General features: G+C 62.9%; 39 protein-coding genes. 16 read left to right on the top strand and 23 right to left on the bottom strand.

The genetic code is table 11. From position 1 onward, the window contains the following. The first annotated feature begins 217 nt into the window (after positions 1 to 217). Complete coding sequence (locus ACIP1G_RS27255) at positions 218 to 964, top strand: SDR family oxidoreductase (protein ID WP_400742639.1); 747 nt, start codon at positions 218 to 220, stop codon at positions 962 to 964. A gap of 9 nt (positions 965 to 973) precedes the next feature. Here the strand turns inward: ACIP1G_RS27255 and ACIP1G_RS27260 are convergent, their stop codons facing one another. From ACIP1G_RS27260 to ACIP1G_RS27280, 5 genes are all read right to left on the bottom strand, one after another. Beyond that, entirely contained in the window at positions 974 to 3,040 is a 2,067-nt protein-coding gene (locus ACIP1G_RS27260) for a PAS domain-containing protein (RefSeq protein WP_400742642.1), read from the bottom strand. A 63-nt stretch (positions 3,041 to 3,103) separates the two neighbouring features. After that, entirely contained in the window at positions 3,104 to 4,753 is a 1,650-nt protein-coding gene (locus ACIP1G_RS27265) for an ATP-binding protein (RefSeq protein ID WP_400742645.1), read from the bottom strand. 57 nt (positions 4,754 to 4,810) lie between these two features. Then, positions 4,811 to 6,220, bottom strand: coding sequence for a GntR family transcriptional regulator MpaR (gene mapR, locus ACIP1G_RS27270; protein WP_400742647.1), 1,410 nt, complete (start codon positions 6,218 to 6,220; stop codon positions 4,811 to 4,813). A gap of 50 nt (positions 6,221 to 6,270) precedes the next feature. Continuing rightward, complete coding sequence (ccoG, locus tag ACIP1G_RS27275) at positions 6,271 to 7,674, bottom strand: cytochrome c oxidase accessory protein CcoG (RefSeq protein WP_400742650.1); 1,404 nt, start codon at positions 7,672 to 7,674, stop codon at positions 6,271 to 6,273. A 121-nt stretch (positions 7,675 to 7,795) separates the two neighbouring features. After that, positions 7,796 to 8,035: a DUF3203 family protein gene (locus ACIP1G_RS27280; protein ID WP_400742652.1), complete on the bottom strand. Its 240-nt coding sequence runs from the start codon at positions 8,033 to 8,035 to the stop codon at positions 7,796 to 7,798. Positions 8,036 to 8,287: 252 nt separating this feature from the next. On the opposite strand from ACIP1G_RS27280, the gene ACIP1G_RS27285 reads away from it, so the two are divergent. Beyond that, on the top strand, positions 8,288 to 8,806 hold the full coding sequence (locus ACIP1G_RS27285; protein ID WP_400742655.1) for an MgtC/SapB family protein: 519 nt from the start codon (positions 8,288 to 8,290) through the stop codon (positions 8,804 to 8,806). A gap of 532 nt (positions 8,807 to 9,338) precedes the next feature. On the opposite strand, the gene ACIP1G_RS27290 is transcribed toward ACIP1G_RS27285, so the two are convergent. From ACIP1G_RS27290 to ACIP1G_RS27300, 3 genes are all read right to left on the bottom strand, one after another. Continuing rightward, positions 9,339 to 10,238 carry a hydroxymethylglutaryl-CoA lyase gene (locus ACIP1G_RS27290; RefSeq protein WP_400742657.1) on the bottom strand — a complete coding sequence of 300 codons (900 nt, stop codon included), beginning with the start codon at positions 10,236 to 10,238 and terminating at the stop codon, positions 9,339 to 9,341. A 19-nt stretch (positions 10,239 to 10,257) separates the two neighbouring features. Then, on the bottom strand, positions 10,258 to 10,656 hold the full coding sequence (locus tag ACIP1G_RS27295; protein ID WP_400742659.1) for a MerR family DNA-binding transcriptional regulator: 399 nt from the start codon (positions 10,654 to 10,656) through the stop codon (positions 10,258 to 10,260). A 202-nt stretch (positions 10,657 to 10,858) separates the two neighbouring features. Beyond that, complete coding sequence (locus ACIP1G_RS27300) at positions 10,859 to 11,737, bottom strand: helix-turn-helix domain-containing protein (protein WP_400742662.1); 879 nt, start codon at positions 11,735 to 11,737, stop codon at positions 10,859 to 10,861. Positions 11,738 to 11,909: 172 nt separating this feature from the next. On the opposite strand from ACIP1G_RS27300, the gene pobA reads away from it, so the two are divergent. Further along, positions 11,910 to 13,097, top strand: a complete 1,188-nt coding sequence (pobA, locus tag ACIP1G_RS27305) for a 4-hydroxybenzoate 3-monooxygenase (protein ID WP_400742664.1) — start codon at positions 11,910 to 11,912, stop codon at positions 13,095 to 13,097. 156 nt (positions 13,098 to 13,253) lie between these two features. On the opposite strand, the gene ACIP1G_RS27310 is transcribed toward pobA, so the two are convergent. After that, on the bottom strand, positions 13,254 to 13,904 hold the full coding sequence (locus ACIP1G_RS27310) for an ankyrin repeat domain-containing protein (protein WP_400742666.1): 651 nt from the start codon (positions 13,902 to 13,904) through the stop codon (positions 13,254 to 13,256). A 118-nt stretch (positions 13,905 to 14,022) separates the two neighbouring features. Here ACIP1G_RS27310 and ggt point away from each other — a divergent pair, with 118 nt between their 5' ends. Both ggt and ACIP1G_RS27320 read left to right on the top strand, forming a co-directional pair. After that, the gene (gene ggt / locus ACIP1G_RS27315) at positions 14,023 to 15,813 is read left to right on the top strand and encodes a gamma-glutamyltransferase (RefSeq protein ID WP_400742669.1); all 1,791 of its coding nucleotides are present in this window, start codon (positions 14,023 to 14,025) and stop codon (positions 15,811 to 15,813) included. 70 nt (positions 15,814 to 15,883) lie between these two features. Beyond that, on the top strand, positions 15,884 to 16,765 hold the full coding sequence (locus tag ACIP1G_RS27320; RefSeq protein WP_400742672.1) for a LysR substrate-binding domain-containing protein: 882 nt from the start codon (positions 15,884 to 15,886) through the stop codon (positions 16,763 to 16,765). Between the two features lie 166 nt (positions 16,766 to 16,931). Here ACIP1G_RS27320 and ctlX read toward each other — a convergent pair whose 3' ends face one another. Beyond that, entirely contained in the window at positions 16,932 to 17,885 is a 954-nt protein-coding gene (gene ctlX, locus ACIP1G_RS27325) for a citrulline utilization hydrolase CtlX (RefSeq protein WP_400742675.1), read from the bottom strand. A gap of 27 nt (positions 17,886 to 17,912) precedes the next feature. Beyond that, positions 17,913 to 18,965 (bottom strand): ornithine cyclodeaminase, encoded by a 1,053-nt coding sequence (locus tag ACIP1G_RS27330; RefSeq protein ID WP_400742678.1) that lies wholly within the window; start codon positions 18,963 to 18,965, stop codon positions 17,913 to 17,915. A 196-nt stretch (positions 18,966 to 19,161) separates the two neighbouring features. On the opposite strand from ACIP1G_RS27330, the gene ACIP1G_RS27335 reads away from it, so the two are divergent. Both ACIP1G_RS27335 and ACIP1G_RS27340 read left to right on the top strand, forming a co-directional pair. Further along, complete coding sequence (locus ACIP1G_RS27335) at positions 19,162 to 19,584, top strand: Lrp/AsnC family transcriptional regulator (RefSeq protein ID WP_016499380.1); 423 nt, start codon at positions 19,162 to 19,164, stop codon at positions 19,582 to 19,584. A 342-nt stretch (positions 19,585 to 19,926) separates the two neighbouring features. Continuing rightward, complete coding sequence (locus tag ACIP1G_RS27340; RefSeq protein WP_400742682.1) at positions 19,927 to 21,345, top strand: amino acid permease; 1,419 nt, start codon at positions 19,927 to 19,929, stop codon at positions 21,343 to 21,345. Positions 21,346 to 21,491: 146 nt separating this feature from the next. Here the strand turns inward: ACIP1G_RS27340 and ACIP1G_RS27345 are convergent, their stop codons facing one another. After that, a complete protein-coding gene (locus ACIP1G_RS27345; RefSeq protein ID WP_400742685.1) occupies positions 21,492 to 22,424 on the bottom strand; it encodes a LysR substrate-binding domain-containing protein in 933 nt (310 codons plus the stop codon). Between the two features lie 281 nt (positions 22,425 to 22,705). On the opposite strand from ACIP1G_RS27345, the gene ACIP1G_RS27350 reads away from it, so the two are divergent. Continuing rightward, the gene (locus tag ACIP1G_RS27350) at positions 22,706 to 22,906 is read left to right on the top strand and encodes a hypothetical protein (protein ID WP_400742688.1); all 201 of its coding nucleotides are present in this window, start codon (positions 22,706 to 22,708) and stop codon (positions 22,904 to 22,906) included. Between the two features lie 26 nt (positions 22,907 to 22,932). Here the strand turns inward: ACIP1G_RS27350 and ACIP1G_RS27355 are convergent, their stop codons facing one another. Together ACIP1G_RS27355 and ACIP1G_RS27360 are read right to left on the bottom strand one after the other, a co-directional pair. Beyond that, positions 22,933 to 23,532 carry an START domain-containing protein gene (locus ACIP1G_RS27355; protein WP_400742691.1) on the bottom strand — a complete coding sequence of 200 codons (600 nt, stop codon included), beginning with the start codon at positions 23,530 to 23,532 and terminating at the stop codon, positions 22,933 to 22,935. Positions 23,533 to 23,621: 89 nt separating this feature from the next. After that, positions 23,622 to 24,458 carry a bifunctional allantoicase/(S)-ureidoglycine aminohydrolase gene (locus ACIP1G_RS27360; protein WP_016499386.1) on the bottom strand — a complete coding sequence of 279 codons (837 nt, stop codon included), beginning with the start codon at positions 24,456 to 24,458 and terminating at the stop codon, positions 23,622 to 23,624. 320 nt (positions 24,459 to 24,778) lie between these two features. Here ACIP1G_RS27360 and ACIP1G_RS27365 point away from each other — a divergent pair, with 320 nt between their 5' ends. Continuing rightward, positions 24,779 to 25,663: a hypothetical protein gene (locus tag ACIP1G_RS27365; RefSeq protein ID WP_400742694.1), complete on the top strand. Its 885-nt coding sequence runs from the start codon at positions 24,779 to 24,781 to the stop codon at positions 25,661 to 25,663. A 127-nt stretch (positions 25,664 to 25,790) separates the two neighbouring features. Next, positions 25,791 to 26,462, top strand: a complete 672-nt coding sequence (locus tag ACIP1G_RS27370; RefSeq protein ID WP_400742697.1) for a TetR/AcrR family transcriptional regulator — start codon at positions 25,791 to 25,793, stop codon at positions 26,460 to 26,462. 715 nt (positions 26,463 to 27,177) lie between these two features. Here the strand turns inward: ACIP1G_RS27370 and ACIP1G_RS27375 are convergent. Continuing rightward, the gene (locus tag ACIP1G_RS27375; protein WP_051100482.1) at positions 27,178 to 28,185 is read right to left on the bottom strand and encodes a GlxA family transcriptional regulator; all 1,008 of its coding nucleotides are present in this window, start codon (positions 28,183 to 28,185) and stop codon (positions 27,178 to 27,180) included. Positions 28,186 to 28,699: 514 nt separating this feature from the next. Between ACIP1G_RS27375 and ACIP1G_RS27380 the strand changes: the two genes are divergently transcribed. Then, positions 28,700 to 28,912 (top strand): PLDc N-terminal domain-containing protein, encoded by a 213-nt coding sequence (locus ACIP1G_RS27380; RefSeq protein WP_400742700.1) that lies wholly within the window; start codon positions 28,700 to 28,702, stop codon positions 28,910 to 28,912. Between the two features lie 45 nt (positions 28,913 to 28,957). Here the strand turns inward: ACIP1G_RS27380 and ACIP1G_RS27385 are convergent, their stop codons facing one another. Continuing rightward, positions 28,958 to 29,269: a hypothetical protein gene (locus tag ACIP1G_RS27385; protein ID WP_400742703.1), complete on the bottom strand. Its 312-nt coding sequence runs from the start codon at positions 29,267 to 29,269 to the stop codon at positions 28,958 to 28,960. 181 nt (positions 29,270 to 29,450) lie between these two features. Between ACIP1G_RS27385 and ACIP1G_RS27390 the strand changes: the two genes are divergently transcribed. Both ACIP1G_RS27390 and ACIP1G_RS27395 read left to right on the top strand, forming a co-directional pair. Beyond that, positions 29,451 to 29,861 carry a RidA family protein gene (locus ACIP1G_RS27390; RefSeq protein WP_400742705.1) on the top strand — a complete coding sequence of 137 codons (411 nt, stop codon included), beginning with the start codon at positions 29,451 to 29,453 and terminating at the stop codon, positions 29,859 to 29,861. Positions 29,862 to 29,971: 110 nt separating this feature from the next. Next, a complete protein-coding gene (locus ACIP1G_RS27395; protein WP_400742708.1) occupies positions 29,972 to 30,844 on the top strand; it encodes a DMT family transporter in 873 nt (290 codons plus the stop codon). On the opposite strand, the gene ACIP1G_RS27400 is transcribed toward ACIP1G_RS27395, so the two are convergent. After that, entirely contained in the window at positions 30,841 to 31,560 is a 720-nt protein-coding gene (locus ACIP1G_RS27400; RefSeq protein WP_400742710.1) for a TorF family putative porin, read from the bottom strand. The two genes, ACIP1G_RS27395 and ACIP1G_RS27400, sit on opposite strands and share 4 nt — an antisense overlap. 81 nt (positions 31,561 to 31,641) lie before the next feature. Further along, positions 31,642 to 31,893 (bottom strand): hypothetical protein, encoded by a 252-nt coding sequence (locus tag ACIP1G_RS27405; RefSeq protein ID WP_400742712.1) that lies wholly within the window; start codon positions 31,891 to 31,893, stop codon positions 31,642 to 31,644. 687 nt (positions 31,894 to 32,580) lie between these two features. Between ACIP1G_RS27405 and ACIP1G_RS27410 the strand changes: the two genes are divergently transcribed. Next, positions 32,581 to 34,059 (top strand): DUF3300 domain-containing protein, encoded by a 1,479-nt coding sequence (locus tag ACIP1G_RS27410; protein WP_400742715.1) that lies wholly within the window; start codon positions 32,581 to 32,583, stop codon positions 34,057 to 34,059. Beyond that, positions 34,056 to 34,949, top strand: a complete 894-nt coding sequence (locus ACIP1G_RS27415; protein WP_400742717.1) for a DUF2950 domain-containing protein — start codon at positions 34,056 to 34,058, stop codon at positions 34,947 to 34,949. Before ACIP1G_RS27410 ends, ACIP1G_RS27415 begins: the two co-directional genes overlap by 4 nt. 86 nt (positions 34,950 to 35,035) lie before the next feature. On the opposite strand, the gene ACIP1G_RS27420 is transcribed toward ACIP1G_RS27415, so the two are convergent. From ACIP1G_RS27420 to ACIP1G_RS27435, 4 genes are all read right to left on the bottom strand, one after another. Continuing rightward, a complete protein-coding gene (locus ACIP1G_RS27420) occupies positions 35,036 to 35,992 on the bottom strand; it encodes a helix-turn-helix domain-containing protein (protein WP_400742720.1) in 957 nt (318 codons plus the stop codon). A 147-nt stretch (positions 35,993 to 36,139) separates the two neighbouring features. Further along, positions 36,140 to 38,224 carry a hydantoinase/oxoprolinase family protein gene (locus ACIP1G_RS27425; protein WP_400742723.1) on the bottom strand — a complete coding sequence of 695 codons (2,085 nt, stop codon included), beginning with the start codon at positions 38,222 to 38,224 and terminating at the stop codon, positions 36,140 to 36,142. A 13-nt stretch (positions 38,225 to 38,237) separates the two neighbouring features. Then, positions 38,238 to 39,983, bottom strand: a complete 1,746-nt coding sequence (locus tag ACIP1G_RS27430; RefSeq protein ID WP_400742726.1) for a hydantoinase B/oxoprolinase family protein — start codon at positions 39,981 to 39,983, stop codon at positions 38,238 to 38,240. Between the two features lie 662 nt (positions 39,984 to 40,645). Beyond that, entirely contained in the window at positions 40,646 to 41,500 is an 855-nt protein-coding gene (locus ACIP1G_RS27435) for a LysR family transcriptional regulator (protein WP_400742728.1), read from the bottom strand. A gap of 92 nt (positions 41,501 to 41,592) precedes the next feature. On the opposite strand from ACIP1G_RS27435, the gene ACIP1G_RS27440 reads away from it, so the two are divergent. Further along, the gene (locus ACIP1G_RS27440) at positions 41,593 to 42,021 is read left to right on the top strand and encodes a multidrug/biocide efflux PACE transporter (RefSeq protein ID WP_400742731.1); all 429 of its coding nucleotides are present in this window, start codon (positions 41,593 to 41,595) and stop codon (positions 42,019 to 42,021) included. 204 nt (positions 42,022 to 42,225) lie between these two features. On the opposite strand, the gene ACIP1G_RS27445 is transcribed toward ACIP1G_RS27440, so the two are convergent. After that, positions 42,226 to 43,245 (bottom strand): branched-chain amino acid aminotransferase, encoded by a 1,020-nt coding sequence (locus tag ACIP1G_RS27445; protein ID WP_060494052.1) that lies wholly within the window; start codon positions 43,243 to 43,245, stop codon positions 42,226 to 42,228. Between the last annotated feature and the right edge of the window lie 287 nt (positions 43,246 to 43,532).

Genomic DNA, 43,532 nt, shown 5'->3' on the forward strand with positions numbered 1-43,532 from the left:
CGCTTGACGGGCATCCATGCCCGTCACCTCCCTCCGCAAGGCCTGCGTTCGGCCTCCTGAAGTCGCGAAGATCAAGATCAAGATCAAGATCAAGAGCAAGGGCAAGAGCAAGAGCAAGATCAAGAGCAGTTAGGGGGACTGCGCTGACCTTGGTCATTCCCATGCACAACCTTTTCACCTATTGTCGATCATCCCTTCCTCAACGATTGGCAAATCCATGCAGAAAGTCATCGTCATCACCGGCGGCAGCCGCGGCATCGGCGCCGCCACGGCGCTGCTGGCCGCCCGCCAGGGCTACCGCATCTGCATCAACTACCACGCCGACGACCAGGCCGCCGAAAGCATCCTCAGCCAGGTCCGCGCCCTGGGCGCCGTAGCCATCGCCGTGCGCGCCGACGCCAGCGTCGAAGATGAAATCATCCAGCTGTTCCAGCACGTCGACGAAGAACTCGGCCCGGTCACCGCACTGGTCAACAACGCCGGCACCATCGGCCAGCAGAGCCGCGTCGAAGACATGTCCGAGTTCCGCCTGCTCAAGGTCATGAAAACCAACGTCGTGGGCCCCATGCTCTGCGCCAAGCACGCCCTGCTGCGCATGGCACGCCGGCATGGCGGGCAGGGCGGGGCCATCGTCAACGTATCGTCGGTGGCCGCGCGCCTGGGCTCGCCCAACGAATATGTCGACTATGCCGCCTCCAAAGGCGCGCTCGATACCTTCACCATCGGCCTGGCCAAGGAGGTAGCCGGCGAGGGCGTGCGGGTGAATGCCGTGCGTCCGGGCTACATACACACCGGTTTCCATGCGCTGTCCGGTGACCCCGACCGGGTCAGCAAGCTCGAGCCCGGTTTGCCCATGGGCCGTGGTGGGCGCCCCGAGGAAGTGGCCGAGGCCATTCTCTGGTTGCTCTCGGACAAAGCGTCCTATTCCACCGGGAGCTTCGTCGACCTGGGTGGCGGGCGCTGAACGCGCCCGTCAATCTTCCAGCAATGCGCGTACCCGCTCGGCCAGTACGCCAAGCTCGAATGGCTTGGTCAGCACCAGCGTGCCTTGCAGCAACTGGCCGCCACCGAGCGCGGCGCTTTCGTCATAGCCGGTGATGAACAGCACCTTGAGCTCCGGGTAGCGCTCGCGGCAACGTTCGGCCACCTGGCGGCCATTCAGGCCGCCGGGCAGGCCGATATCACTCAGCAACAAGTCTGGCCGTTCGCCGTTTTGCAGGTGGGCGAGGGCGGCTGGGCCGTTCTCGAAGGCATCGACCAGGTAGCCCAGCTCTTCCAGCACTTCGCAGACCACCAGGCGCAGGGCTGTCTGGTCCTCGATCAGCAGGATGCGCTGCGCAGCTGTGCTGCTATTTTCCAGCAAGGTGCGCCGGGGCTTGGCGGCAGAGGCTGCAGGTTGCTCATGGTGGCGGGGAAGCAGCAGTTCAATGCGTGTACCCTCGCCAAGCACCGACAGCACACGCAGTTGCCCACCCGACTGGCGCACGAAACCATAGGTCATCGACAAACCCAGGCCAGTGCCCTGGCCCATGGGTTTGGTGGTGAAGAACGGGTCAACCGCGCGCTCCGCTACCTCCGCCGACATGCCACGGCCGTTGTCTACGATGCTTAGCCGTAGGTACTCGCCGGCAGGCAGTTCCAGCGCCAGGGCCTGTTCATCGTCAAGCTGCAAGTTGTCGCCGATGATGTCGATCACACCGCCTTCAGGCATGGCATCGCGGGCGTTGATGCACACGTTGAGCAGGGCGCTTTCCAGTTGTGGCGGGTCGATAAACGTCGGCCAAAGCGGGTTGGCGAACTGGCTGGTCAGGGTGATGGCCGGGCCGATGGTGCGACGCAACAGCTCTTCCATACCGGTCACCAGCGTGGCCACTTGGGTAGAGCAAGGTTGCAGGGTCTGCTGGCGGGAGAAGGCCAACAGCCGGTGCACCAGCGAAGAGGCCCGCTGTGCCGAGCCGCTGGACAGTTCCAGCAACGGCTCCAATGCGTCGAAACGCGATTGGTCGAGGCGCTGGCGCATCAGCTCTTGGGCGCCCAGGATGCCGCCCAGCAGGTTGTTGAAGTCATGGGCGATACCACCACTGAGCTGGCCCACGGCTTCCATTTTCTGGGCTTGGCGCAGGGCTTCCTCGGTCTTGGCCAGGCGCTCCTGCTCTAGCACCCGTTCGCTGATGTCGTAGGCAAACAGGAAGGCACCCTGTATTTCGCCTTCATGGTCGCGCAAGGCATTGAAGCGCAGCTCGTAGTGGCGGCGCGTGGGCGCCTGGCCAAAAGCGCCGATCTCAGTGAACTGCTCGCCCGCCAGGGCGCGCTGCCACATGGGCAGGATTGGCGTCTGGTCAGCGCTGCCATCGTCGAATAGCCCTGGCAGGTAATCGCCGACTTCCGGTGTTATCCCATACAGCAGCTGGAAGTCGTGCCTGGCCTGGCGATTGACGGCCAGCCAGCGCATGTCCTTGCCGACCACGTGTACGTTGACCACGCTGTGATCGACCAGCTCGGCAAACAGCCTGCGCTCTGCCAGTGCGGCACTCACCCGTTGTTCGAGTTCTGCATTCAGGCGCTGCAGGGCCAACTCTGCCCGCCGGCGTTCGGTGACGTCCTTGAACAACACGGCTACCTGGCGTTTCTCGGCAGGCTCTACGCGGAAGGTCGTCACCGACAGCACGTGGCCGGTGGCGACCAGTTCCTGCTCGAAATGCAGGGGCTCGCCCGTGCGCAGTACCGCACCATAGCGGGCCACCCAACCGTCAGCCTCGTCGGGCACCATTTCCCGCAGTTTCTGCCCGACCACGTTGGGGATACCGGCGTGCTTGGCATAGGCCGCGTTCGCCAGTACGTGCACATAGTCACTGAGCGGGCCGTGCGGGCCATCGAAGAACTCGATGATGCAGAAACCTTCGTCCATGGTGTCGAACAACGAACGGTAGAAGTTCTGATCGTGGTCTTTCAGGCTGGCGAGCTGTGCCTCCAATAGCGCGTTTTGCCGCTGCAAGGCTTCGACTTGTTGACGCAGTGAGAGCTGGTCGCGGGATGGCATGCCGACGTCCGACAGTAAAGGAAGCCCAGACTTTAACGTGTTCACCTACAGGCGGATAGCCGGTTAGCCTGGGGGTGGGGAAATGCCCAGCAAGTGCTCTACCCGTTGGCCCAGGCTCTGCAGGTCGAACGGTTTTGGCAGCACCTCGGTGCGCCTGTCGGGCCGGCTATTGGGTGGGATGTCGGCAGTGTCATAGCCGGTAATCAGCAACACCGGGGCATTCGCCACAAGGCCCTGAAACGCCTCTGCCAGTTGATAGCCGTCGATGCCCCCGGGCAGGCCGACATCGCTGATCAGCAAGTCGGGTGCAGGGCCTTGGTGCAGTGCTTCAAGTGCCGGGCGGCCTCGTTCGAACGCCTGTACCTGGTAGCCCAGTTCCGTCAGCACTTCGACCATCACCAGGCGCAGGGCGGGTTGGTCCTCCACCAGCATGATCCGTTGCATAGGTGGCGCAGCAACGGTTGCTGTGGCTGGCTCCGGCTGGCTGCTGGCGCTGACGTTTTCGTCCTGGGGAAAGTACAGGTGGATGCACGTGCCTTGCCCGGCCACGCTGTCGATATTCAGCTGCCCGCCAGACTGCCGTACAAAGCCATACACCATCGACAACCCCAGGCCGGTACCTTGGCCCAGTGGTTTGGTGGTGAAGAATGGTCCAAGGGCACGCTGGCGCACTGCGCTGGACATGCCCATGCCGGTATCGGCGACACGAATGTGCAAATACCGCCCCCTGGGCAGATCCAGATGTGTGGCCTCGGCCTCGGTCAGGTCGGTGTTTTCACTCGCGATGCTGAGGGTGCCGCCCAAGGGCATGGCGTCACGGGCATTGATGCACAGGTTGAGCAGGGCACTTTCCAGCTGCTGGGGGTCGATGCGGATCGGCCATTGCCCAGCCTGCGTCTGGTCGTGGAAGTTGATATGCGGGCCGGTTGAACTGCCGATCAGGTCGTGCATGCCTGCCACCAGGCACTGCACATCGACGGGTTGCGGCAACAGTGTCTGCTGGCGGGAGAAGGCCAGTAGGCGCTGTACCAGCGCGGAGGCGCGCAGTGCATTGTTGCGGCTCAGCTCAAGTAGCCGAGCGGTGTCGGCAAGGCGCTGCTGGCCCAGGCGTTGCTCGGCCAATTCCAGCGCGCCAAGCAGGCTGCCCAGCAGATTGTTGAAGTCGTGGGCGATACCACCGGTCAACTGGCCGACCGCTTCCATTTTCTGCGACTGGCGCAGGGCCTCTTCGGCTTGCTGCAGGCGCTGCTGCTCGGCCATGCGTTCGGTAATGTCATAAGCAAACATGTACCCGCCCTGTATCCGCTGCTGCGCATCGCGCAGCGGGTGGTAGCGGATCTCGTAATGGCGTGGTGCGTCAGCTGGCCCGAGGGTGATGGTATCGATGAAGGCTTCGCCGGCCAGTACTCGCGGCCACACCGGGGCCAGGCGGCTCATGATATCGGGCTGGTTGACCAGGAACTGTGGCACGTAATCGCCGATCTGCGGCACGAAACCACGGTAGCGCTCGAAGGTTTCGCGGGCCATGCGGTTGATGGCCACCAGGCGCATCTTGCGGTCGGCGGCGAACACGTTGGCCAGGCTGTTGTCGAGTAGCTCGCCCAGCAGTTTGATGTGCGCCTGCGCGGTGCCTTCACGCTCGGCCAGGCGTGCTTCCAGCTCAGCGACACGTGCCTGCAGCAGTGCAACGGAGGGAAGTGAATCTGGCTGCATGGCGAGGGCCCGGTGAGCGGATCGAGCAACTATAGTCGCCTCCCGGGCCATCAGCCATCAGAACGAGCGGATGATACGCCCGAGGGTTTCCATGGCCCGTTCGGCGCCGTCATGCCAGGGGCTGCCGTAGTTCAGGCGAATGCAGTTGCCGAAGCGCCGGGTGGGCGAGAAGATCGGCCCGGGTGCGATGCTGATGCCTTGGGCCAGGGCCATGTGGAACAGCTTGAGGGCGTCCATTTGTTCGGGCAGCTCCAGCCACAGGAAGTAACCGCCGGAGGGCTGGCTGACCCGCGTTTGCGCCGGGAAGTGGCGGGCGATGGCCGCCAGCATGTTGGCTTGCTGACCTTCCAGCGCGTAGCGCAGCTTGCGCAGGTGGCGGTCATAGCCGCCGTGCTGCAGGTAGTCGGCGATAGCCGCCTGGGCCGGCATCGAGGCACACAGCGAGGTCATCAGCTTGAGCCGTTCGATCTTCTGCGCGAAGCGCCCGGCCGCCACCCAGCCAATGCGGTAACCCGGTGCCAGGCTTTTGGCGAACGAGCCGCAATGCATCACCAGGCCTTGGGTGTCGAAGGCCTTGGCTGGCTTGGGCGCTTGCTGCGCGTAGTACAGCTCGGCGTACACGTCGTCTTCAATCAACGGCACTTGATGCCGCGCCAGCAGTTCCACCAGGGCCTGCTTTTTCGCCTCTGGCATGCTTGCGCCTACCGGGTTCTGGAAGTTGGTCATGCACCACACGGCTTTTACCGGGTGCTTTTCCAGGGTTTGCGCCAGTACCCCAAGGTCCATGCCTTCGCGCGGGTGCACGGGAATTTCCACGGCCTTGAGCTTGAGCCGCTCCAGTACTTGCAGGCAGGCATAGAACGCAGGCGCCTCGATGGCCACCAGGTCGCCGGGCTGGGTGACCGCCTGCAGGCACAGGTTCAGGGCCTCCAGCGCGCCGTTGGTGATCAGCAACTCTTCCATCGGCAGCATCAGCCCGCCGACCATGTAGCGCAGGGCAATCTGCCGGCGCAGCTGTGGGTTGCCGGGCGACAGGTCGGTCACCACCATGCGCGGGTCCATGCTGCGGCTGGCGCTGGCCAGCGAGCGCGACAGGCGTTGCAGCGGGAACAGCTCGGGGCTGGGGAAGGCCGAGCCGAACGGTATGGTGTTGGGGTCCTTGATTGAATCGAGGATCGAAAACACCAGCGCGCTGACGTCGACATCCGTGGACTCGCTGACCGGCTGCAACGCCTGCGGCTCGCTGAACTGGCGTGGGGCGTGGGCGTTGACGAAGTAACCCGAACGCGGCCGGGCGCGGATCAGCCCGCGCCGCTCCAGCAGGTAATAGGCCTGGAACACGGTGGACGGGCTCACCCCGTGGGTCTGGCTGGCGTAGCGCACCGAAGGCACGCGCTGGCCGGGGCCAAGCACCCCGGAGCGGATCAGTTCGGCAATGTCGTCGGCGAAGCGTTCGTAGCGTTTCATTCTGGCCTTCTGTCGAAGCCTGGCAGGCAAGGTGGAGTCAGTGTAAGGGATCAGCGATTCATCGGCGCGACGAAGCGGCTGTGGGCCACGCTGCGGATGGTGGGGTCGTCGCGCTCGCTGATCTCGAAGCTCAGCGTCTGCGAGCTGCTGGCTGGGCGCTCGGCCAGCATTGCCACCGAAACTGGCAGTTCGCTCATTTCGCCTGCGGGGATGACCAGTGCAGTGTTGCCCTGCAGCGTGAAACCTTCGGCGTCCAGCAGGCGCAGCTCATAGTGCCGGGTACGTTCTGTCTTGTTGATGACCTTGAGCAGGTAGATGTTCTCGATCTGGCCCTGGGCATTTTCGCGGAACAGGCCGCGGTCCTTGATCACGTCCAGCGACACCATTGGGCGCAACTGCAGGGCCACCACCAGCGCTGCGATCATCACCACCAGCGCAACGGCGTAACCCAGCAGGCGCGGGCGCAGCCAGTGGGTAGTACCGCCCTGCAGGCTGTGTTCGGACTTGTAGCCGATCAGCCCACGGGCGTAGCCCATCTTGTCCATTACCCCGTCGCAGGCGTCGATGCAGGCCGCGCAGCCGATGCAGGCCATTTGCAAGCCTTCGCGAATATCGATACCGGTAGGGCATACCTGCACGCACAGCGTACAGTCGATGCAGTCGCCCAGGCCCTGCGCGCGGGCATCGCTGCCTTTTTTGCGCGGGCCACGGGCTTCACCGCGGCGCGAGTCATAGGCGACCGCCAGGGTGTCCTTGTCGAACATCACGCTCTGGAAGCGCGCATAGGGGCACATGTGCAGGCACACCGCCTCGCGCAGCAGGCCGGCATTGATGTAGGTGGCGGCGGTGAAGAACAGTACCCAGAACAACGCCACGCCGCCCAGTTGCAAGGAGAACAGCTCTGCCGCCAGCGGGCGGATGGGGGTGAAGTAACCGACAAAGGTCAGCCCGGTGACCACGCCGATGACCAGCCACAGGCTGTGCTTGAGCGTGCGGCGGGCCAGTTTGTTCAGGCTCCAGGGCGCGGCGGCCAGCTTGATGCGCTGGTTGCGGTCACCCTCGGTAACCTTTTCGCACCACATGTACAGCCAGGTCCAGGTACTCTGCGGACAGCTGTAGCCACACCACACGCGGCCGGCATACACGGTAATGGCGAACAGGCCAAAGGCGCAGATGATCAGCAATGCCGACAGCAGGATGAAATCCTGTGGCCAGAAGGTGGCGCCAAAGATGTGGAATTTGCTATTGCCCAGGTCCCACAGCACGGCCTGACGGCCGTTCCAGTTCAGCCAGGCGGTGCCGAAGAACAGCACAAACAATGCGCCAGCGAAGCCGATGCGCAGGTTGCGGTACAGCCCGGTGAAGCTGCGGGTATGGATGCCGCTGTCGGTGCGTCGCGGTTGAGTGCTGGCTGGGGCGGCGGTGATCTCTGTGAAAGGGATTCTATCGTTCATGGTTCGGTGCTCATCAGGCCTCGATCAGGCATGAGCACTATGGCCCTGAGGCTGTTATCAGCACAGGCTCAGATTTTGCGATAAAAACCATATCAGATTTTCAGCCTGGCCCCGCCAGGCCTCAGATTACCGAGCCTGGCACGCTGGCCTTCAGATGCCTGCGGCTATCCACCGCACCCGCCACGGTCAGCGCATCGGCCTCGGCTTCGGTGATGGGCACGCGTTGGCCGGCGAGCAGGGCCACCGACATGCGCAGTTGCTCGTCGGTGATGATTTCGATGTCCGGGCCTTCGCCCTCGATGCGCAGGTCCTCGCCGATCAAGGTGCAGCGGCGGGTGGCTTCGTCGATTTCAACTGGCATGGGGTGGTCCTCCTGGGGCGGTTACAGGGTGGACCGCAGTGAAGGGCAGGTTGCTGCATCGGCAGGCTGAGCGGCACTTTCCGCTGTGTATGGTGGTCAGTTTTTGTAGATGGCAGGCCCGGCCTCTTCGCGGGTAAACCCGCTCCCACAGGTACGGCACAACATTCGAAACCTGTGGTAATCCTGTGGGAGCGGGTTTACCCGCGAAGAGGCCAGGCCTGGCAACACAATACCCAGCATGGGAACAAGGCAATGGACCTCATCTGGCAAACGATCCAGGCCGAATTCGCCGACATCGCCGACCAGCGCGAAGTGGTACAAGTGCTTGTGCGATTGCTGATGGCCGCCATCCTGGGTGCGGTACTGGGCTTCGAGCGCGAACACAAAGGCAAATCCGCCGGGGTGCGCACCCACATGCTGGTTTCGCTGGGTGCCGCGCTGTTCGTACTGGCACCCAGCATGGCTGGCGCTGATGAACAGGCGCTAAGCCGGGTGATCCAGGGTATTGTCGCCGGTATCGGCTTTCTCGGTGCAGGCACCATTCTCAAGGGTAACGGCCAGGACACCAGCCATGTGAAAGGCTTGACCACCGCCGCCGGGTTATGGATGACCGCCGCCATCGGCACGGCAGCTGGCATGGGCCGCGAAGCCACGGCGTTGATCAGCACGGTGCTGGCCCTGCTGGTGCTGGGCACGATGCCATTGCTGGTGGATAAGGTCGAAGGGCAGGATGAGGGGAAGCAGGAGGAGGAAGAGGGCAGGAAGCACTGAGGGGAGCCTAAGCTCCCCTCAAAGCGTTGTTGCCTGCTCTTTTTTTATTATTGAAGACTGGCCTTTTGTTGTTTTTGTAGGCCTGCCTTGGTGTTGCGGGCGACCCCCATGCGGGGTCAAGAGCAAACGTATTTTTTTGAGCGCTGACCTGCCTTCATCATTGCTGATCCGAACCTGGCTGCTGCTACCTTGAGGTAGTTTTATTGTTCTGTGCCAGACCGCGGGGCGTACCCCTGAAAAGCGTGTCGACTCCAAAAAAATCTGCTTGCTACGCCTCTGCCGTGTTGTTCTTGTTATGTCAGAGCCGCTACCTGTTGTTTTTATTAGGTGTCACATTCTTTTGTTGTTGTACCAGAGATATAGCAGGGTGCGTGCCAACTTTTGCAAACACTTTAAAATCAGGCGCTTAGCGAATTTTGTCGAAACCGCATGGCCTGAAATTCTGCCGATTTGTTTCCCTGTTACCCGATTTTTTGCTGCGAAACGTGGGGGCGGTAACACTTCGCCCACACGTATGTGACACCCGTATGACTTATTGCGCGCTGCGTGCGCGTGCAACCCGCGACCCGTTGTCGCGGCCCAGCACGCTACTGATACGCTGGCCGGCGGCAATCAGCCGGCCCAGGTCGATGCCGGTTTCAATGCCCAGCCCCTGCAGCAGGTACACCACGTCTTCCGTGGCGATATTGCCGGTAGCCCCCTTGGCGTAAGGGCAGCCGCCCAGCCCGGCCACTGAGCTGTCGAACACGCTGATGCCTTCGAGCAGGCTGGCATAGACGTTGGCCAGTGCCTGGCCATAGGTGTCGTGGAAGTGTCCGGCCAGCTGCTCGCGCGGTACCTGTGCCGAGACCACCTCGAACAGGCGCCGGGTATCGCCGGCGGTGCCGGTGCCGATGGTGTCGCCCAGCGAAACCTCGTAGCAGCCCATGTCGTGCAGGGCGCGGGCCACGGGGGCTACTTGCTCGGCGCTGACCTTGCCTTCATAGGGGCAGCCGAGCACGCATGACACATAGCCACGCACGCGCACACCTTGGTTGCGGGCGGCTTCCATGATCGGTTCGAAGCGCTTGAGGCTGTCGCTGATCGAGCAGTTGATGTTGCGCTGCGAGAACGCTTCGGAGGCGGCCGCGAACACGGCGACTTCCTTCACCCCCGCAGCCAGGGCGTCTTCAAAGCCGCGCAGGTTCGGCGCCAGCGCTGCATAGGTAACACCGGGGCGCTGCTGGATGCCGGCGAACACCTCGGCGGAACCGGCCATCTGCGGTACCCACTTGGGCGAGACGAAGCTGCCCACTTCTATGTAGGCCAGGCCCGCTTCGGTAAGGTCGTCAACCAGGCGCACCTTGTCGGCGACGCTGATGGGCTGGGCTTCGTTCTGCAGGCCGTCGCGGGGGCCTACTTCGACCAGGCGGACGTGTTTGGGCAAGGACATGGCGGGTTTCCTGTGGCGTTCAGCGGTTGTCATTGTTGTTCAGGGTGGCGGCCAGGGCCTGTTCGCAGCGTTCCTGGGCGGTGTCCAGTTCCAGTTGCATCTGGTGAATGTCGAGCATCTGCTGCTCCAGCTGCGCGCGCCGTTCGGCGATTTTCGCCAGCATGCTGTGGAGCTGCTTGAGGTTGCCGCTGGTGGGATCGTACAGCTCGATCAGCTCGCGGCATTCGGCCAGGGAAAAGCCGATGCGTTTGCCACGCAGGATGAGCTTGAGGCTGACCTTGTCGCGCGCCGAGTAGATACGTTCCAGGCCGCGGCGCTCAGGGCTCAGCAGGCCCTGTTCCTCGTAGAAGCGGATGGCGCGGGTGGTGATGTCCAGCTCGCGGGACAGGTCGGAGATGCTGTAGGTCTGGGTGCTCATGCTGGGGCTCGGCGTGGGGTATGCGGGTATCCTGAGGGTAGGTTGACGTTTACGTCAAGCAGGGGGCTGAAGATGTGTGTTGCCGGTGCTGGCCTCTTCGCGGGTGAACCCGCTCCTACAAGGGTGGCGCCGGCCTGGGGCTTGCGCAGCCCCTTGTAGGAGCGGGTTTACCCGCGAAGAGGCCCGCACAGGCAACCGCAAATCAGTCAGGCTGCACCGCCCGCCGATAGCCATTGGGCGTCTGCCCACTCAACCGCTTGAACCACCGCGCAAAATACGTCGGGTCGGTAAACCCCAGGCTATCCGACAACTGCCCAATGCTCATCCGCGTGTAAACCAGACTCCGCCGCGCCTCCAGCAACAGCCGCTGGTGCACCACCTGCAGCGCCGTCTGCCCACTCAACGCCCGGCACAGCTGGTTCAGTTGCAGGCTCGGAACATTCAACCGCGCGGCAAAATCCTCTACCGACAGGTGCTCACGGTAATGCGCCTCGACCAGGCGCAAATACTGCCCCAGCAACTGGCGGTCACGTTCATCGCGGTTGCGCGGCGCCTGTCCCAATTGCTGGCGGCGGCTGATCCACACCATCAGCGCCGTTACCAGCGCCTCCAGCAGCGCCGCCCGTGCCGGGGCGTTGCCCTGGTACTCCTGCTGCAAGGTGTCGATCAGGCTACGCAGGTGCACACGGTCCTTGCCCAGTGGGTAACACGCCGGTTTCGCCAGCACACTCAGCGGCGCGCCCAGGCGCTGCTCCAGGTTCGCCACCAGTGCAGGACCAAAGGTCAGCACATGCCCCTGGATGTCAGCGCTGAAGCGAAAGCCATGCACTGTCATTGGCGGCACCACCTGGATCGCCGCTTCGCCGATGGCACTGCGCACCCCCTCGATTTCCACCTGGGCCTGGCCGCGCTGCACGTACAGCAGCTGGAACAGCTCGGCATGCTGGTGCGGCTTGATCTCCCAGTGGTGCAAGCGGCTACGGGCCGGGATCGACTCGCAGTGCAGCAGGTCGGTGCCGGGCCAGGCCTGGTTTTCGCCATACAGCTTGAACAATGGCACGCCGGGGAGGGTGGATTTCATGTGGGTTGGCCTGTCCGTTAATCGAACGATATTTGTAAAAGTGCAGTTTTTGCATGGGATAGCACACTTCAGCGGCGGTTTTTGCCAGTAAAAATGCAAGGGCAAACCCTAACAGCAGATGCCGCCCCACTGCCAGTCCAGGGCCGGTATCGTCCGAACAGAGACAACAACAATGAAAACTCAGGTTGCAATTATTGGTGCAGGTCCGTCTGGCCTTCTGCTGGGCCAACTGCTGTACAAAGCCGGTATCGACACGGTCATCGTCGAGCGGCAAACGGCCGAGTACGTGCTGGGCCGCATCCGTGCCGGGGTGCTGGAACAAGGTACGGTCGACCTGCTGCGCGAAGCCGGCGTGGCCGAGCGCATGGACCGTGAAGGCCTGGTGCACGAAGGGGTCGAGTTGCTGGTCGGCGGGCGTCGCCAGCGCCTGGACCTCAAGGCCCTGACCGGCGGCAAGACGGTCATGGTGTACGGCCAGACCGAAGTCACCCGTGACCTGATGCAGGCACGTGAAGCCAGTGGCGCGCCGATCATCTATTCGGCCAGCAACGTGCAGCCGCATGAACTGAAAGGCGAGAAGCCCTACCTGACTTTCGAGAAAGATGGCCAGGTGCATCGGCTGGACTGCGACTACATCGCCGGTTGCGACGGTTTCCATGGTGTCTCGCGGCAGAGCATCCCCGAAGGTGTGCTGAAGCAGTACGAGCGGGTCTATCCGTTCGGTTGGTTGGGCCTGTTGTCAGATACGCCGCCGGTCAACCACGAACTGATCTATGCCCACCACGAGCGTGGTTTCGCGCTGTGCAGCCAACGCTCGCAAACGCGCAGCCGCTACTACCTGCAGGTACCTTTGCAGGACCGCGTCGAGGAATGGTCAGACGAGCGTTTCTGGGATGAACTTAAAGCCCGTTTGCCCGCCGACGTGGCGGCCGACCTGGTGACGGGCCCAGCCCTGGAAAAAAGCATCGCGCCGCTGCGCAGCCTGGTGGTCGAGCCGATGCAGTATGGCCACTTGTTCCTGGTTGGCGACGCCGCGCACATCGTCCCGCCTACCGGCGCCAAGGGGTTGAACCTGGCAGCATCGGACGTCAACTATCTGTACCGAATCCTGGTCAAGGTTTACCGCGAAGGGCGGACCGACCTGCTGCCGCAGTACTCGCCGCTGGCCCTGCGTCGGGTATGGAAAGGCGAGCGTTTCAGCTGGTTCATGACCCAGCTGCTGCATGATTTCGGCAGCCACAAGGATGCCTGGGACCAGAAGATGCAGGAGGCCGACCGCGAGTACTTCCTCACCTCGCCAGCGGGGCTGGTAAACATTGCCGAAAACTATGTAGGCCTGCCGTTCGAAGAAGTGGCCTGACGGGCAATCACGCAATCCCTGTGGAGCGGCCTTGTGTCGCGATCGGGCCGCATGGCGGCCCCGGCTATTTATGCTGCGAAGCTGAAAACCTGGGGCCGCTATGCGGCCCGATCGCGACACAAGGCCGCTCCTACATGGACTGCGTCTGGCTCCGAATCAGCGAGCCAGCAGCGCTTCCATCTCCCGATACCCCCGCTGCCGCGCATGCTCCAGCGCGGTCACCCCATCCTTGTCGGCAATCTGCCGATCCGCCCCGGCCGCCAGCAGCCGGCGCACAATCTCCACATGCCGCGGCCCGCCATCGCCCAGAATCACCGCCTCCAGCAGCGCGGTCCAGTGCAGGCGGTTGAGGTGGTTCACGTCCACCCCGGCATCGATCAGCATTTGCACGGTCTGTACATGCCCACGCTCGGCTGCAGGAATCAGTGCCGTCCCGCCGTAACGGTTGGTGCTCTTGAGGTCGGCACCATGGCTCAGGGTCAGCCGCAAGATGTCGTTCAGGCCCCGGGCGCCGGCATACAGATAGGGGCTGTCATCCATGTTGTCCTTGGCGTTCACATCGGCACCGGCCTCGATCAGTGCCTGCGCCGCCGCAACCTGGTTGCCGTGGGTGGCCACCAGCAGGGCCGTACGCCCTTGGTCATCACGGCTTTCCAGTTGGGCACCTTGTGCCAGCAACTGTTGCAGGGTGTGCACATCATCCTGGCGGGCGGCATTGTGCAGGCGGTTGTCCATGGTGCTGGTCTCGGCGTGGGTGGCAAGGCTGGTGCACAGGGCAAACACCATCGCAGCAAGTGATAAACGCATGGGGCGGGCTCCTCAATGACTTGCCTGCATCCTAGAAAAATCGCGGCAAGGCTTGAAGTTAAGTTTGCGCATGACCCACAGTGCCCCGCTGAATAGATAAAAGGCAGGAAGCAAGTCGATGAAATTCTCCACGCCGCTGATAAGTGCCCTGTGCCTGCTGGCTGCCAGCGGCTCGGCCTGTGCCGACCAGGTGCTGCCGGCGCCACCAGAGCTGGCTTCTGGGTACCGCAGCGGCCTGCAGCCGGTGCATGCCAGGCGGCATATGGCCGCCGCTGCCAACCCGCTGGCCAGCGAAGCGGGGCGGGCGATGTTGCGCGCCGGTGGCAGTGCCATTGACGCGGCCATCGCCATGCAGATGGTGCTGACCCTGGTCGAGCCGCAATCCAGCGGCATTGGTGGCGGGGCGTTCATCCTCTACTGGGACGGCAAGCGCGTGCAGGCGTTTGATGGCCGCGAAGCTGCACCCGCGGCAGTGACGGAAAAGCTGTTCCTGCAAGTCGATGGCTCACCGATGCCATTCCGGGCGGCACAGATCGGCGGGCGTTCAGTTGGCGTACCGGGCGTATTGCGTGCCTTGAAGCTGGCCCATGAACAGCACGGCAAGCTGCCCTGGCGCGACCTGTTCGCACCGGCCATCGCCCTGGCGCGCAACGGCTTCCCGGTTTCCGCGAGGCTGCACACCTTGATAGAAGGCGATCCCTTTATTGCCCGGTCACCGGCCATGGCTCGCTATTTTCTCGATGAACAGGGCAGGCCATTGGCGGTGGGGACGATTTTGCGCAACCCGGAACTTGCGCAAACCTTCGAACAGATCGCTGCGCAGGGCCCCGAAGTGTTCTACAGCGGCGAGATTGCCGAAGCCATTGTGGCCAAGGTGCGCAGCCATGCCAATGCCGGTTACCTGTCGTTGCAGGACTTGCAGCAGTACCAGGCCAAGCAGCGCGAGCCGGTGTGCGGCCCTTACAAGGCCTGGCGCATCTGCGGCATGCCGCCGCCGTCGTCAGGCGGGGTAGCGGTGCTGCAGACCCTGGGCATGCTTGAAGCCGCGCCGCGCGCCGCGCCGCAACGCGACCTGGCGGCGCTGCGGCCGGTTGCCACCACATCTGCGGCTGGCCTGGAGGCGCCGCCGCTGGCCGTGCACCTGATCGCCGAGGCCGAGCGGCTGGCCTTTGCCGACCGTGCCCAGTACCTGGCTGACAGCGATTATGTGCCGGTCCCGGTCAAGGCCCTGACCGACGCCACGTACCTGGCAAGTCGTGCCGTGCAGATAAGCGACCACAGCATGAAGCGCGCCCGCCCGGGCCAGCCGCAGGGCGCCGACCTGGCACTGGCGCCTGACCGTTCGCCACTGCGCATTTCCACCTCGCACCTCAGCGCAGTGGATGACAGCGGCCAGGCCCTGGCCATGACCACATCGGTGGAGGCCGCGTTCGGTTCGCACTTGATGGTCAAGGGCTTTCTGCTCAACAACACCCTGACCGACTTCTCGTTTATCCCCCAGGAGCAGGGCAAGCCCGTGGCCAACCGGGTGCAGCCGGGCAAGCGGCCGTTGTCGGCCATGGCGCCGACCTTGGTGTTCTCGCGATCCTCAGGTGAGCTGGTGGCCAGCCTTGGCTCGCCGGGTGGTTCGCAGATTATCGGTTACGTGAACAAGGCACTGGTCGGCCTGCTGGATTGGCAACTCAACCCGCAACAGGCCGCTGGCCTGCCCAACTTCGGTAGCCGCAATGCCAGCACCGAAGTGGAAGCAGGGCTGACCAGCCCGGCGCTGATCCGGCAGTTGGCTGCCTGGGGGCATGAGGTGACGCCCATGACCATGACCAGCGGCATGCAGATCATCCAGCGTGCTGGCGAAGGCTGGTCGGGCGGTGCCGACCCTCGGCGCGAAGGCGTGGTTCTCGGCGACTAGCCCTGTGCGTTGCGGTGCAAGAGGTGGCGTGTTAGAAGTCAGTCTTGTCATTCAGTAGTTGAATACCACGATGTCTATCAGCGTGAAATCGAATAGGGCTCTGTTCGACCTCGACCTGCTACGCGCCATTGTTGTGGTGGCCGATTGCGGCAGCTTCACCACGGCGGCCGCGCGCCTGCACTCGACCCAGTCGACCATCAGCCAGAAGGTACGCCGCCTGGAGGACATGGTTGGCCACCGCCTGCTGGTGCGTGGCAACCGCGACGTGTTGCCGACTGACGCCGGGCAGACCTTGCTTGGCTATGCCCGCCACATGCTGGCGCTGAACGACCAGATGCTCGAAGCTCTGGCCGGGGCGATGGTCGGCACCACCGTGCGCCTTGGCGTGCCCGAAGACTTCGTTGGCGGGCGTACCACCAACGCGCTGTCGGCGTTCAGCCGGCTGCACCCACAGGTGAAACTGGAAGTGACCAGTGGCCTGTGCCGCGACCTCAGCCAGGCCTACGACAACGGTGAACTTGACCTGGTGCTGCTCAAGCAGCGGCGCAACACCCGCGAAGGCGTGGCCTGCTGGCCCGAGCGGCTGCAGTGGATCGACAGTGCGCAAACGCCAGCCTTCGAGCTGGACCCGATCCCGCTGGTCACCTTCCCGCCACGCGGCCTGTACCGCGAAGACATGATCAACGCCATCGAAGGCATGGGCCGGCGCTGGCGCATCAGTTTTACCAGTTCCAGCCTCAGCGGTATTCAGGCGGCTGTCGCCGATGGCATGGGTATCAGCCTGCTACCGCCCAGGGCGGCCACTGGTGAGCACCGGGTGCTGGGGGCAGGGCAAGGGCTGCCGGAGGTCGACAGTTATGAAATCGTCATTGTCCATCGGCCGACGGCGGATGTGATGGTCAAGGCGTTGGCAGAGGTGATGACGCAGTTGCTGGCAGGTGGCGGGATCTGACAGGGCCTGACGATTTGACGCGGTCTTTGTAGGAGCGGCCTTGTGTCGCGATCGGGCCGCAAAGCGGCCCCAGGTTTTCAGCTTCGCCGCAAAAAGTGCTGGGGCCGCTTTGCGGCCCGATCGCGACACAAGGCCGCTCCTACAGGGGGCGCGTCAACCGGTTGAATCAGGCACAAGCCGCAGCCATCCGCGGCGACAGATGAATCCCGGCAATCATGCAGCGCACCGAGCCACCGGCCATTTCGATGGTCGGCACATCCAGCGGCACCAGCCGCGCCGAGCGTTCGATGCGCTGGCGCTGCTGTGTGTTCAGGCTGTCGAAGGCCTTGCGCGACAGCGCCAGAATGCGCCCGTCACGCCCCGACAGCTCGATTGCATTGCCGGCAAACTGGCTGATCTGCTGGTTGCTCAGGTCGATCACATCCCGGCCCGATTCAAGCAGGCGCATGCGCACCTCCTCGGCCCGCGCCTTGTTGGTGAAGGTATCAAAGCCCACCAGGGCAAACTCGGTCGCCACACACATCAGCACGTTGGTGTGGTAGATCGGCGTGCCTTGCTCGTCAGCGGTGTCGAACACCATCGGCTCGAAGTTGAAGTGTGTGCTGAAGCGCTCCAGGGCAATCGGGTCGGCGCGGTTGGAACGTGCGGTGTAGGCCACCCGCGACAGGTGGTCGAACACCATGGCGCCGGTGCCTTCGAGAAACAGCTCGTCCTGTTCCAATCCCGAATAATCGATCACATCCTGAACGCGGTATTCATGCTTGAGCATCTCGATCACATCCGCGCGGCGTTCGCGGCGGCGGTTGCGCGAGTACATCGAATAGATCGCGATGTGCCCGCCGGGGTGGGTGGAGAACCAGTTGTTGGGGAACACCGAGTCGGGGGTGTTGTGCTCGCCGAAGTCGTCGAACAGGTGCACACGCACGCCTTCGGCCTCAAGCCTGCCGGCCGCCTGGGTGACTTCATCGCGTGCCACCTCGGCCAGGGCCTGCGCGGCGATGTCGGGGCTGCTGCGCTGGAACGAGTTGTCGGCTGCGGTTTCCGGGTTGGGGGTGAAGGCATGTGGCCGGACCATGACCACTGCTGCAGGTGCTTGAATCGAACGCGTAGGGAATGCCATGTGGAAATACTCGGGTGGGCAGCAGGGTTAGGCAACGCGTCGGATGCGGCGTTTGGCAGCGCGGCCACGTGTATGGCTGAACAGGTCTTTCGGGTCGTCTTCCACCCATGGCACCAGATCGATCTTACTACCCATACCGCGTTTCTCTGCTTGCTGTAGTACATACCGTAGTACGGTGTAGTCTTCCAGGGCGAAGCCCACCGAGTCGAATACAGTGACCTGGCTATCGCTCTGGCGGCCCTCGCTTTCGCCACGCAGCACGCGCCACAGGTCGACCACCGGGAAGTCCGCCGGCAACTGCTGGATGTCGCCTTCAATACGGGTTTGCGGTTCGTACTCGACGAACACCCGGGCGTTGCGCAGCACGTCGGCATGCAGCTCGGTCTTGCCCGGGCAGTCGCCGCCCACGGCATTCAGGTGCATGCCGGGCTCAAGCATGTCGGGGGTGATGATGGTGGCGTAGGCCTTGTCGGCGGTCACCGTGGTAATGATGTCCACGCCTTTTACCGCCTCAGCCACCGAACTGGCGCGGCGGATGGTCAGGCCGCTGTATTCCTTGAGGTTGGCGATCAGCTTGGCAGTGGCCAGCGGGTCGGTGTCGTAGGCGACGATTTCTTCGATACCCAGGTGCTTGTGGAAGGCCAGCGCCTGGAATTCGCTTTGCGCACCGTTACCGATCAGCGCCATCTTGCGCGAGTTCGGCCGGGCCAGTGCCTGGGCCGCCATCAGCGAAGTGGCGGCGGTGCGCAGGGCGGTGGCGATGGTCAGTTCGGACAGCAGCACCGGGTAGCCGGTGTCGACATCGGCCAGCACGCCGAAGGCCATTACCGTGTGCAGGTCGCGGGCAGTGTTGGCCGGGTGGCCGTTGACGTATTTGAAGGCATAGCGGCTGTTGTCGGCGACCGGCATGAGTTCGATCACACCCACTTCGGAGTGGCTGGCAACACGCGCGGACTTATCAAACTCCTGCCAGCGTTTGAAGTCTTCGCGAATGGCCGCAGCCAGTTCGCCAATGAACGGCGCTACGCCAATGTCATGCACCAAGTCCGACATGGTTGGAACATCAATGAAATACGTCATGGCTCTTTGCACCCTGATGAGTGCGTTCTCACCTTGAACACTGCAAGGGTGAACGCTTGAGATTGTTGGAATTTCGTCAGCAGGCAAATTTTGATGAAAGGTTGAGTCAAATTGAAGAGAGCAGGTTGCCAGTTTCATCAACTTTCTAGACAATCTGCCACCCCAAAATAGCAATCTGATTATTTGGCAGGCATCCATGGATACTATCGATCGGGAACTGATTGCGCTGTTGCGGGACAATGCGCGCACCCCCGTGCTGACCCTGGCGAAGAAGCTCAAGGTTGCCAGGGCAACCGTGCAAAACCGCATTACCCGGCTTGAAGAGCAAGGCGTGATCATAGGCTACACGGTACGCTTGCGCTCCGATGCACTGGACCAGGGCGTGCGCGCCATCACCAGCATCGGCATCAGCGGCCACCACGCCGCCGAGGTCAAGCACGCACTACGCGGGCATCCCAATGTGGTGGCCATCCATACCACCAATGGCCGCTGGGACCTCATGGCCGAGCTGCGCGCCGACACCCTCGAGGCTTTCGACCGGGCGCTGAACACCATCCGCTCGATCCCGCACATCGAAAACACCGAGACCAGCATCCTGCTCTCGACCTACAAGATGTGACCGCCGGGTCAGGCCTTCTGGCAGGTGCATTGCGCAAACTGCCACCCGGGCTTTTCACACTGCAAAAAATACGTTTGGCGCTGTGCATTCTGTAGCGTTCCGCTTGAACCGGGCCGCTGGCAGAATGAAACGGCTTTCGCGGGACTGTACCGGGCGCGCCATATGGGTGCGTATTAAAAGAATAAGTAAGCCCGCTGCGAAGTTGCACCGGGCACTGTTTTTTCATCTGTGTTAATACCCACGCTTCGACTGTCTTGTATGGCTGCAACCTGCACTTCAGTACCAATTAAATGGTGCGGCGCGGGGCGCCGGGGTTTTACCAAAAAGAATAAGAGGTCAACGATGCAGCAAACGTGCAACGCGCAAAGCGCAGTTCCGGAAGAGGGCCGCGTGCTCAAGCGACGGCTGGAAAACCGGCATATCCAGCTTATTTCGATCAGTGGCGCGATTGGTACCGGCCTGTTCATGGGCTCGGGCAAGATCATTGCGCTGTCCGGCACTTCGATCATCCTGGTGTACGCCATCATCGGCTTTTTCGTGTTCTGCATCATGCGCGCCATGGGCGAGATGCTGCTGGCCAACCTGCAGATGGAGTCGTTCGCCGAGCTGGTGCACAACTACCTGGGGCCACGGGCCGGCTACATCCTCAGCTGGTCGTACTGGCTCAGCTGGGTGGTGGCGGCGGTGGGTGACGTAGTGGTAGTGGCCGGGTTCGTGCAGTACTGGTACCCCGATGTGCCCACCTGGTTACCGGCATTCGCCACCATGTTCCTGTTGCTGGGGCTGAACATGCTGGCGGTGAAGGCCTTTGGTGAAGTGGAGTTCTGGTTCGGCCTGATCAAGATTGTCGCCATCGTGTTGCTGGTGGTCACCGGCCTGGTGATGGTCGCCACGTCCTACACGACACCGGGCGGGGTGACGGCCTCGTTCAGCCACCTGGTGGCACCGGGCGTGGTCATGCCGCATGGCATCCTCGGCTTCCTGGCCGGGTTCCAGATTGCCATTTTCTCCTTCGTCGGCACCGAGCTGATCGGTACAGCAGCGGCAGAGGCCAAGGACCCGGAAAAGACCTTGCCCAAGGCCATCAACACCATCCCCGTGCGCATCCTGCTGTTCTATATCTGTTCGCTGGTGTGCATCATCAGTGTCGTTTCCTGGGCCAATGTGCCGGCCAACCGCAGCCCCTTCGTCGAGCTGTTCCTGCTCGGCGGGCTACCGGCAGCAGCGGGCATCATCAACTTCGTGGTCCTGACCTCTGCCGCCTCGTCGGCCAACAGCGGCGTGTACTCGGGCTCGCGGATGCTCTATGGCCTGTCGCACCAGCAGCAGGCGCCGGTAGCGTTCGGGCGGCTGTCCGGCTCGGGTACGCCGGTACGTGCGTTGGTGTTCTCGGGGGTGTGCATGGCAATTGCGCTGACGCTGCTGTTCGTGATCCCCGAGGTGATGACCGTGTTCACCCTGGTGTCGACCATTTCTGCAGTGATGATCATTGTCACCTGGTCGCTGATCCTGCTGTCCTACTTTGCTTATCGCCGGCAAAACCCGCAGGCGCATGCGCAGTCGAAATTCAAGCTGCCTGGCGGCAAGGTTACTGCGGCGCTGGCGCAGCTGTTCCTGGTCTTCGTGTTGTGCCTGCTGGCGCTGGAGCCGGACACCCGTACCGCGTTGTATGTGATGCCGTTGTGGTATGCGGGCCTGCTGCTGGCTTATCGGCGCCGGGCCAAGGCCTTTGCGCAGCCACAGGCAGTTAGCGCTGTCTGACTCCAGCACTGGCCCTGGTTGTAGGAGCGGCCTTGTGTCGCGATCGGGCTGCAAAGCAGCCCCAGGATTTCAGCGCAGACGCACAAATTGCTGGGGCTGCTGCGCAGCCCGATCGCGACGCAAGGCCGCTCCTACAAAGGACCGCGTCAACCGGGCTGGTTATCGCGCAACCAGTCCACCAACCCAAGGATGGTCGGGGTGGTAGTCCGCCCATGGGGCACCACCAGGTAATACGCCTCACGCGGCCGCACCACCAGGTCGGTCAGGCGCACCAGTTCACCAGAGGCCAGCAGGTGGTCGAGCATCCTCCCCCAGCCCAAGGCAACGCCATGCCCGTGCAGCGCACCCTGGATGGTGTCGGTATACAACTGGCAACGCAGGTTGTAGTGCAGCTTTGGCGGGTTGCCGCCCAATGCGCGGAACCAGGTGGGCCAGGTCATCCAGCCTTCGGCGGTGGCATCGGCATCCAGCAGGTCGGCGCGGTACAGCGCCTCCAGTGACTCCGGCAGCGGGTTGCGGGCCAGCCAGGCCGGCGAGCACACCGGGAAAATCTCTTCATCGAACAGGTGCAAGGCGATGCCGTCTTCCCAGCGGCCATTGCCATAGCGCACCAGCAAGTCGACGTCGTGGTTGCGCAAGTCGCCGGTGAACATCTGCGTGGCCAGGCGCAGGCGTACCTGAGGCAGGGCGCTGCGTAAGCTGCCCAGGCGCGGCATGACACGTAACTGGGAGAAGGTGGCGGTGCTGCTGAGCACCAGTTCCTGCTCGCTGTCGCCTTCGCTGAGGCGGTCGAACACCGAGGCGATCTTCTGCATGGAGTCGGAAAGCACTGCGTACAGCGCCTGGCCTTCGCTGGTCAGGCGGATACCGCGATGCAGGCGCTGGAACAGCTGGCGGCCGAGGTTTTCTTCAAGCAGCCGGATTTGCTTGCTGACGGCGGCCTGTGTCACGCCCAGTTCCTGGGCGGCCAAAGTGAAACTGTTGTGACGGGCTACCGCTTCGAATTCGAGGAGCGCGGTCATCGACGGGATAATGCGCCGGTAGCCTTTGTGCGTGTTGCCGTTTTCTGTTGTTTTCATGCGACGTCCTGGCAAGGCGCGGCGCGCTGGTCCGCGCCGCGCGGGCACAGTGGCAGAAAAAGCGCGATGGCGGTAGCTCGAAGTGAGAGTGACTGACTTACTCGATTACTCAGGCTACCTCATTACCCTGTAGTAGCAGCCTTGTGCTGCGAAGAGGCCGCTTCCCACAACCCGGGCGTGGGTTTCTGAACGTTCTGGAAGCTATCGGCTAAAGCCCTCTGGTCTGGGCGGAGCATAGGATCTGTCGTGCAAGTCCCTTAACTTTGTTTCAGGAAACCGATATGAAAAAGATTGCATTCATTACACTGCTGGCCACCGCAGGCCTGGTTCAGGTCGCCCATGGCAACGATGCCGTCTCCAGCGAGCAGCCTCAAGCGGTTCGTGCGGCTATCCAGGGCATAGGCGTGCCACAGCCGGAATGCCCTGAAGGTAGCTACATGACGCCAATCGGCGAGTGCCAACCGGACTTTGAGTTCGAGTGATACCGAGGCGTTCTGGCGCAGGGCTCTCAGGGCTGACGTTCGGCTACGGCCCTTAAGGTTCTGAGGGTCACCACCGGAGCATCAACCACAAAACGATTGGCAAGCCAGCCCGGCACATCCCCGGCCGGGTCGGCTTGCAACTGATACGTCACCTCGGTTTCGCGTTCACCCAGCGGTTTCATTCGCCACTCACCACTCAGATGCTGCACGCGGATCAGCCCGTCCACCTTGGCAATCCTGTCGGGCTCGGCGCTCAAGTGCCGCAGCAGGGTGCCGTCATCCAGCCGTTCACTGGTCACCTTCAGCACAATGTCCCGCGGCATCGTCGGCCACGGCAGGTTGGTGGTCAGGTACACCCAGGTGTCGTCGCCATCCACGTCCAGCAAACGCATCTGGTCGCAGGCATACAGCCACTTGCAGGCCACCCGCAGGTTCTCCTGCAGGTCGGTGAGCGTGCGCATGCTGGCTTTTATGGTGCTTACACCACGGAATTGCTGGTAGGGCGAGTCGGCCACACCACTCAGGTACACGCGAATGCCTTCGCGGTCGTAGGCCAGGTTCCAGGAATCGGCCGCCAGGGCAGGGGTGCACAACAGCAAAGCGGCGAGCAGCAGGCAGCGGTTCATGGCTGGTACCGCGCGGGGATGGGTGTTTCAGTATGCGCGGCAAACAGAAAGCCCGCCAGGTTGGCGGGCTTGCGGGCACTAGCCTGAGCTTAGCGCTTAGGGTTCAGCGTCAGGTGCACGTGACGGTTCACGTCCTTGTACAGCAGGTAGCTGAAGTTGCCTGGGCCGCCGGCGTAGCAGGCTTGCGGGCAGAAGGCACGCAGCCACATGAAGTCGCCGGCTTCCACTTCGACCCAGTCCTGGTTCAGGCGGTATACCGCTTTGCCTTCCAGTACGTACAGGCCGTGTTCCATCACGTGGGTTTCCGCGAACGGGATAACGCCGCCCGGCTGGAAGGTGACGATGTTCACGTGCATGTCGTGGCGCATGTCGGCCATGTCGACGAAGCGGGTGGTTTTCCAGCGGCCTTCGGTACCCGGCATTTCGATGACGGTGGCGTTGTCACGGTGGGTGACGAACGACTCAGGAACGTCCAGGCCCTCGACCTTCTGGTAGTGCTTGCGCAGCCAGTGGAAGGTGACGTTGGACTTGCTGTTGTTGCGCAGGCTCCACTCGGCGCCCGGGGCCAGGAAGGCGTAGCCACCCGGTACCAGGGTGTGGTGCTTGCCTTCGACGGTGATGTCCAGTTCGCCTTCGACGATGAACACCACGGCTTCGGCGTTAGGGTCCAGCTCTGGGCGCTCGCTGCCGCCTTCCGGGGCCAGCTCGACGATGTACTGGGAGAAGGTTTCGGCAAAGCCGGTCAGCGGGCGGGCGATAACCCACATGCGCATCTTGTCCCAGAACGGCAGGTGGCTGGTGACGATGTCACGCATCACGCCTTTAGGGATGACGGCATAGGCTTCGGTGAACATGGCACGGTCAGTCAGCAGCTCGGTTTGAGCCGGGTGCCCACCGTGGGGGGCGAAGTACGAATGGTTCGACATGGACGATCTCGACTTTGTTGTTCTCTCCCCATGCCGTGAACCGCACCGGCCGGTGCGGCGCAGGGGATGTGGCGACAGAATAGGGTCGAGCGCGCGCCATCCACAAATTAAATGTTGGAATACCCGGTATTTGATCGCTGAATGCGATCGCAGGCGGCCGGAATATTCAGCCAGCAGGCGGTCGCCTTGGCTGGAGTGGCGTTTAGCAGTTGCTTTTCATATTCCTGGTTATTGCTTGTCTCTATTGTAATGAATGGTTCATTTCGACATTTTTTTCACATTCGCTTGCTAGCATCCCCGGCAATCCCGAGGAGCCCCACATGCCGCAAATCCTGCGCAAGCGCAGTACCCGCATCGCCCTGATCGTCACCTCTGGCCTGCTCGCGACCACCCTGGGTTTTTTTGCCTGGCAAAGTTTCTACCCGGTCCAGGCCGCTTCCGGCTGGGACGTTGAAGTGCTGCACCGCGACGTGACCAAGGCCGCTTCACTGCTGCCGCAAGCCGATGGCAGCCTGCTGGTCAGCCGCGAGCTGGACGACGGCCGTGGCAGCATCCTCAAAATCACCGCCAGCGGCGACCGTGTCGTGCTGATCGACAACTTGTCCAAGCCCGATGGCATGGTGGCGGCACAGGGCGGCTGGGTGTTCAGCCAGGAAGGTGGCCAGGCGCCGGTAAGCCTGGCCCGCGATGGCCAGGTTACCCACCTGTTCGACGGCGAAAGCGTGCAAGGCCTGTGGAATGATGGCGACCACCTGTATGCCATCGAAGACCGCAAGGGCAACGGCCGCTTGATGCGTTATGACTGGAACAGTGGCCAGCTCGATGTGCTGCGTTCCGGCCTGACCGAAACTGAAGGCCTCACCCGTTGCAACGACGGCCGCCTGCTGTACACCGAAAAGGCCAATGGCAAGGTCCGCGCCTTGTCCGATGATGGCAGCGACCCGGTGGTGGTCGATGGCCTGCGCAACCCGACGTTCCTGTTCTGCGACCAGCGTGGCCTGTGGATCAGTGAAGACAACACCCACCGTGCGCGCCTGCTGCGCATCGACGCCGATGGCAGCCGGCACACCGTGCTGACCTTCCTCAAGGCACCCCAGGCGATCGTCGCCGATGGCAAGGGCGGTTACCTGGTGGCCGAAGGTGGCCGCAACCGCGTACTGCACCTGACCCCGCCAGCGGAGCCCGCCACTGCCCAGCGCGACTGACCCTGCGCCTGGCTGGGCAGCCAGCCCGCAGGGCAGCTTTCTGACTACCCGACCAACAGCGTGCTTCCCTGCATGGCCGTGCTCACGGATAATCCCTCTCATTCCAATAAACAGCCTGTGAGTAGGTATGAGTGATTCCGTAGTCGGCCTTGGCCAGCCTGAAACCGTAGGGGGGCGCAAAACGCGCAAGAACAACCCCGAGAAAACGCGCGAGGATATCCTCCAGGCCGCCATCAACGAGTTCGTCCAGCAAGGGCTGGCCGGCGCCCGTGTCGATGCCATCGCCGAGCGCACCGCCACTTCCAAGCGCATGATCTACTACTACTTCGGCAGCAAGGAGCAGCTGTACTGCGAGTGCCTGATCAAGCTGTACGGCGACATCCGCAAGACCGAGCAAAGCCTGGACCTGGAGTCGCTGCCGGCCGAGCAGGCGATCCGCCGGCTAGTGGAGTTCACCTTCGATCACCACGACCGCAATGTCGATTTCGTGCGGATCATCTGTACCGAAAACATCCATTATGGCGAGTACGTGAAGCAGTCGCCGGCAATTCGTGAGATGAGCAGCCTGGTGCTCGAAGCGCTGGGCAATACCTTGCGCCGTGGTGTGGAGGAAGGCGTGTTCCGTGCCGGTATCGAGGTTATCGACCTGCACATGCTGATGAGTTCGTTCTGTTTCTACCGGGTGTCGAACCGGCATACCTTTGGCGAGATTTTCCAGATTGACCTGTCTGATGACGAGGTCAAGCTGCGGCACAAGGCGATGATTTGTGATGCAGTGCTGCGGTATATCCGCGCGTAAGAACGGCGATAGAGATTCAGCGCCTGTGAGATCGAGCGCCGCAGGTGTTCACCGAAACATTTTCAGCGCCTGTGAGATCGAGCGCCGCAGGTGTTCACCGAAAGATTTTCAGCGCCTATGAGATCGAGCGCCGCCCGCGCGGCGCTTCGCGGGTAAACCCGCTCCTACGTTTGTTTCGGGCCAATTATTCCTGTGGGATTTACGCGCGAACGCCTTGGCGCACGCCTCGATATCGCGTCGTACAAACAAGGCGGTCGCGCGCGTCTGGCACAGGCAATACTGGCCCGAAACAAACGTAGGAGCGGGTTTACCCGCGAAGCGCCGCGCGGGCGGCGCTCGGTCTCACAGGCGCTGAAATTGTTGTGTCGAACACATGGCGGCCTTCATGCAACCTGAAGTCAAGCCCTCACTGCTTCATGCCCAACTCGGCATCATCCATCAGCGCCTTGGCCTCTTCGCGGGTAAACCCGCTCCTACAAAGACCACTGCAGGCCCTGGCATGCGATGACCGTTGTAGGAGCGGGTTCACCCGCGAAGAGGCCAGCCCAGACAACACATCACTCAAGCTTCAGTGCAAAGTGCCAGGCTCGGCGGGCATCTGCACCTGGATCAATGCCGACTCAAGCAAAGCCCGCAGCGCCTCCAGCTCATGAATGGCAGAGAGTATGTTTAGGAAACGGCCTACAAGAAGGGGCTTAAATCTGATGTTCCCCGCTCACTCCCCCAACCGCTGTTCACGCGAAGGCGGGTAGCCAAAGTACGCCGCATAGCACTTGCTGAAGTGCGACACCGAGACAAACCCACAGGCCACCGCCACTTCCATCACTGACAGGTCGGAATACTGCAGCAGGCGGCGGCTCTTGGTGATGCGCAGCTCCATGTAGTACCGCCGCGGCGAAGTACCCAGCTGGGCCTGGAACAGCCGGTCGATCTGCCGGCGCGAGCGCCCGCTGTAGGCGGCCAGCTGGTCAAGGCTGAGAGTTTCCTCAAGGTTGTTCTCCATCAGCTCGACGATGGTACGCAGGTGCAGGCTCATGGACTTCTTCGCCCCTGGGCCGACCTGGCGGTAGCGGGCACCGGAGAACGACAGGATTTCCTCTACGCCCTCGGCCAGGCCATCGCCATACAGCCGACGCACCAGCCCAAGCATCAGCTCCATGGCGCCGTTGGGGCTGGCGGCGCTGAGGCGGTCGCGGTCGAGGGTGAAGCTGGCCGGGGTGATACGGGTTTGCGGGCTGCGCTCGGACAGGCTGGCGCGCTGTTCGGGGTGGATGCTGCAACCGTAGTCGTCCAGCACCCCGGCGCGGCCAAGGAACCAGGCGCCGTTCCACAGGCCGCCCAGGGCCATGCCGTGGGCAGCACAATCGCCCAGCAGGCGGTCGAGCTCCGGGTACTTCAGCGGTGTGCGCAAGCCACCGCAGATCACCAGCAAATCCAGCTCCTTCAGCGCCTCGGCAGACAGCTCGGTAGCCACCAGCTCCAGCCCCAGGTCGCTGAGTACCCGGTCGCCATCCAGCGACAGCGGGGTGAACTGGAAGCTGTCGGCACGCAGCAGGTTGGCCGTGACTAGCACGTCCATGGCGACGGTGAAGCTGGCCATCGAGAAGTGTTCGAGCAGCACGAAATCGACCCGATAGGGGGCCTGGGCATTGGCGCTGCTGGTTTTTAGCCGCAGCATGTTGCTGGTGCTGGTCTTCTTGCTGAACTGGCGTGGCGTGGGCACTCGGGACTCCGCTTCCTGGCTGGCCTGGAGAGTGTGGCCGGTGGCAGTGGGAAAGACAATCTCCCGGGTGGCCGTGTCGTATTGCAGGTCGTGTTCAGGCAACACTGTTTGGGATTTTGGTTGCCTACTCGATCGAGCGCCGCCCGCGCGGCGCTTCGCGGCACAAGGCCGCTCCCACTGTTTGTTTCGGGCCAGTCCATCCTGTTAAGTCACCTCTGTCCGCCTTGTTTGTTCCCTTCGATATTGAAGGGGGCGCCGCTGCTCTTCATCAATCTCCAGCCATGCACCCAGGGTGCGAGTGCGCAGGTGGCAGGAGTAACTGGCCCGAAACAGATGTGGGAGCGGCCTTGTGCCGCGAAGCGCCGCGCGGGCGGCGCTCGATCTCACAGGCGCTGCAAAAGGCCCGGAGAACACCTTGCCTTTTCTTGACTGTTCGGCATCACCAGGCAAATCATTCTGAACCCTCAGCGCCCGCTGCAAACCAACCCATTACATGCCAAATGGGAGAGCGCTCATGGAAATCGGTACGATCTGGATCATCATCGCAGCCTTGGTAATCCTGCTGGAACTCTGGGCCATCTGGCACATCATCGGCAGCGAGCGGCGTGCCGAGCGCAAGATGCTGTGGGTCGTCTTCGTGGTATACGCGCCATTCCCCGGTTTGCTGTTCTGGGCCTGGCGTGGGCCGCGGGCGGTGAAGGGCAGGGCGGTACTGCAAGAGAAATGACAGTGCCCTGGTATCAGGCGCGTCAGCGTCTGATACCGTCGAAGATCATTTAGGCAGGATATTGAAGCGAATGGCGGGCCCGAGCCCGTTCACCATCAGGCACCCGTAGAACTCCACGGCCGACAGCACTCGCAACTCCTTGAGTGCGTCGTGGATGAAGTTGTGAAGCAACCGTTCGGCTTCCTTCTTGCGATCAGCGAGCGTGGTGCTGTTCAGCGTGACCATGCCAAGCAAGGTGGTCTCGATGTGCTCGACGGTCTCCAGGCCAGTTTTCTCGCGTAGATACGAACGTGCCTTTGCAGCGTCGTTTTCATTGCCCTCGAGGGTATAGGCCAGTTGAAATTCATATTTGCTCATGCTTTCTCCTTGTTACCAACAGGCCTCCATGCCGGGCCTTGCACTCTAGCGGCGGGCAGGCCTTGAGCATACAAACGCGTGGTTCAACAAGCAGGGTGAATTGTATGAAACGTCTTACTTGACCTCCAGTTAACTTGAGGTCCGATACTGCGCCACTCTTGCAACCGATCGAGGGCATATCGTGACCCGTCCAACCCCGCTCCAGCTCAGCAACCCAGAAGGCCTGTACGACCCCAGTGACAATGCCTATTCCCATGTCGCCGAGGTGTCTGCCGGCAGCCACCTGCTGTTTATCGCCGGCCAGGGCGGCGAGGACAGCAACGGGCAGTTGTCGCCGTTGTTCGCCGAGCAGGCCCGCCAGGCCCTGGCCAATCTGCAGCTTGCCCTGGCATCGAAAGGCGCCAGCCTGGCCCAAGTGTTCAAGCTGACCCTGCTGATTGTCGAGCATTCCGAAGCGCGCTTGCGCCAATGGGTGGCCGAGGCCGACAAAGCCTGGGGCCCGCACATGAAGCCGACCTGCACACTGATACCGGTACCGCGGCTGGCGCTGGACGGCATGCTGGTGGAGATCGAGGCGGTGGCGGCGCTGTAGGTAGCGCAGATTCGGTGGTGGCGTAAGGGAAACACTATGTTGTATATCGGTGCTGGTCCTATCAGCATTGCCGCTATAACAACAATTTCCCTCTCAGAGGTGACCACAGCATGAGCACCGGCACCACCACGCTTACCGACCGCAAGGCCCGCGCCTGGCTCTGGCCCGCACTGTTCAGCCTGGTGTCCTTCGCTGCCAACTCGGTGTTCTGCCGGCTGGCGCTGAAGGACGGGGCCATCGACCCGGCATCGTTCACCGTGGTACGCCTGGCCAGTGGTGCGTTGTTCCTGCTGCTGTTGGTTCGCCTGCGCAGGCCGGCGCAGGTCTTGGGCGGCAGCTGGCGTGGCGGTCTGGCCCTGTTCCTGTATGCGTTCCTGTTCTCTGCGGCGTACCTGCAACTGGGCGCGGGGGCAGGTGCGCTGCTGCTGTTCGGCGCGGTGCAGATCACCATGTTCGGCTTTGCCTGGTACAAGGGCGAACACATCACCGTGCGCATGCTGCTGGGGATGCTGATCGCCTTTGCCGGCCTGATGGTGCTGTTGTTACCCGGCTCAGCGGCGCCGCCCTTGGCCAGTGCCTTGCTGATGGCCCTGTCTGGTGTTGCCTGGGGCGTATACACGCTGCTGGGCAAAGGCTCGCCCAGGCCTCTGGCCGATACCGCCGGCAATTTTGCCCGAAGCCTGCCTTGCCTACTGTTGCTGGCGCCGATTTTGTTGCTGGGCGCCGGCCTCCATCTCACAACGCTCGGCTTGTTGTATGCCCTGGGCTCCGGCGTACTGGCATCTGGCGCGGGCTATGCCGTGTGGTATGGCGTGGTCAGGCAGGTGAGTGCGCAACAGGCGGCTACCATGCAACTCAGCGTACCGGTGATTGCTGCGCTGGGCGGGGTTGCGTTGATTGGCGAGCCGCTGTCGTTGCGCTTGCTGGTGGCGTGCGTGGTGGTGCTGGGCGGTATTGCCCTGGCATTGATGCCACGGCGCTAGAAGAAGCTACGCTGCGCCTTGAGTGTGACCATGCTGTCGCAATAGGTGTTGATGCCCGAATACGCATCACATCCGCCGCCACTGAGGTTGGAGTTGCTGTAGACCAGGTTCAGGTCGATGCCAAGCCAGGGTCGCGACAGCTCCAGCGACCAATCGGAAAAGCCATTGACCTGGCTGCCATCGCCAATGGTGAATGGCGTGCCCAGGCGGTGATGAGCGAGCTTGACGGTCAGGTCGACGTCGAACAGCGGTAGTTGGCCGAAGTCGGCAAACAGGGTGCCGGTGCGGTTGCTGGGGTTGTCGCGCCATGCCCCGCCGAAGCGGCTGCCCAGCACCGAAACACCACCGTACAAGGCATAACTGTCGGGGCCTGCAATATTTGGCTGACTGTAGTGGATCAACCCCAGCTCGTAACCTAGGCTGCTGTCGAAGTGGTGCTTGTAGCCCAGGTAGCTGTCCAGCCGCAGGGTCGAGTTGGCGGAAACGCCCATGCTTGGGGCGTACTGGCCCAGGTACCAGCCGCTGGCGTGGCTGAAGTCGAGGCCGCCGTGGAATGCACCGATGGCACTGGGTGAAATCAGCCCTTGGGCCATGCTGCGAGAAGGGTTGGTGCCGAGTGTGAAGTCGAAGTCGCCCAGTTCGCGTTTGATCTGCTGGGCCAGCAGCACGGGGCTGAACAGCAGTGCAGCGCTCAGCAACAGAAGGGGCCTGGTCATGGTCTCCGTCCTGGAAAGCTTGCGGTTGAGCGGTAAAGGATACCTGCGCAGGTGTCGGGATGGAACCGCTGGCTAGCCCATTCAGCCTTTGCTCGAACGGTCCGCGTCGGCGACTTCGGTCACCACGGGCAGGTTACCGGCACGCTGGATCACTCGCCGTTGTTGCTCGTAGTCGTCCAGCGACAGGCCACGGCGCTGCAACGCTTCCAGTTGCAGTTGGCGGGTTTCCTGGGCGCTGTACGGGCGTAGTTCGGGGTGACTGGCACAGCCGCTCAAGACGGCGATGGCAAACATGGCAAAGGTGGCGGACAGCAGGCGGGCCAGGGTGTTCATCAGGTAGCTCCAGAGGCCCGGGTTGTGGGCGGCGAGTCGATGGAGCTAGGTTATGCGGCCACGGCGTGCGGCAGAAATTGCCATTCTCGATAGTGACTATCGACGGTTGCTTTATCGATGGCTTCTGAGACGGCGATGAAGCGGGGCTTGATCATCGGGATGGGCTCCTGTTTGAACCAGATTCGTTCGCCTGTACCGGCGTCTTCGCGGGCTTGCCCGCTCCCACAGGATCACCACAGGCTCAGGGGTTAGGGCTTCGAGGTGCATGTCTTGGGATTTAGGTTGATGCACAGATCGAGCGCCGCCCGCGCGGCGCTTCGCGGGGCAAGCCCGCTCCCACTGTCTGTTTCGGGCCAGTTATTCCTGTAACAGGTGGGTGGCAGCCTTGGTGCATGACTGAAGATCGATGAAGAGCAACGGCGTCCCCTTCGATATTGAATGGGACACACAAGGCGGACAGCGGTGACCTCACAGGCGTGACTGGCCCGAAACAAACGTAGGAGCGGCTTTAGCCGCGAAGCGCCGCGCGGGCGGCGCTCGATCTCAAAGGCGCTGAAAATGTTGTGACAAGCCCCCCAGCCGAGATGCTCTATTGGAGCAGGCATAAAGTTTGCGCCCCCAAATCTGGCCAAAAAACCCGCCATTGCTACCCTTAATCCACGCGGTCTGACCTCATGGGGATAAGCGATGCGCATGCCATTGTTTGCTGTCCTGTCAGCTGTACTGTGCCTGAGCGCTGCGCCCGGCCTGGTACTGGCAGAAGACGTACCCGCGCCAGACCCGGCGCCACCCGCCGCCCCGGCTGCGGCCAAGGACGCGGTATTCACCCAGGAACAACTGGACCAGATGACCGCGCCCATCGCCCTGTACCCTGATCCGCTGTTGGCCCAGGTGCTGATGGCGTCGACCTACCCAGGACAGGTCAGCGAAGCCGTGACCTGGTCCAAGGCCAACCCCAAGGCCACCGGCGACGATGCGGTCAAGCAGGTAGCCAAGCAACCCTGGGACCCGAGCGTGCAGGCACTGGTGGCTTTCCCGCAGGTGCTGGCAACCCTTGGCCAGGACCCGGTCTGGGTGCAGCGCCTGGGCGATGCGTTCCTCGCCCAGCCTGACGAGGTCATGGGCAGCGTGCAGCGCTTGCGCCACCAGGCGCAGGCCGCCGGCAACCTGCAAAGCAACCAGTACCAGAACGTGACCGTGCAGAACACCATCGCACCTGCCGCAGCACCTGCACCGGCTTCCAGCGGCGATAGCACTCAGGTGGCCACTGCCAGCGCTCCACCCACCACCATCGTCATCGAGCCGGCCGACCCGCAAGTGGTGTACGTGCCCACCTACAACCCGACCACCACTTATGGCACCTGGGCTTACCCGGCCTCGCCGCCGGCGTACTACCCGCCACCGCCAATGTATTACCCCGGTTCCGCGCTGGTGGCCGGCCTGGCCTTCGGCACCGGTGTGGCGATCGTTGCGTCGCTATGGGGCGACTGTGACTGGGGCAACAATGACATCGACATCGACGTCAACCGCTACAACAACATCAACGCCAACAACCGCATCACCAGCAACCAGAACAAATGGCAGCACAACGCCGCCAACCGCGACGGCGTGCCATACCGCGACTCTCGCAGCCGCCAGCAGTATGGTCGCCAGCTGGACGGTGCCACCCAGCGCACCGCCTTCCGCGGCGACGACGCCCAGCGGGCCCAGGCACGCGACAAGGCGCGTGCCTCGATGGACCGGGCCGGTATCGAACGGCCGGCCTCCAGCAACAACCAGGCTCGCGAGCAAATGCGCGAGGCGAAGGCGGACAACTCGGTCGGCAACCGCATGCAACCGCGTAACGACAACGCAAGGGCCGCCGACCGCCGCCAGGAAACCCGCAATAACCAAGGCCGGCAGCAGAACAACCAGGTGAACCAGCGCCGGCAGGGCGAAGGCCAGGCGCGCCAGGTGGCGCAGAACCGGCCCAGCAATACCGCAGGCCGTGCCCGTAACAACGCCTTCGATGGCGTACGCTCGCCGTCGCGCACCAGCGCGCAGGCCAGCCGCGGCCGCACCAGCCAGTCGTTTGCCCAGCGGCCCAGTACATCACGTGCCGCCGGGCACCAGATTTCCCGGCCCAGTGCGCCCGCGCGTCGCGGCGGAGGAGGAGGCCGTCGATGAACCGTCCAACATTGGCTGCATTGCTGCTCACTGCAGGCTTGGCCTGGTCCGCCCTGGCGCTTGCGCAAGAAACCTTCCCCACGCCGGAGAAGGCCGTGGAGTCCTTCGTTGCGGCGCTGGGCGAGGAAAAGCCGGATGAAGCCCGCCTGGCCCAGTTACTGGGCGAAGACTGGCGCACCTACATCCCGCGCGGTGGCGTGCAACGCAGTGACGTGGACACCTTCCTTGAGCAGTATCGCGTGCAACACAACATCGACATGGCGGATGACGGCAAGGCCATCCTGGCGGTGGGCAGTGATCACTGGACACTGCCCATTCCGCTGACCAAAAGCAGCCAGGGCTGGCGCTTCGACCTCAAGGCTGGCAGTTCCGAAATCCGTGCCCGGCGTATCGGCCGTAACGAACTGGGCGCCATGCAGTCGATGCTGGCCTACCACGACGCGCAAATGGACTACGCCACCCAGGACCACAATGGCAACGGTGCGCTGGAGTACGCGCAAAAGATCTTCAGCGAGCCTGGCAAGCATGATGGGCTGTACTGGGATGACGATGACGATGGCCAGGTCAGCCCACTGGGCCCGTTGTTCGGCCAGGATGTTATCGGCGATTCCTGGTATGGCTACCACTTCCGCATCCTCGACGCGCAGGGCCCATCCGCCCCCGGCGGCGCCTACAGCTACCTGATCGGCAACCAGATGAGCCGCGGTTTCGCCATGGTCGCCTGGCCGGCCAAGTACGACGACACCGGGGTGATGAGTTTCATGATCAGCCACGACGGCCAGCTGTTCGAGAAAGACCTCGGGCCGCATGGCGACAGGCTGGCCAAGGCAATGAAGCGCTTCGACCCGGATGACAGCTGGAAGGTGGTGGATGTGGCGGCGGGGGATTGAATTGCAATCACCTGCTAAGGCCCCCGCGATCCTTGTAGGAGCGGGTTCACCCGCGAACACGGGCGACGCCCGTGCCATCCACTTCCTCAGTGGGTACGCGCCGCCCGCACTTCCCGCGCCGTGCATCCATATTGCTGACGAAAAGCCCGGGCAAATTGCGCCTGGTCGGCAAAACCCCAGCGAAACGCCAGCTCGCCAATCGCCAGGTGGCAATGCGGGTCGCGCAATTGCCGGTGCACCGCCTCCAGGCGCTGTTGGCGTACCCACTCATTCAGGGTATAGGAGGTGATCGCAAACAACTTGTGCAGGTAGCGCAACGACAGCCCGCAGGCGTTGGCGATGGCCTGGGGTGACAGCTCAGGGTCACCCAGGTGTTGCTGCACATACTGCTCGACCCGCGTCAGGTGCAGGGTACTGAGGTTGCTGCCTTCGCTGCCCAGCACCCGTTCGTCCTGCTGCAGGGCCAGCAGCAGGGTGGCTGACGCCTGTTCCAGCAGTAAATGGCGGGCGGCTGCAGGGCTGGCGTCGAAGTGGCGGGCACACAGGTCCAGCTGCTCGACGAAGATTCGCCCCAGGCCCTGGCCAGCATCAAAGCAATACCGGGTATAGCGCTTGTGCCCCAGCAGGTTGGCCTTGAGTGCACGCTCCGGCAACTTGAGTACCCACAGGTCGTTCTGCGCGCTGTAATGGAAGCGGTAGGGTGCATCACCGCGTTCGACAATGAAGCCGCCCGGGCTGCAACTGAGCTGGTGGCCGTCCTGTTCGAAATGCACTTCACTGCTGCGTGGCACGGTCACCAGGTAGAACGCTTCATGGTCCTGGCCGATGTGTGCCTTACTGCGCGAGTAGCCCAGCTGGCTGGAGCGCAGGCGCGACAGGCTGAGCGGCGTGCTGGGCGTGCTCCAGCGCTGCAGGTGGCCATCGAACGGCTGCTCGGCGGCAAATTCCAGGCTCAACGGGAAATAGGTGTCACTGATGGCATCGGCCCAGCGCGCCTGGCGCTCCGGCTGTGGCCAGCCGTGGGTCGAGAGTTCGGTGGGCATTGGTTGTCCTTTTTCAAAGAGGGCAGCATTGAAAAAAGGAACTGCAGGCAAGCTACTCAAGCAGCTCTTGTTATTGTGCAAACCGCCCGGCAGCGCAAGCTACCGGGCGGTTGTCAGGCCCATGATCGGCGCACGCCGACCTTTTGATCAAGCCCCGCGCGTCACCCGGTAGGTGGCCGAAGGCTCCAGGCATGCCTGCCAGCCAGGTGGCAGGACGATGTTGGTGGTGTCTTCCTCGATCACGCACGGGCCGTGCACGGTCTGCCCCGGCAGCAGGCGGTTGCCATTGAACACTGGCGTCGATTGCCACTCGCCTTCGGCACTGAACAGCATCGGGCGGACGGTTTGCGGGGTAGGCGCGGGTGGTTGGGCCGGGCCCTGCAATTCAGGCTGCGGCGGACGCGGCAGGTGGCCGATCACCGAGCACTCCAGGTTCACCAGCTCCACCGGGCTGTCGGGCTCGCTGTACGAGTACAGGGTCTGGTGGCGGCTGTGGAAGCGGCTGATCAGTGCGGCCAGGCCAGCATCGTCCAAGGCATGGCTTTCCAGCTCCACGCTGCACTCATGGATCTGCCCCAGGTAGCGCATTTCCAGGGTGTAGTGGCAGCTGCTGGCCTGGTCGCCAAAACCGTCTTCGCGCAGGTTGGCAAAGCCCTGCTGGCGCAGCTCGGCAAGGGCCTGGTTGAGTTGCACCAGGTTCACGTGGCCGGCGTCCAGTCGCATCGACAGGCTGGTGAGTTGGTCGTAGCGCACGTCGGAAAGAATTTGCCCGAACGCACACAAACCCGAAGCCACCTTGGGGATCAGCACCGTTTGCATGCCGATCTCTTCGCCCAGGCGTACCACGTGCATGCCTGCCGCACCGCCCGCACCGATCAGGGCAAAGTCACGCGGGTCGTGCCCGCGCTCGATCGACACCCGGCGGATGCCGTTCACCATGTTCAGGTTGACCAAGGTGGTGATACCAAACGCCGCGCGTTCGACGCTGATGCCCAGCGGTTCGGCAATCTTGCTGCGGATGGCGTCCAGCGCCGCCTGGCGGTTCAGGCGGATGCTGCCGCCTAGCAGCGCGCCATCGGGCAGGTAGCCCAACACCAGGTTGGCATCGGTCACCGTGGGTTCGCTGCCGCCCTTGCCGTAGCACACCGGCCCGGGCATGGCGCCAGCGCTGCGTGGGCCGACCTGAAGCATGCCGAACTCGTCCAGGTGGGCGACGGAGCCGCCGCCGGCACCCAGGGTTTCTACCTGGATCATCGGCACACCGATGCGCTGGCGCAAGAAGTCCACGTCCTTGCTGAAGTTGGTGCGCCCGGCGTTGGTCAGGGTGATGTCGAACGAAGTGCCACCCATGTCCACGGTGATGACGTTGTCGATGCCGAACGGCCGCGCCACCGCCAGCCCGGCCTGCGGCGCCGAAGCCGGGCCGGAGTTGATGGCATTGACCGCGCGCTCGCGCATCAGGTGCCCGGGGGCCAGGCCGCCGTTGGACTGGAAGTAGCGCACCGGCTGCTGTGCGCCAAGCTCCTGGAACAGGCTGTCGATACGCGCTACGTAGCGCGCCATTACCGGGCTCAGGTAGGCATTCACCACGGTGGTGGAGTTACGGGTGTATTCGCGAATCTGCGGGAACACCTCGCAGCCGGTGCAGACGAACACGCCGGGCAAGGCGGCCCTTACCAGCTCGGCGGCGCGCTGCTCGTGGCAGGGGTTGCGCACCGACCACAGGAAGGAAATGGCAACGGCTTCTACGCCTTCGGTGCGAAAATAGTCGATGGCCGCATGGATGGCACGTTCGTCCAGCGGGCTGTGCTCACGGCCATCGCCGAGGATACGGCCAGCGATGGGGCGGCGCAGATGGCGCGGGGCGAGCATGTGCGCTGGCGGGTAGTGGGCGTCGTAGCGGTGGCCTTCTTCCTTGTGCCCCAGGCGAATCTCCAGGCTGTCTTCATGGCCTTCGGTGCACAACAGCCCCACCTTGACCCCGGTGCGCTCGATCAGCGCGTTGAGGGCCACGGTGGTGCCGTTGATGCACAGGTCGCAGTTGGCGATCAGCTCGGCCGGGCTGCGCCCGGTGGCGTCGGCGATCTGCGCCAGGCCGGCGCGAATGGCCAGGGTTCCGTCCTGCGGTGTGGACGGGGCTTTGAACAGCTGCACGCCGCCGTTACGGTCGGCCAGGATGAAATCGGTGAAGGTGCCGCCGGCGTCGATGCCCAGGCGATATTGGTTGCGCATGATGGGTCTCCGGTCAGTGCGGGGCGCGGGCAAGGCGGGTTGCGGTTTCATCCAGCTGGCCGTCGGCATCGACGACCACGCCGTACTCGATGGCCGCGCCCTGGGGCGAGACCAGGCCGTTGCGCAGGTCTTGCAACACCGAGGCAATCGGGCGCTTCAGCGGGTCGCCGTAGCCACCGCCACCGGGGTTGATATTGATGATCCGCTCGCCGGGCTGCAGGGTCAGCATCGGGTTCTGCGTGTAGTGGTCTTCGCTGCCGTCGGCGTGGCGGTGGATCAACCGGCCCAGCTTGGGCTCGACCAGGGCATTGCGCGCCCCGGCGGCACCGGCGGTGGGCAACTGGCGGCCCTCGCCGAAACCGACCACGGTCATGGCGTGGTCCAGCGGTTCGATCTCCAGCCGGGTGCCTGAGCCACCGCGGAATTCACCGGCGCCCCCACTGTCGGCCATCAGGCTGTAGCGGTGGATCAGCACCGGGTAGGCGTGCTCCAGCAGTTCGATGTCACCGCTCATCAGCGCGCCGAAGCAGCACAGCGGGCCGCAGGCGTGCCAGCCGTCCATTACCTTGTTGGCGCCGGCACCGGCAATGATCGAGGCCAGCACCATGGTCACGTACTCGCTGTTGCCATTGCGCGGGTCGTGGCCGGCGATGTTGATGCCGCTGGTATGCCCCCAGGAGGCTGTCACCCGCTGTGGTGAAGCCTGTTCCAGCGCGGTGCGCACGGCATCGGCCAGGGTTTCCATCGGCGTAGTGGTGCAGTTGACGTGGGGCGCCGGTTCCTCGGCGTTGCACAGCGTGCCCCTGGGCCCGACATCGACCGTGACGCAGCGGTACAGGCCTTCGTTGTAGGGCGGCGCCACCTGGGCGAACATCATAAGCCCCAGGTACACGCCAGACACCGAGTTGCCCTCATAGGAGTTGATGAAGTAGGGCACCTGCGGCGGGCTGTCGATGCGCACGTGGGCCTGGTCGCCACGGATCTGCACGTGTGCGGTAATGGCCAGCTCGCCCAGGCCATGGCCGGAATCCTCCAGCACGGCGGTGCCGCTGTAGTCGCCATCCGGCACGTCGCGCAGCAGCGCACGCATGTGCCGGTCGGCCATGTTCTTCAACTCGGCGATGCAGGCACGCACCTGAGCCACGCCGTACTTGTCGAGCAGCTCCAGCAGGTGCCGCTCGCCGACCTTGCAGGCGCCGTACTGGGCGTTGAGGTCGCCTTCCTGATAGGGCCGGGCGCGCATGTTGGTGAGCATGAAGTTGATCACGTCTTCGCGGCGCTTGCCCTTTTCCCACAGCTTGACCGGCGGAATACGCAGGCCCTCGGCGTAGATCTCCTTGGCATCGGGGTTGTAGCCGGCGGGTACCGGGCCACCGATGTCGGTCAGGTGGCCCTTGCACACGGTCCAGAACACCAGCTCGCCCTGGTAGTAGACCGGCTTGTACATGCAGCAGTCGAGAATATGGCTGCCCTTGTAGGCCGGGTCGTTGTGGTAGATCACGTCGCCTTCGGCGATGTCGTCACCGAAAAACTCGGCCACGCACTTCATGGCCGGTATCAGCGAGCCCAGGTGGATGGGGATGTCCTGGCCTTGCAGGATCATCTCCGGCAAGTGGTCGAACAACGAGTTGGAATAGTCGTGGGCCAGGTTGAACACACTGGAGCGCCCGGTCTTTTCCAGGGTCAGGGTCATTTCGCGTTGCGCTGTCTCCAGCGCACCCCGCACAACCGCAAGGGTGATTGGATCTACTGTCTGCATAGGTCACCAAGGTTTGTTCTTGTGCTTTGGCTGCGTGCCGCGACAGGGCGGCGCGTGGTGACAGGCTACGGGGCAGGGCGGGGGCAAGGCTTGTCGCTGGGTGTACTGGTTGTTGCGTCTGGGCGCACTGCGGCGATCGGCTGGAAAACCGTTGTGGGAGCGGTCGCCTTTGGTTACTTTGGGCAAGACCAAAGTAACCCGCCGAAAGGGCGGAAAGGTGACTAGGTGCCACCTGCGCGAAGGAATGTCCGCTCGATGTGAATGCCCACATCTTATAAACCTCAAGGAATCGAGCGTCGGTTTTGATATTGCGAAAACTCCGTCTGCGATGGCGACGCTCATTCACCTTTTCGCCTTTACGGCGAGTTCCTTTTTGTCTTGGCAAAAAGGAACCAAAAACCGCCTGCTCCCATCATCCGGCCCCTACGCTGCGCTCCGGGGTCCCCTCGCTACGGGCTTGCTCCCGGGAGTACGCGCTGCAGGCCCCATCCCTGGGGCCTCAGCGCTTGACGGGCATCCATGCCCGTCACCTCCCTCCGCAAGCCCTTCGCTCGGCCTCCTGAAGTCGCAATCTGTGGCGCCTGAACTACCGCGCGCTTAGAAGCAAAAATCAAAAGCAGGATTTTAAGGCCGTGGGGGCCTTATGCCTGCTCCCACAGGGCCTACTGTCCCAACATCTGCCGCACCAGCCACTGCCCCGCCGGCCCCAGCGCGCGCCGGCTGGACCACACCACATCCATATCCACCCGCCGCGGATAACCCGTCACCTGCAACTCCACCAACCCACTGCCAAACCGGGTCACCAGCGCCTTGGGCAGTTCCGCCCAGCCAAACCCGCGCACGGCGAACTCCAGCAGGGTGAGGTAATCCGGCGCCGACCAGGCTTGGCCGCGGCCGTGGTGCAGGCTGGGGGCATAGGTCTTGATATACAGCTGCCGCGCATTCTCCAGGTCCTGCCCCTGCACGTGCTTCACGCCCGCCAACAGATGCCCGCTGGCCACGTACACAGCAAACTCCGCCTGCTCGGGCAAACGGGCCACGGCAACGTCAGCGGGGTAGCTCGGCTGCGTGGCAAGAATGCCGATATGCGCCAGGCCCTGCTGGATCATGTCGATCACATCGGCATCTTCGGACGGGCCGCAGCGAAGCTCGGTATGCGCGTACTGTTGGGCGAAGCGGGCCATCACCGCGCCCTGGAAGGTAACGCTGTAGCTGTCCGACATCACCACCGACACCAGCGCCTCGACATTCTCCGCCAGCCGCATCGCCAGCGCATCGAGCTGGGCGCTGGCGTCGAGAATCGCCTCGACATGGCTCAGCACTTGCTGCCCAGCCTCATTCAGCGTGGGGTGACGGCCACCACGGTCGAACAGTGGGCAGCCGATATCAGCCTCGAAATTGGCAATGGCAATGCTGATGGTGGACTGGCTTTTGCGCAGTTTGCGCGCGGCGGCGGAGAACGAACCCAGCGATGCGGCTTCGACAAAGGCAACCAGAGCTTCAGGGGAGTAGCGCATGGTATTGATAAAACCGATGGTAGCTATGTCGCGAGTATCTGTTCTGTCAAAGAAAATAGGAAGCACGACTCACGCAATGGATGGAATTTGCAATGAAAAACGTGTCTTTCACTGAGCGCCTTGTACATGCCGTCGGTTATGAAGTGTTCGCCGTGTTGCTGTGTGCGCCGCTGTTGTCCTGGATCATGGGCAAGTCGCTGGCGACGGCGGGGGCGTTGGCGGTGACCCTGTCGGTGATCGCCATGCTGTGGAACATGGTCTACAACGCGCTTGTCGATCGTTATGTGCAGACCGAGCGTATCCACTGGAAGGCCCGCGCGCGTTTTGTGCACGGTTTGGGCTTTGAGGCGGGGCTGGTGGTGTGGTGCTTGCCGGTGGCGGCGTGGATGCTGGATATCTCGTTGCTGCAGGCGTTCATGGTGGAGCTGGGCTTCTTCGTGATCATTCTGCCCTACACGGTGCTGTACAACTGGGCGTTCGACAAAGCCCGGCACCTGCTGATGCAGCGCCGCCTGGCGTAACCCTCCTGCCCGACGCGGTCCCTTGTAGGAGCGGGTTTACCCGCGAATGCGGTGGCGCCGACACCGGTGAACCCTCAGGAGTTACTGGCTGGCAGCTCTGGCCTGTTCGCGGGTAAACCCGCTCCTACAAGTTGACCGTGTAAACCCATGAAAAACGGGGCATGCCATCACTGGCATACCCCGTTTTCAAACCGCTAAAGCGCCTCAGGCGACTTTGACGATCCAGCCTGCCGGTGCTTCTACATCACCGCTCTGGATGCCGGTCAGCTCGTTGTAGAGCTTCTGGGTAACTGGGCCGACTTTTTCCAGGTCGTGGAATACGTGCAGCTTGCCGTTGTACTCGATGCCGCCGATCGGGGTGATCACTGCAGCGGTACCGCAGGCGCCGGCTTCGATGAAGCGGTCCAGCTTGCTGATTTCCACGTCGCCTTCGATCACGGTCAGGCCCAGGCGCGATTGTGCCAGTTCCATCAGCGACAGGCGGGTGATACCTGGCAGCACCGAGGCCGATTTCGGGGTGACGAATTCGTTGTTGGCGGTGATGCCGAAGAAGTTGGCCGAACCGACTTCTTCGATCTTGGTGTGGGTCAGCGGGTCGAGGTAGATGGCGTCGGCGAAGTTGGCCTTCTTGGCTTCAGCGCCCGGCTGCAGGCTGGCGGCGTAGTTGCCACCGACCTTGGCCGCGCCGGTGCCTTGCGGGGCTGCACGGTCGAAGCTGGAAATCTGGAAGTTGTGCGGCTTCATGCCGCCCTTGAAGTACGAGCCAACCGGGATGGCGAATACCGAGAAGATGAACTCGGGGGCGGTGCGCACGCCAATGTTGTCACCGGTGCCGATCACGAACGGGCGCAGGTACAGGGCGCCTTTGCCGTGCGGTGGCACGAACTTTTCGTTGGCCTTGACCACTTGCTTGCACGCCTCGATGAACACATCGGTGGGCACGTGCGGCATCAGCAGGCGGGCGCAGCTGCGCTGCATGCGAGCGGCGTTCTGGTCTGGGCGGAACAGGTTGATCGAGCCGTCTTTGCAACGGTAGGCCTTGAGGCCCTCGAAGCACTGCTGGCCGTAGTGCAGGGCCGTGGAGCCTTCACTGATGTGCAGTACGTTGTCTTCGGTCAGGGTGCCCTTGTCCCACTCGCCATTGCGCCATACGGACAGGTAGCGTTTGTCGGTCTTGATGTAGTCGAAACCCAGCTTGTCCCAATTAATGCTTTCGTTGCTCATGACACCCTCATTGTCTTGCAAGTGCCCGATCGCTCGGGCTGCTGTTATATGCGCACCATGCCACCTTAATACATCCTTGGCGGATCGGGAACGGCCAGTCACGAATTGATAGCCTGCGATGCATTGCTAGCGGCCCGGCGCAGGTACTGCGGCGGGGCTGGGAGGTGTTCGTCACAACATTTTCAGGGCCTATGAGATCGAGCGCCGCCCGCGCGGCGCTTCGCGGCTAAAGCCGCTCCTACGTTTGTTTCGGGCCAATTATTCCTGTGGGATTCGCGCGCGAACGC

Source organism: Pseudomonas sp. NPDC089392, from assembly GCF_044749595.1.
GTDB lineage: Bacteria > Pseudomonadota > Gammaproteobacteria > Pseudomonadales > Pseudomonadaceae > Aquipseudomonas.

Bases quoted from the DNA above. Each gene is read 5' to 3' on its own strand.
- ACIP1G_RS27255 (WP_400742639.1), top strand. From the start codon at position 218: ATGCAGAAAGTCATCGTCATCACCGGCGGCAGCCGCGGCATCGGCGCC.
- ACIP1G_RS27260 (WP_400742642.1), bottom strand. From the start codon at position 3,040: ATGCCATCCCGCGACCAGCTCTCACTGCGTCAACAAGTCGAAGCCTTG.
- ACIP1G_RS27265 (WP_400742645.1), bottom strand. From the start codon at position 4,753: ATGCAGCCAGATTCACTTCCCTCCGTTGCACTGCTGCAGGCACGTGTC.
- mapR (WP_400742647.1), bottom strand. From the start codon at position 6,220: ATGAAACGCTACGAACGCTTCGCCGACGACATTGCCGAACTGATCCGC.
- ccoG (WP_400742650.1), bottom strand. From the start codon at position 7,674: ATGAACGATAGAATCCCTTTCACAGAGATCACCGCCGCCCCAGCCAGC.
- ACIP1G_RS27280 (WP_400742652.1), bottom strand. From the start codon at position 8,035: ATGCCAGTTGAAATCGACGAAGCCACCCGCCGCTGCACCTTGATCGGC.
- ACIP1G_RS27285 (WP_400742655.1), top strand. From the start codon at position 8,288: ATGGACCTCATCTGGCAAACGATCCAGGCCGAATTCGCCGACATCGCC.
- ACIP1G_RS27290 (WP_400742657.1), bottom strand. From the start codon at position 10,238: ATGTCCTTGCCCAAACACGTCCGCCTGGTCGAAGTAGGCCCCCGCGAC.
- ACIP1G_RS27295 (WP_400742659.1), bottom strand. From the start codon at position 10,656: ATGAGCACCCAGACCTACAGCATCTCCGACCTGTCCCGCGAGCTGGAC.
- ACIP1G_RS27300 (WP_400742662.1), bottom strand. From the start codon at position 11,737: ATGAAATCCACCCTCCCCGGCGTGCCATTGTTCAAGCTGTATGGCGAA.
- pobA (WP_400742664.1), top strand. From the start codon at position 11,910: ATGAAAACTCAGGTTGCAATTATTGGTGCAGGTCCGTCTGGCCTTCTG.
- ACIP1G_RS27310 (WP_400742666.1), bottom strand. From the start codon at position 13,904: ATGCGTTTATCACTTGCTGCGATGGTGTTTGCCCTGTGCACCAGCCTT.
- ggt (WP_400742669.1), top strand. From the start codon at position 14,023: ATGAAATTCTCCACGCCGCTGATAAGTGCCCTGTGCCTGCTGGCTGCC.
- ACIP1G_RS27320 (WP_400742672.1), top strand. From the start codon at position 15,884: ATGTCTATCAGCGTGAAATCGAATAGGGCTCTGTTCGACCTCGACCTG.
- ctlX (WP_400742675.1), bottom strand. From the start codon at position 17,885: ATGGCATTCCCTACGCGTTCGATTCAAGCACCTGCAGCAGTGGTCATG.
- ACIP1G_RS27330 (WP_400742678.1), bottom strand. From the start codon at position 18,965: ATGACGTATTTCATTGATGTTCCAACCATGTCGGACTTGGTGCATGAC.
- ACIP1G_RS27335 (WP_016499380.1), top strand. From the start codon at position 19,162: ATGGATACTATCGATCGGGAACTGATTGCGCTGTTGCGGGACAATGCG.
- ACIP1G_RS27340 (WP_400742682.1), top strand. From the start codon at position 19,927: ATGCAGCAAACGTGCAACGCGCAAAGCGCAGTTCCGGAAGAGGGCCGC.
- ACIP1G_RS27345 (WP_400742685.1), bottom strand. From the start codon at position 22,424: ATGAAAACAACAGAAAACGGCAACACGCACAAAGGCTACCGGCGCATT.
- ACIP1G_RS27350 (WP_400742688.1), top strand. From the start codon at position 22,706: ATGAAAAAGATTGCATTCATTACACTGCTGGCCACCGCAGGCCTGGTT.
- ACIP1G_RS27355 (WP_400742691.1), bottom strand. From the start codon at position 23,532: ATGAACCGCTGCCTGCTGCTCGCCGCTTTGCTGTTGTGCACCCCTGCC.
- ACIP1G_RS27360 (WP_016499386.1), bottom strand. From the start codon at position 24,458: ATGTCGAACCATTCGTACTTCGCCCCCCACGGTGGGCACCCGGCTCAA.
- ACIP1G_RS27365 (WP_400742694.1), top strand. From the start codon at position 24,779: ATGCCGCAAATCCTGCGCAAGCGCAGTACCCGCATCGCCCTGATCGTC.
- ACIP1G_RS27370 (WP_400742697.1), top strand. From the start codon at position 25,791: ATGAGTGATTCCGTAGTCGGCCTTGGCCAGCCTGAAACCGTAGGGGGG.
- ACIP1G_RS27380 (WP_400742700.1), top strand. From the start codon at position 28,700: ATGGAAATCGGTACGATCTGGATCATCATCGCAGCCTTGGTAATCCTG.
- ACIP1G_RS27385 (WP_400742703.1), bottom strand. From the start codon at position 29,269: ATGAGCAAATATGAATTTCAACTGGCCTATACCCTCGAGGGCAATGAA.
- ACIP1G_RS27395 (WP_400742708.1), top strand. From the start codon at position 29,972: ATGAGCACCGGCACCACCACGCTTACCGACCGCAAGGCCCGCGCCTGG.
- ACIP1G_RS27400 (WP_400742710.1), bottom strand. From the start codon at position 31,560: ATGACCAGGCCCCTTCTGTTGCTGAGCGCTGCACTGCTGTTCAGCCCC.
- ACIP1G_RS27405 (WP_400742712.1), bottom strand. From the start codon at position 31,893: ATGAACACCCTGGCCCGCCTGCTGTCCGCCACCTTTGCCATGTTTGCC.
- ACIP1G_RS27410 (WP_400742715.1), top strand. From the start codon at position 32,581: ATGCGCATGCCATTGTTTGCTGTCCTGTCAGCTGTACTGTGCCTGAGC.
- ACIP1G_RS27415 (WP_400742717.1), top strand. From the start codon at position 34,056: ATGAACCGTCCAACATTGGCTGCATTGCTGCTCACTGCAGGCTTGGCC.
- ACIP1G_RS27420 (WP_400742720.1), bottom strand. From the start codon at position 35,992: ATGCCCACCGAACTCTCGACCCACGGCTGGCCACAGCCGGAGCGCCAG.
- ACIP1G_RS27425 (WP_400742723.1), bottom strand. From the start codon at position 38,224: ATGCGCAACCAATATCGCCTGGGCATCGACGCCGGCGGCACCTTCACC.
- ACIP1G_RS27430 (WP_400742726.1), bottom strand. From the start codon at position 39,983: ATGCAGACAGTAGATCCAATCACCCTTGCGGTTGTGCGGGGTGCGCTG.
- ACIP1G_RS27435 (WP_400742728.1), bottom strand. From the start codon at position 41,500: ATGCGCTACTCCCCTGAAGCTCTGGTTGCCTTTGTCGAAGCCGCATCG.
- ACIP1G_RS27440 (WP_400742731.1), top strand. From the start codon at position 41,593: ATGAAAAACGTGTCTTTCACTGAGCGCCTTGTACATGCCGTCGGTTAT.
- ACIP1G_RS27445 (WP_060494052.1), bottom strand. From the start codon at position 43,245: ATGAGCAACGAAAGCATTAATTGGGACAAGCTGGGTTTCGACTACATC.